This is a genomic window from Intrasporangium sp. (assembly GCF_035688975.1).
GTDB lineage: Bacteria > Actinomycetota > Actinomycetes > Actinomycetales > Dermatophilaceae > CALMNV01.
On sequence record NZ_DASSMH010000077.1, the window covers coordinates 1 to 56,780 of the forward strand.

Here is a 56,780-nt window from a genome sequence, read left to right on the forward strand (position 1 = left end):
TTCAACACCCCCACCCACCCCACCAAAGAGGCAGACAAGAGCAAACTTGAACCCACAAAGGGCCCGAAAACCTGACCGAAACAAAACAACTAGCAAAACCTAGTCATCCGAATCAACCAAAGGAAATCATCACCACGAGACAACCCCAACCCAGCCACAACGACCAGACCAGCGCCACCCCGCGACGAGGTAAAACTTGGCATCGATTATTTGACACGCTGTTGAGTTCTCAAGAATCGGACACCCACCATCACCCAACCCAACAAGGCCAGACTCCGGGGCAACCCTTCAACCTTACCCGCCGTCCCGATGCCGGTCAAACCCGTGTGCCGCTCCTCGAGCGACGGGAAAGACCCGGTCCGGCGGAGCCCACGCTCGCACGCCCGGCTCCGCCGGGTCGTCCTGTCGTGGGCCGTCAGCCGCGGGACCGGCCTACTTCGCTGCGGGCTCTCGCTCCGCCGCGGTGGCGTCCGTTCCTCCCTGCCGGGCTGACGTGAAAGAACATTAGACGGAAGTCACGCGCAACGCCAAATCGGGGGCGTGCGGAGGCGGCCGGCGGGATGGATCCCCCTGTCGCACAGGGAAACCCAGCCCGCCGAACCCCCAGGGTGACGCCTCACCTCAGCCGCGGCGTGCGGCGGCGAGGCTCTTGCGCCCTCGCCGCAGCAGCGCGACGTCTCCGTGCAGGAAGTGCTCGTCTGCCAGGACGAGATCGGGGTCGGTGACCCGGACGTTGTTGATCGAGGCCCCCCCGTCGGCGATGGCGCGGCGAGCGCCGTTGCGGCTGTCCACGAGGCCGACGGTCACGAGCGCGTCGACGATCGAGGTGCCCACCCGCACCTGCCCCCCAGGCAGCTCTCCTGTCGCGTCGCGCAGGGTCCGCTCGTCGAGGCTGGCGAGGTCCCCGCGGCCGAAGAGCGCCTCGGAGGCCGCCTGTGCCGCAGCCGTCGCCTCGCCCCCGTGGACCAGCATTGTCACCTCGGCGGCCAGCGTCTTCTGCGCGGTCCTCCGGAACGGCTCCTCCTCGACCTGCCGCTCCAGGGCGGCGATCTCGTCGGCGTCGAGGTCGGTGAAGACCTTGAGCAGCTTGACGACGGAGGCGTCCTCGACGTTGATCCAGTACTGGTAGAAGGCGTAGGGGCTCGTCAGCTCCGCACTCAGCCACACCGCGTTGCCCTCGGACTTGCCGAACTTGCGGCCGCCGGAGTCGGTGAGCAGGGGCGTCGTGAAGGCGTGGACCGACACCCCCTCGACCTTGTGCACGAGGTCGACCCCCGCGGTGAGGTTGCCCCACTGGTCCTGCCCCCCGGTCTGCAGGGTGCAGCCGTACTCGCGGTAGAGATGCAGGAAGTCGAGCGCCTGCAGGAGCTGGTAGCTGAACTCGGTGTACGAGATCCCCTCCTGGCTCTCGAGCCGGGCGGCCACCGCCTCCTTGCGCACCATCTGGTTGACCCGGAAGTGCTTGCCGACGTCGCGCAGGAAGTCGAGCGCGGAGATCGGCGCCGTCCAGTCGAGGTTGTTGACGAGGTGTGCGGCGTTCTCGCCCTCGAAGTCGAGGAAGGGACGCACCTGCTCCGCGATGCGCGCCACCCAGTCGGCCGTCGTCTCCTTGGTCTTGAGCACCCGCTCGGCCGTGGGCCGCGGGTCGCCGATGAGCCCCGTCGACCCGCCGACGAGGCACAGCACCCGGTGTCCCGCGCGCTGGAGGCGGCGCAGCACGACCAGCTGCACGAGGTTGCCGAAGTGCAGCGAGGGTGCCGTGGGGTCGAACCCGCAATACACCGTGATCGGCCCGTTCGCGAGTGCCTGTCGCAGCGCCGCCTCGTCGGTGGTCTGCGCCACCAGGCCGCGCCACTGCAGCTCGTCGACAATGTCCGTCACGGGTATCGGTGTCCTCTCGTCGCGCGCCGGCTCGCGTCCCGGCGCTTCGCGTCACAGCCTGCCGTACGGCTGGCCGCCGGCTCCACCGAGATCGCCGCCGTGCCCGTATGCCGGGCGGCCGGGAGGCCGGGCGACCAGGTGGCCCGGGTGGCCAGGCGCTCGGGCGACCAGGTGTCCGGGCCGTCAGCCGCCCGCCGCGCGCTCCCGGTGGGTGCGGGCCTTGGCCCGGTTGCCGCACACCCTCATCGAGCACCACGTGCGCGACTGTCGCGCGACGAGTCGTAGGACGCCCACCGGCAGTCGTCGGCCGGGCAGATCTTGACCCGGCCCAGGCGGTGCTCCAGGGCGAGCCGGGCTGCCGACGCCGCCAGGACCGCGCGCGGTCCGTCGCCTCCGAGGGCGACGCGGTCGCCGGCGACCCGCACCGTGACCGGCACCTCCGGGCCGGTGTCCGCGGCGCCCATGGTTGTGGGTTCACTGGTTACTAACGAAGGAGTGGGACCATGCACCCGTGGATCGCCCTCGAGCTCGCCCACGCGCGGGACCACGACCTCAACCGGCGGCTGGCTCGCCCGCGGGCGCCGCGACGTGACGACTGCGGGGAGCGGCACGGGCTGCGCACGCGCAGCGAGCTCCCGCCGCGGGCGGCCCGCACGCCCATCGGGTGCTCGGCGTGAGCCGGTAACCGAGGCTCGCGACCGTCGTCCTCGACGACCCGACGTCGGGCGGCTCAGCCGGAGCGTGGTGACGGCACGAGCGGGAGGACCAGGTCGTAAGTCGCTCGGTCGGCCGCCGCGAGAAGGGGACTGTCGGGGATGCCGCGCGCGTCGTAGGGCTCCCCGGTGAACGTCCCGAGGACGGCTCCCGCCTCCGACAGGAGCAGCGAACCGGGCGCGTGGTCCCAGGGTTTGCGTCCGCGGTAGAGGATGTAGTCGGCCGCGCCCTCGACGAGCTTGGGGTAGTCGACGCCGCAGCAGACCCACGTCAGCTCCAGCGTGGGCAACTCGCCCAGCCGCGTGCCGCGCCACGGGCGGTAGGACGTGACGCCCCGCGGGGCGCTCCCCGGCGGCACGGGTGCCCGGACGAGGCGCTCGCCGTTGCGGAAGGCGCCGGACCCGAGCTCGGCCACGTAGGCCGTCGCGTGCTGGGGCTGCCAGATCCAGCTCCGGACGACCTGCCTGCCGCGCCGCTCGGCGACCATGACGGCGTGGTCCGGTGAGCCGTGCACGAAGTTGCGGGTGCCGTCGATGGGGTCGACCGTGAACCCGTGCTCGGCGGCGGCATACCGGTCGAGGATGCCCCGGTCGGCCTCGAAGGCCTCCTCCCCCAGCACGACGGCGCCCGGGTTGGACTCGAGCAGCGCCTGGGTGATGAGGACCTCCGCCTCGCGGTCGGCCACGGTGACGAGGTCGCCGGGGTTCTTCTCGATGACCTGGCCCGTCGCGAGGGCGCGGAAGCGGGGGTTGATGACGGCCTCGGCGACCTCCTGCAGCAGCCGCAGCACGGCGTCGGTGTCCACCGGCCCAACCTAGCGGCACGCGTCAGCGTCGTCGGCGCACCACCCCGGGCCGGTAGGCCGAGACGGTCGGCTCTCCCTCGATCCAGAACCGCCACGGGTATGCCGTGCCGTCCCCGCCGGGGCCGCTCACCCCCACCCTCGGGCCGGACCGGACGACGGCGGGGTCGACGGCCGCCTCGGGCGTGGCCACGACGACGTCGGCCGGTGGACCGAGCGGGGGCCGACACACGTCGAGCCCGGTGTGGCGGCCGTCGAGGTCGAGGGTGCGCGTCATCCGGCCCGGCCCGCGGCACCAGTCGCGCTCGCGGACCCCCGGTCGGCGAGCGGCCGCGACGTCGTGGCCGACGACGACCTCGGCCCCCCGGAGGAGGACGGCCTCGGCCGCGCCGGCGTGGCCGGTGACGAGGTTGGCGCACCAGTGGTTGCCGTAGGTGAAGTAGACGTAGAGGAACCCGGCGGGACCGAACATGACGGCCGTGCGCCGGGTGGGCCCGCGGAAGGCGTGCGAGCCGGGGTCCCGCTCCCCGGCATACGCCTCGGTCTCGGTGATCCGGACGGTCACGCCCGCGGACGTGAGCCGGCAGCCGAGCAGCTCCCGGGCGACGACGGTGGCCGGCCGGGCGAAGAACTCACGGCCGAGGCGGTCGGGCTCGCTCATCCGCCCGCGCGGCCGGGGGCCGACCACTCGCGCGCCGCTGCGAGGCAGCCCTGCGCGGCGGCGAGCTGCTCCGACACGCGGGATGGCGCGGTGCCCCCCACGGCGTCGCGCGACGCCAGGGACCCGGCGACGGAGAGCACCGAACGCACCCCCGGCGTGAGGTGGCTGTCGATCCGTGCGAAGTCGTCGTCGGCGAGCTCCCACAGCTCCACGCCGCGGCGCTCGCACTCGCGCACGCAGGCGCCCGCCACCTCGTGGGCGGTGCGGAACGGGACTCCCTCGCGGACCAGCCACTCGGCGATGTCAGTCGCGAGCGCAAAGCCTTGTGGGGCAAGGGAGTCCATGCGCTCGGTGTGGAAGGACAGGGTCTCGACCATCCCTGCGAACGCCGGCAGCAGCAGCTCGAGGGTGTCGACGGCGTCGAAGGCCGGCTCCTTGTCCTCCTGCAGGTCGCGGTTGTAGGCGAGCGGCAGCGCCTTGAGGGTCGTCAGCAGGCCCGCAAGGTCGCCCACGAGGCGGCCCGCCTTGCCCCGCGCGAGCTCGGCCACGTCGGGGTTCTTCTTCTGCGGCATGATGCTCGACCCGGTCGAGTAGGCGTCGTGGAGGGTGACGAACGAGAACTCCTTGGTCGCCCAGAGGACGACCTCCTCGGCGAGCCGCGAGATGTCGACCGCGGTCATCGCACAGACGAAGGAGAACTCGGCGACGAAGTCGCGCGACGCCGTGCCGTCGATGGAGTTCTCCACGGCACGGTCGAACCCGAGCTCGTGGGCCACCGCCTCCGGGTCGAGGCCGAGCGAGGAGCCGGCGAGCGCCCCGGAGCCATACGGGGACGAGTTCGCCCTGCGGTCCCAGTCCCGCAGCCGGTCGACGTCGCGGAGCAGGGCCCACACGTGGGCGAGGAGGTGGTGCGAGAGCAGGACCGGCTGGGCGTGCTGCAGGTGCGTGCGTCCCGGCATCGCCACTCCGAGGTGACGGTCGGCTTGCCCCACCAGCGCGTCGACGACGTCGAGCACGAGATCGGCCACCACGCGGGCATGCTCGCGCAGGTATCTGCGAAAGAGCGTGGCCACCTGGTCGTTTCGCGAGCGCCCGGCGCGCAGGCGTCCCCCGACGTCGGTGCCGACGCGTTCGATGAGTCCCCGCTCGAGCGCCGTGTGGACGTCCTCGTCGTCCTCCGCCGGGCCGAACGCGCCCGACCGGACGTCGGTCTCCAGGGCGTCGAGTCCCTCGAGCATCCGGGCAAGGTGCTCGTCGCTGAGCAGGCCGGCGCGGTGCAGGACCCGGGCATGGGCCCGCGAGCCGGCGAGGTCGTGCGGCGCGAGGCGCCAGTCGAAGGACGTGCTCTTGGACAGCGCCGCGAGGGCCTGGTCGGGACCGCCCGCGAAGCGGCCGCCCCACAGGCTCACGCGCTCCTCGGTGGGCTTCGGGGCCTCGGTCGTCATGGCGTCATTCTCCTTGGGCGGGGTGTCCCCCGAGTCGTCCGCGGGTCAGTCCCGCGGGGCGGTGAGTCGGTGCAGCCGTGCGGCGAGGTCGGCGGCTCGCTGCGGGTCGCCGAGCACGAGCAGGATCGTGTCGTCCCCGGCGATGGTGCCGAGCACATCGGGGTCGCGGGTCTGGTCGATGGCCGAGGCCAGGTAGTTCGCGGCGCCGGGGGGCGTCTTGAGGACCACGAGGTGCTGCGCCGGGGTGGCCGAGACGAGCAGCTCCTCACAGGCGCGCCGCAGCCGCGACCCGGCCGGGGCGTCCGCGATCGAGCCGACCGGGCCGAGGCCCGGGCCCTCGCCGGGCACGGCATACACGAGGGAGCGCCCGCGCCGCACCTTGACCGCGCCGACCTCGAGCAGGTCGCGGGACAGGGTCGCCTGGGTGACCTCGGTCCCCTCCCCCGCGAGGAGGTCGGACAGCTCGCTCTGGCTGCGCACCTCGTTGGCCTCGAGGAGCTCGAGGATCCGCCGTTGGCGCTGTGTCCGGCTCATCCCCCGGCACTCCGCGCGGCGGCGAGGATCGCCGGCAGGTCGTCGAGGAAGCCCTGCAGCTCGCTCTCGCTGAGGATGAGCGGCGGCGCGAGCCGCAGCGCCGTGGGCGTCACGGCGTTGACGATGTAGCCGGCCTCGCGGGCGGCCGCCATCGCGGCCGGCGCCGGTATGCCGTCGAGCTCGATGGCGCGCAGGAGGCCCCGTCCGCGGGTGGCGGACACCCCGTCCATGTCCACGGAGTCCAGGAGCGACCCCACCCGGGTCGCGTTGTCGAGCAGCTGGTCCGTCTCGATGGTGTCGAGGACGGCGAGCCCGGCCGCGCAGGCGAGCGGGTTGCCTCCGAACGTCGTGCCGTGCTGACCGGCCGTGAGCAGCCCCGTGACGTCGGGCCCGAAGGTGACGAGGGCGCCGATGGGCACCCCGCCGCCGAGCCCCTTGGCGAGCGTCATCGCGTCGGGCACGATCCCCGAGGCGGTCGAGGCGAACCAGTCCCCGGTGCGCCCGATGCCCGTCTGGATCTCGTCGACCACGAGCAGGGCGCCGTGCGCGCTGGTCAGCTCGCGGGCGAGCCGCAGGTAGTCGGCCTCGAGCTCCCGGACGCCGGCCTCGCCCTGGATCGGCTCGAGGACGACGGCAGCCGTGTGCTCGTCGACCGCCGCGCGCAGGGCGGCGGCGTCGCCCGCCGGCACGAACACGACCCCGGGGATGAGCGGCTCGAAGGGCTCGCGGTAGGCCGCCTTGGACGTGAGCGCGAGCGCCCCGGTGGACCGTCCGTGGAAGGACCCCTCGAGAGCGACGATCCGGCTCCGGCCCGTCCGGCGGGTCAGCTTGATCGCCGCCTCGACGGCCTCGGTGCCCGAGTTGGCGAAGAAGACGCCCGAGCCCGCCGGTGCGGCGGCGATGCGGAGCAGCCGCTCGGCCAGCCGGATGGCGGGCTCGGAGGTGAAGAAGTTGGAGACGTGCAGGGCCGCCTCCGCCTGCTTCGCGACGGCCTGGACGAGGGCCGGGTGCGCGTGCCCGAGGGCGTTGACGGCGATGCCGGACAGCAGGTCGAGGTAGCGGTGGCCGTCGACGTCGGTGACCCAGCAGCCGTGCCCCGAGGCGAGGACGAGCTGGGGGGTGCCGAACACCGGCACCATCGACGCGGCATACCGCGCGAGCAGGTCCGCTCCGTTCGTCATGCCTTGCTCCTCTGCTCGTCGTGCTTGGGTTCGTCGGCGGCGGTGCCCGCCTCCGGCTCGGGCCCTGGCTCGGGAAGCACCATGGTGCCGATGCCCTCAGCCGTGAAGATCTCGAGGAGGATCGAGTGCGGCACGCGTCCGTCGACGACGTGGGTGCGGGGCACCCCGCCCTCGACCGCGCGGATGCAGGCCTCGAGCTTGGGCACCATGCCCTCGTCGACCCGGCGCAGCAGCTCGCGGGCGGCCCCGACCCCGATGGACGAGAGCAGCGAGCCGCGGTCGGGCCAGCTGGCGTAGATGCCCTCGACGTCGGTGAGCACCACGAGCTTCTCGGCCCGCAGCGCGACCGCGAGCGCGGCGGCTGCAGTGTCGGCGTTGACGTTGAGCACCTGTCCCTCGACGTCGAGGTCGGGTGCGACGGTCGACACGACGGGCACCCGGCCCGCGTCGAGGATGTCGAGGACGGCGGAGGGGTTGACGCTCTCGACGTCGCCGACCAGACCGAGGTCGACGAGCTCGCCGTCGATCTCGGTGCCCCGGCGGCGGGCGCCGAGCAGCCCCGCGTCCTCACCGGAGAGCCCGACTGCGATGGGGCCGTGCTGGTTGAGCAGGCCGACCAGCTCCCGGCCCACCTGCCCGGTCAGCACCATCCGGACGACGTCCATGACCTCGGGCGTCGTCACCCGCAGGCCGCCTCTGAACTCGCTCTCGAGCCCGAGCCGGCCGAGCATCGCCTTGATCTGCGGCCCGCCTCCATGCACGACGACGGGTCGCAGCCCGGCATACCGGAGGAAGGCGATGTCCTCGGCGAAGGCGCGCTTGAGCGCGTCGTCGACCATGGCGTTGCCGCCGTACTTGACGACGACGAGGGCGCCGTGGAGGCGCTCCAGCCAGGGCAGGGCCTCGACGAGGGTGGCGGCCTTGCCCGCGGCGACCCGGATGCCGGCCGCGTCGAGCAGCCCGCGCAGGGCCTGGCGCTCGCTCATGTGCTGTAGGCCGAGTTCTCGTGGACGTAGTCGTGCGTGAGGTCGTTGGTCCAGATGGTCGCCGCGGCCGCTCCGGCGTGCAGGTCCACGACGACGTGCACCTCGCGCGGCCGCAGGTCCACGAGGGACCGGTCGTCGCCGACGCCGCCTCTGCGGCATACCTGCACGCCGTTCATGGTCACGTCGAGCCGGGCCGGGTCGAAGGCGGCGCGGGTCGTGCCGACGGCGGCGAGCACCCGGCCCCAGTTGGGGTCGTTGCCGAAGATCGCGCACTTGAAGAGCGCGTTGCGGGCGATCGCCCGGGCGACCTCGAGGGCCTCCTCCTCGGTGGCGGCGGAGCGGACCTCGATGGCGATGTCGTGCGTGGCCCCCTCCGCGTCGGCGATGAGCTGACGCGCCAGGTCGGTGCACACGTCGGTCAGCGCCGCCGTGAGCGGCCCCCGCGGGACGGGCACGCCCGAGGCACCCGAGGCGAGGACCACGACTGTGTCGTTGGTCGACATGCACGCGTCGGAGTCGATGCGGTCGAACGAGACGGCGGTGGCCGCCCGCAGCGCGGCGCCGAGGTCGTCGGGCTCCACGACGGCGTCCGTCGTGAGGACGACGAGCATGGTGGCGAGGGCCGGGGCGAGCATGCCCGCCCCCTTGGCCATCCCGGCCAGCGACCAGCCCTCCCCGGCGTGCGCGGCCTCCTTGGAGACGGTGTCGGTGGTGCGGATCGCGGTGGCCGCGCTCGCATGCCCCTGCGCGCTGAGCTCGGTCACGGCCCGGCCGATGCCGGCGAGGACCTTGTCCATCGGCAGCAGCTCGCCGATGAGGCCGGTCGAGCACACCACGACGTCGCCCGCCGACACGTCCAGCAGCCGCGCGACCTGCTCGGCGGTGCGGTGCGTGTCGGCGAAGCCCTGAGCCCCCGTGCACGCGTTGGCCCCGCCCGAGTTGAGCACCACGGCGTCGACCCGACGATCGGAGACGACCTGCCGCGACCACGTCACCGGAGCCGCCTCGACACGGTTCGTCGTGAAGACGGCAGCCGCGTGGTGGTCGGGGCCGTCGTTGACGACCAGGGCGAGGTCGGGTGCGCCGCTCGGCTTGAGGCCGGCGGTCACTCCGGTGGCGCGGAACCCCCTGGGGAGGCTGACCTGGCTCATGGCGCGACTCCGGTGAGGGGCAGGCCGCACGTCTCGTCGAGGCCCAGGGCGAGGTTGGCGCACTGCACCGCGGCGCCGGCCGTGCCCTTGGTGAGGTTGTCGACCGCCGAGACGACGACGACGCGGCCGGCCCGCTCGTCGACCGCGACCTGCAGGTGCACGCAGTTGCTGCCCAGCACGTCGGCAGTGCGCGGCCACTGGCCCTCCGGGAGCACGTGGACGAAGGGCTCCGCGGCATACGCCGCCTCCCACGCCGACCGGACGTCCGCCGGCCGCGCGCCGCCGGCGAGCCGTGCGGTGCACGTGGCGAGGATGCCGCGCGGCATGGGGGCGAGCGTCGGCGTGAAGGACACGGTCACCGGCGTCCCGGCCGCGCGGGAGAGGTTCTGCTCGATCTCCGGGGTGTGGCGGTGGACGCCGCCGACCCCGTAGGGCGACATGGAGCCCATCACCTCGGCGCCGAGCAGGTGCGGCTTGAGGGACTTGCCGGCGCCCGACGTGCCGGACGCCGCGACGACGACGACGTCCTCCGGCGCGAGGACGCCCGCGGCCAGACCGGGGGCCAGGGCGAGGGAGATCCCGGTGGGGTAGCAGCCGGGGACGGCGATGTGCCGGGCGTCCGGGAGCCGGTCGCGTTGGCGTCCGCCCCCGGCGAGCGGCAGCTCGGGCAGGCCGTAGGGCCAGGAGCCGGCATACGGGCCGTCGTAGAAGGTGGTCCACGCCGACTCGGACTCGAGCCGGAAGTCGGCTCCGCAGTCGACGATGACGACGTCGCCGGGCAGCTGCTCCGCGAGCGCCGCCGAGTGGCCGTGCGGCAGCGCGAGGAAGACGACCTCGTGCCCGGCCAGGGTGTCGACGTTCGTCTCCCGCACGACGCGCGTGGCGAGCGGCGTCAGGTGGGGATGCGCGGCGCCGAGCGGCGTGCCGGCGCTGCTGGCGGCCGTGACCGCCCCGATCTCGAACGCGGGGTGGGCGAGCAGGAGCCGGAGGATCTCGCCCCCGGCATACCCGCTCGCCCCTGCGACTGCTGCCCTGATCACGATGCATGAATATACACGCTCATGCATAACCCTGCCTCCCTCCCAGATATCTGGGAGGCCAGGTGTCGCCATCACGACATCCCGCCTCCCAGATATCTGGGGTGCGATCGTGGGGGTCAGCGCTGGACGGCGCCCGTCGCCGCCGCGGCGGCGGCCACCGCCGCGTCGCGGAAGCCGTTGACCTCCTCGGTCGTAAGGGTCCGGTCCGGCGCGCGGAACGTGAGGCGGAAGGCCAGGGACCGGTGACCCGGCTCCACGTGCTCGCCCTCGTAGAGGTCGAAGAGCGCGACGGCCTCGAGGTCGGTCCCGGCACCCTCCCGCAGCGCCGCCTCGACGTCGGCGGCCGGCACGTCCCGGCGCACGAGGAGCGCGACGTCGGTGTGCGCGGGCGGGTAGGTCGAGAAGGAGCGGGCCTGCACCGGGCCGGCGCTCGCCGCAGTGAGCACGTCGAGGTCGATCTCGGCGGCGACCGTGCGGGGCGGCAGCTCCAGGGCCGCGAGCACCTTGGGGTGCAGCTCACCGGCGTGGCCGACGAGGGTGCCGTCGGGCAGCGCGACGCGGGCACACCGGCCCGGGTGCCACGGGGCGTGCACGTCCCCCGAGACGACGACCGGCACGGCAAGGGCCGCGCCCACGGTGCGCACCGCGGCGACCACGTCGGTCCAGTCCGCGGGCCGCCCGCCGCCCCACCAACCGGCCGGCTCGGCCAGGCCCGTGGCGACGACCGCGGCGTGGCGCGGCTGCGCGGGGACGGCGGCATACAGCTGCTCGAGCACCGCGTCGTCGGGCCGGGCCGCGATGCCGGGCACGGGTGCGGTGCGCAACGGGCCGCCCGGGCGGAAGACCAGCCCCAGCTCGAAGAGCGCGACGTCCTTGAAACCGCGGGAGACGTTGCGGCGCAGGGCGTCGACGAGGGTGCCGAGCACGCTCGTGCGCAGCAGGGGGCGCTCCTCGGAGAGCGGGTTCGCGAGGCGCACCGCGGCGCGCCGGTCGTCGTCGGCGGGAAGCTGCAGCTGGTCCGCGAGCTCCGCCGACACGAAGGGGTAGGTGAGCACCTCGGTGAAGCCTGCGCCGGCGAGCGCGTCGGCGACCGTGCGGCGCACCCGCTGCCCGTGGGTGAGGCCCTGGCCGTTGCTCGGCGTGGGCACGACGGAGGGGATGGAGTTGTAGCCGTCGATGCGGGCCACCTCCTCCGCGTAGTCCGGCCCGGGTGAGTCGTGGTCGAGGTCGGGCCGCCAGGACGGAGGGGTGACGAGCACGTGCTGCGGGTCGGCGGGGTCGTCCTCGACGGTGCAGCCGAGGTCGCGCAGGATCGTCACGACGCGCTCGCGGGGGTAGTCGAGCCCGACGATGCGGGTGGGCTCCGTGACGTCGAGTCGGTATGCCGCCCGCGGCGTCGTCCGGTCGACGTCCGTGACGGCCGGGTCGGCGGTGCCACCGCCGAACTCGACCAGCAGGTCGACGGCCAGCTGGGCGGCCGCCGGAGCCACCTGCGGGTCGACGCCGCGCTCGAAACGCTTGGAGGCCTCGGTGACGAGCCGGTGCCGCCGGGAGGAGCGAGCGATTGTCGTGGGGTCGAAGTGGGCGGACTCGATGAGGACGTCGGTCGTCGCGTCGTCCACCTCGGAGGACGCGCCGCCCATGACCCCGGCGATGGCGAGGAGGTGCTCGCCGCCGTCGGTGATGAGCAGGTCCTCCGGGCTGAGCTCGCGCTTGACGTCGTCGAGCGTGGCCAGGCGCTCCCCCGGGCGGGCCCGGCGCACGACGATGGAGCCGGAGAGCTTGTCGACGTCGAAGGCGTGCAGCGGCTGGCCCACGGCGAGCATGACGTAGTTGGTGACGTCCACGGCGAGCGAGATCGGGCGCATGCCCATCTGCGTGAGGCGGCGCTGCATCCACGGCGGGGACGGCCGCGTCGGGTCGATGCCCCGCACGATGCGGGCGACGTAGCGGTCGCAGCCAGGGCGCCCCTCGAGCGGCGCGTCGTCCTCGAGCCGCACGGCATACCCACCCTCGTTGGGGGGCGGCCAGCGGACGTCCGCCGGGTCGCGGAAGCCGCCGGGGGGGCTGCCCTGGGAGTGCCAGTACTCCCGAGCGAGACCACGGACCGAGAAGCAGTAGCCGCGGTCCGGAGTGACGTTGACCTCGACGGTCTCCTCGCCGAGCCCAAGGAGGGCGACGGCGTCGTCTCCCGGTCGGAGGCCGGCCGCCACCTCCTCACCCAGGAGCCGGGGCAGCACGATGATGCCGGCGTGGTCGTGGCCGAGGCCGATCTCGTCCTCGGCACAGATCATGCCGTTGGACATCCGGCCGTAGGTCCTGCGCGACGAGATCTCGAAGCCCCCGGCGAGGACCGCTCCGGGCAGCGCCACGACGACGAGGTCGCCCACGGCGAAGTTCGTTGCGCCGCAGACGATCTCCTGGGCACTGCCCTCGCTGACGCGCTGGCCGTGCTCCCCGACGTCGACGGTGCAGTAGCGGATCGGCTTGCCGTTCCTCTGGACCTGCTCCTCGAAGTCGAGGACCCGGCCGACGACGAGGGGCCCGGCGATGTCGCCGCCGTGCAGGTCCTCCTCCTCGAGTCCGACGCTGACGAGGCTCGCCGCCACGTCGGCGCCGGTCGCCCCCGGGGCGAGGTCGGCGTATTCCGCGAGCCAGGTGAGGGGCGCACGCATGTCAGATCTCCCTGCCGAACTGCTGCGAGAAGCGGACGTCGCCCTCGACCATGTCGTGCATACCCTGGACGCCGTGGCGAAGCATGAGCGCCCTCTCGATGCCGAGCCCGAAGGCGAACCCCGAGTAGACGTCGGGGTCGATGCCGCACGCGCGCAGCACCTTGCGGTTGACCATGCCGGAGCCGCCGAGCTCGATCCAGCCCGAGCCACCGCACGTCCGGCACGTGGCCCCGGGGGCGGAGTCGCCGGACCCGTGGCACGCGAAGCAGACGAAGTCGGTCTCCATGCTGGGCTCCGTGAAGGGGAAGTACGACGCGCGCACCCGCGTGCGGGTGCCCTCCCCGAACATCGCCCGCACGAAGGCGTCGAGGGCGCCGCGCAGGTGGGCCATGGTCAGGCCCTTGTCGACGGCGAGGCACTCGATCTGGTGGAAGACCGGCGTGTGCGTGGCGTCGAGGTCGTCGGTGCGAAAGACCTTGCCCGGTGCGACGACGTAGATGGGCGGCTCCTGCTCGAGCATGGTGCGGATCTGCACGGGCGAGGTCTGGGTGCGCAGCACCAGCCCGGAGTCCACCGGGTCGAGGAAGAACGTGTCCTGCATCTGGCGGGCCGGGTGGTCCGGGCCGAGGTTGAGCGCGTCGAAGTTGAGCCACTCGGACTCGAGCTCGGGGCCCTCGGCCACCTCCCAGCCCATGGCGACGAAGGTGTCGGCGAGCCGCTGGGCGACGAGCTCGATGGGGTGCCTGGCGCCGAGCGGCCGCCGCAGGGCCGGCACCGTGACGTCGACGCGCTCGTCGACGAGGATCCGCTCGTCGCGCTCGGCCTCGAGCTCGGCCTGGCGCGCGGCGAGGGCGGCGGTGACCCGACCGCGGGCCTGCCCGACGCGCTTGCCCGCGTCGGCCTTGGCGCTCGGCGGCAGCGCGCCGATCTCCCGGTTGGCGAGGGCGAGCGGGCTCCGCTCCCCCTGGGAGGCGATCCGGACCGCCTTCAGCTCATCGAGCGTGCTGGCCCCCTCGATGGCGGCCAGCGCCTCGGCCACCGCGGCGTCGATGCTCGCAGGGTCGAGCGCCGAGACCTCGACCGGGTCGTAGTTCGTGTTGGGTCCGGACATCGGGCTGCGTTCACTGCTCTCGGTCGGGGCTACGGGGGACCCGTCACGACGGCGTGTCGGCACTGCGGGCCGGACCGGCGGTGGGATCGCCCCTGCAGTCTAGGGGCGAGGCTCGCACAGCGGCCCGAGGGACCACTAGCCGGTGGCGAAGTGGCCAGGGATGCCCTCGGGAAGCCGGACGATGAAGCGCGCCCCGCCGCTGCCCGAGCTCGCGATGTCGATCCGCCCGCCGTGGGCCCGCACGAGCCCGTTGGCGACGTAGAGGCCGAGGCCGGTGCCGGCGTTGTCCGGGCCGTGCCAGAAGCGGCCGAAGATCTTCTCGCGGTCGTCCTCGGGTATGCCGTTCCCATGGTCGTCGACGAGGACGACGACCCCGCCCCGCTCCTCGGCGTCGCGGTCCACGGTCACGTCCACCGCGCCCTCCCCGTGCTGGACGGCATTCTCGATGAGGTTGAAGAAGACCTGGTCGAGCCGGTCGGCGTCCGCCCACAGCTCGGGCAGCCCGGCGGCCTCGGCGCCGGGGCCCCGGTGTAGCCGGATCGTGCCGGGATGGCGGCCGAGCTCGTTGCGCACGACGTGCCGGGCGAGCAGCTGCTCGAGGTCGACCGGGCCAAGGCGCAGGTTGAGCCGGTCGGAGTCGAGGCGGGAGATGTCGAGCAGCTCGGCGATGAGCCGGGTCAGCCGGGTCGCGTCGGCTTCGATCGTCTCGATCATGAGCCGCTTCTGGTCGTCGCTGAACCGGTGCCAGCGGCGCAGCAGGCTGCTCGTGAAGCCCATGACCGACGTCAGAGGAGCCCGCAGCTCGTGGGCGACGGTGGACAGCACCGTCGCCTGGTCGCGCTCGGCACGCAGTCGCGCCTCGGCGTCCCGGAGGCCGAGCATGAGGCGCTGCACGGGGCCCCCGCGCTCGGCACGCACGTACCGGGCGGTGACGAGCACCTCGCGGCCGTCGCGGGCGACGAGCAGCTTCTCCCGGTGCCCGGTGCGGGTCGCCAGCCCGTTCCACGGGTCGGTGCGGGCCCACCAGTCGCGGCCGTACTTGTCGGCGAGCGGCAAGGCGTCGGTCACGTGCCGGCCGACGAGGTCGGCCGCAGAGCACTCGAGGATGCGCAGGGCCTCGGCGTTGACGAACCCGATGCACCCGTTGGCGGAGACGACGACCAGCCCGTCAGGAAGCTGCTCCCAGAGCTCGCTGCCCGTTGGCTCCGTGCTGGGCTCCTCGGGGAGCGGGTCGCCGGGCTGCATGCTGTGCAGGATAGCGACGAAACCGGCACCGGCCGCGGGGCCGTTCACGTGGACCGGCGCGCCTCGGCCGACGCGTAGAGGCAGAGGGTGGCCGCCATGGCGAGGTTGAGGGACTCGGCCCGCCCGTAGATGGGCACCCGCACCACCTCGTCGCAGGCGTCGCGCACCTCAGGCAGCAGGCCCCATGCCTCGTTGCCCATGACCCACGCATGCGCCCGGCGCAGGTCGACCTCGGGCAGGAGCGTCGGTCCCGCCCCGTCGGCGGCGAGCAGCGCGACGCCCGCGTCGCGCAGCGCAGCAAGGATCGCCGCGACGGGGACGCCCACGACGACGGGCACGTGGAAGAGCGAGCCTGCGGTGGAGCGGACGACCTTGGGGCTGTGGACGTCGACGCTCGCGTCGCTGACCACGACGAGGTCGGCGCCCGCCGCGTCCGCCCCGCGGATCACGGTGCCCGCGTTGCCCGGGTCGCGCACGTGCGTGAGCACGCACACGAGCCCGGCCGGGGGCAGCGCGGCCACGGCCCGCTGGAGCGGGACGTCCACCGGACGGCATACGGCGGCGAGGCCCTGCGGCGACTCCGTGTCGCACATGGCGGCGAGCACCTCGGGCGTCACCTCCGAGACGGCCAGGCCGGCCGCCGCGGCCACCTCGACGATGGGGCGGTGCCGGGCGGCCGCCTCGGCGGTGACGAAGACGTCACGGACGAGCTCGGGGCGGCAGCGCACGGCCTCACGCACCGCCTGGGGCCCCTCGGCGAGGAACAGACCCGTGCGCGAACGCGCAGAGCGCCGGGACAGCGCCCGCACGGCCTTGACCCGATCGGATCGGGGGTTGGTCAGCACGGCTGCCCCGTGGCGAGCCAGTGGGGGTGGCGCGGTCCCGGCGCGGTGCGTCGGGTGCTCAGGCGGCGTCGCCGGCGGCCTTGACGGCCCCGGTCGCGGCCGGGACGTTGGCCCGGGAGACCTCGACGAGCGCGGCGAACGCCGGGGCGTCGTTGACGGCGAGGTCGGCGAGGATCTTGCGGTCGACCTCGACACCTGCCGCCTTGAGGCCCTGCATGAACCGGTTGTAGGTCATGCCGTTGGCGCGGGCGCCCGCGTTGATCCGCTGGATCCACAGGCGGCGGAAGTCGCCCTTCCTGGCGCGCCGGTCACGGTAGGCGTAGCCGAGCGAGTGGGTGACCTGCTCCTTGGCCTTGCGGTAGAGACGGGACCGCTGACCGCGGTAGCCGCTCGCGCGCTCGAGAACGACGCGACGCTTCTTCTGGGCGTTGACTGCGCGCTTCACGCGTGCCACGGGAACTCCTTTTCGACGAATCGCCGATGCCTGCGACCGGGCAGACCCGGTCGGCCGTGCACATCGGCCTCTGCTGGGGAAAACGTCGTGCCGGTCGGCACGAGGGTGCCGCGGCCCGGGACCGGGCGCGGCGGCCGGCTCACTTGCCGAGGAGCTTCTTGGCCTTCTTGGCGTCGGGCTTGGCAAGCTCGACGTCGCCCGCGATGGAGCGCATCTTCTTGCTCGACTTGTGCTCGAGCAGGTGGCGACCGCCGGCCTGCTCGCGCATGACCTTGCCGGTGCCGGTCAGGCGGAACCGCTTCTTCGCACCACTGTGCGTCTTCATCTTCGGCATGAGAGCCGATCTCCTTCGTGTCGTGCGGGGTTAGGTCTGCGTACGGGTGCGTACGTGGACTGGGGGCGGGGCTCACCCGCCTGGTCACTCGCCCGCGGCGGGGGCTGGCGCGGGCCGGGGCGCGGGCCGGGGTGCCGGTGTGGGTGTGGCCGTTGCGGTCGGTCCGGCTGGCGCGCTGGGTCCGGTCGTCTCGGTCGCGTCGGCGGTTTCGAGCTGCACCGGGGACACCGCGCCCTCGCCGGCCGCCCGCTCCTCACGTGCGCGCCGCTGCTCGGCCTTGGCCTCGGACTTCTTCCTCGTCGGGCCGATGACCATGATCATGTTCCGACCGTCCTGCTTCGGAGCCGACTCGACATACCCGAGCTCGGAGATGTCGGTCGCGAGACGCTCGAGGAGGCGGCGCCCCAGCTCCGGGCGCGACTGCTCACGTCCGCGGAACATGATCGTCACCTTGACCTTGTCCCCCGCCTTGAGGAACCGCTCGACGTGGCCCTTCTTGGTGCCGTAGTCGTGCGGGTCGATCTTCGGGCGGAGCTTGATCTCCTTGATGACCGTGTTGACCTGGTTCTTGCGTGCTTCCCGTGCCTTCATGGCGGCTTCGTACTTGAACTTGCCGAAGTCCATGAGCTTGGCGACCGGCGGCTTGGCCATCGGTGCCACCTCGACGAGGTCGAGGTTGGCCTCCTCGGCCAGACGTAGCGCGTCCTCGACGCGCACGATGCCGACCTGCTCCCCATTGGGGCCAACCAGACGCACTTCCGGGACCCGGATGCGCTCGTTGATGCGAGGCTCGCTGATGTGGTGCTCCTAAGTTCGAGGGCTGTGGCGGACCGACACGAGAAAGGGCTCCTCGCGCCGTGCACGAGGAGCCCAAGGTTTGCGTATGCCGTCCCGGTCGCCCGAGCGTCACACGGCGCGGGGCGCCGGCGCGTCCGAGGACGACGACAGCATTCCGCGCGGACCTGGAACCCGGCGGCCCCAGGGGTCGACGCGGGTGGAAGCGAGCTTCTCTTGCACGTCGCGCCCCGCCAGCAAGCGGCGGGACACGACCGGTCTTTGGTCCACAATAGCAGCCCCGGGCGGATGCCCTGACTCGGACCTCGACACGACTAAGCGGCGCGGACGGAGGGAAGTGACGTGACGGCAGCCATCGCGGCCATCGCCATCGTGGCCGGCGTCCTCGCCGTGGGCGGCGGGTTCTGGCTGCTGGTGGGTCGGGACAGCCCGCCCACACACCTCCGCTCGTACGCCACCTCTGCTGGCCTCATCGCCGCCGCGCTCGGGGGGTGGCTTCTGAGCCAGCGCTCCCGGTGACTTGCGCGTACCAGCGCTTACGCCGGGGCGGTCACCCGCTCGGCCGTGGCGCCGGAGCGGCGGCGGGCCTGGACGGCCATTCCGGCAAGCGCCACCGCCAGGCCGAGCAGCGCCACGGCGAGGAAGCCCGACTGCCAGCCGCCGCGGTCGATGGCGAAGCCGGCGATCGGCGCCCCCAGGGCGGACCCTGCCGTCATGGCCGAGCCGTGCCAGCCCATCATCTCGCCGCGGAAGCGCTCCGGCACGATCCGGCTGAGGTGCTCCAGGGTGGCCGTGATGGTCGGGGCGCAGAGCACGCCGCACACCGTGATCAGCACCGCGAAGCTCGGCAGGCCGGCCGCGAGCGCCACGGGCAGGGTTGTCGCGGCCAGGCCCGCGAGCAGCCAGAAGACCGAGATCGACCGGTGCCACGCGCCGTAGACCAGGCCGCCGACGAGGCTGCCCACGCCCCACAGGGCGAGGACCCAGCCGATCGCCTCGGCCCGCCCGAAGGTGCGCAGCGCCGCGACGACGGCCACGTCCGTGCCCGATAGCACGACCGTCGTCGCGGCGGCGGCGACGTAGACGGCCGCGACGGGCACGGTGATGAACCCCCGCACGGCACGGGTCGGTCCCGCACGCTCCCCCGCCTGCTCCACCGCCCGCTCCCCCGCCACGGGCTGAGGCCGGGCCGGCTCCCGACCGGGCTCCCCGGCATACGGAGCCGCCGGTCCGCCGCGCAGTGGCGGGTTGATGACCCACAGCGCGAACCCGGCCACGACCGAGGCCATCTCGCAGGTGAAGAGCGCCCAGCCGGTGTTCCACACCGTCGCCAGCCACACGCCGAGGGCCGGGCCCGCCATGAACGACAGCTCGGTCGCCGCCGCGTCGAGCGACAGGGCGGTGCGCCGCTGGTCCTCGGGCACGGAGCCCAGGATCACCTGGCGCATGATCGAGAAGGTCGGCACGACGAAGAGCCCGGCGAGCGCGGCCAGCGCCATGAGGGGGGCGTAGGGCACCCAGGGCGCGACGGACCAGCACAAGACCTGCACGATCAGCGAGGGCAGGACGGTGCGCCGCAGCCCGACCCGGTCGAGCAGCCGTCCGCGCCACGGACCGGAGACCGCGACCGCGACCGTGGCCGCAGCGGTCACGAGCCCCGCCTGGCCGTAGCTGCGCCCCAACGCGGTGACGACATGGAGGGTGAGCAGCACCCCACCGGCAAAGAGGGGCACGCGGATGAGGAACCCGAGCACCAGCGCGTGCCTCGTGTCACGGACGGCGAGGACGTGGCGGTAGGCACTTGGCTGCACCCGGCCAGCCTGACAGCCACCTCTGACACTGCGCACTCCGGTTTTCGCGCCGGCGCCCGTCGACTGTCCGCCGGGTCAGGACGGGAGCCCTTGTGGAAGCCTGCGGCTTCGGGGAAGGGTGGGGTCCGTGAGCAGACAGTCAGCACGCACCGACCTTCCCCCGGCGCCCAACCCCGCCCGCCCCGAGGACATCCGCAACGTCGTCCTCGTCGGACCGGGCGGGGCCGGCAAGACCGCTCTCTTCGAGCAGCTCGTCGCCGCGCGGGTGCCGGGCCACCGTGCCCGGGAGGGCGGCCACGAGCGGTCGACGGCGCTCACCGCCACCTCGATCGAGAGCGACGGGCTCACCATCAACCTCGTCGACACCCCCGGCTTCCCCGACTTCGTCGGTGAGCTGCGCGCCGGGCTGCGGGCCGCCGACGCCGCCGTCTTCGTCGTGTCGGGGGCCGACGAGGTGGACCGGCCGGTGTCCCTGCTGTGGCGAGAGTGCGCAGCCGTCGGTATGCCGCGTGCGGTCGTCGTCACGCACCTGGACCAGCCGCGGGCCGACTTCGGCGCCACCGCGGCCATGTGCCGGCGCACGTTCGGCGATGCCCGGGAGACGCACTGGCCCGTCATCGAGGGCGGAGCGGTGACCTCGGTGGTGCCGCTGCTGTCCGACACCCGCGAGGAGTATGCCGAGGCCCGCAACGCCCTGCTGGAGTCGGTCATCGAGGAGTCGGAGGACGCCACGCTGCTCGACCGCTACCTCGAGGGTGAGGAGCTCGACCCGGACGTGCTCCGCGAGGACCTGCGGACTGCCGTGGCGCGCGCCACGTTCTTCCCGATCCTGCCGGTCTCCCCGCAGACCGGCGCCGGCATCGAGGAGCTGCTGGGCCTCATCGCCGGCGCCTTCCCGGACCCCACCCGCGTGCCGCTCCCGGCGGTGACGACCCCGGCCGGCGCCCCGGTCAAGGACGTGGCGTGCGACCCGTCGGCGCCTCTCGTCGCCGAGGTCGTGCGCACCACGTCCGACCCCTACGTCGGCCGCCTCTCGCTCGTGCGCATCTTCTCCGGCACCCTGCGTGTCGACGAGCCCGTCCACGTCTCGGGGCATCTCGGCGACTTCGTCGGCCACGAGGTCCCCGGCCACCCCGCCCACGACGACGACGAGCGCGTCGGCCCGCTCGCCAGCCCCTTCGGCGACAGCCACCGCCCCAAGGGCACGGCCATCGCCGGCGACCTCGCCCTCGTCTCCAAGCTGTCCCGGGCGGAGACCTCCGACACCCTGTCGTCACCCGAGCGGCCGGCCGTGGTCGCCCCGTGGGTGCTGCCCGAGCCGCAGCTGCCGGTGGCGATCCGGGCCGCGACGAAGTCCGACGAGGACAAGCTCGGGGCCGCCCTGCAGCGGCTCGTCGCCGAGGACGTGACGATGCGTCTCGACCACTCGAGCGACACCGAGCAGGTCGTCGTGTGGGCGATGGGCCAGGCGCACGTCGACGACCTCATCGCCCAGCTGGCCGACCGCTACGGCGTGACGGTCAACGTCGAGCCCTTCCGCACCGCCCTGCGGGAGACCTTCGTGCAGCGCTGCTCGGTGCAGGGCCGGCACGTCAAGCAGAGCGGGGGCCACGGGCAGTATGCCGTGTGCCAGCTCGAGATCGAGCCGCTCCCCCGCGGGTCCGGGTTCGAGTTCGTCGACAAGGTCGTGGGGGGTGCCGTGCCGCGGCAGTTCATCCCGTCGGTCGAGAAGGGCGCGCGCAGCCAGCTCGAGAAGGGCGTCCTCACCGGCCACCCGGTCGTGGACGTCCGGATCACCCTCGTGGACGGCAAGGCCCACTCGGTGGACTCCTCCGACATGGCGTTCCAGACGGCCGCGGCGCTCGCCCTGCGCGAGGCGGCCAACGAGTCGACGGTCGCGCTCCTCGAGCCGATCGACAAGGTGGCCGTGACGACGGCCGACGAGTACCTCGGCTCCGTCATGGCCGACCTCCGCGGACGCCGCGGCCAGGTCGTCGGCACCGAGCCCGGGCCGGAGCCCGGCGAGACCGTCGTGCATGCCGAGGTGCCCCAGTCCGAGCTCGCGCGGTATCCCATCGACCTGCGCTCGGTCTCCCACGGCACGGGGTCCTTCACCCGCGAGCCACTGCGCCATGACCTCCTCCCGGCGGACAAGGCCAAGGAGCTGCTCCGCGCCTGACGACCGCCGGGCGTGTGGGGCGTCGTGTGCCGTCAGCGGCTCGGGCCCGGCGGTGGAGCTGGCCCCTGGTAGGTCGGCCAGCCGCCGAGCGGGGCGACCCGCGCCGTCGGCACGGCGGTGGCCGGACACGTCGTCAGGACCTGGGCAAGGGCGGCCCGTTCGGCGCTCGTGACAGAGAGGTGGTACTTGGCCTTGACCGCCACCTGACGTGCGACATAGGCGCACCGGTAGCCCCTGGCTGGTGGAAGCCAGGTGGCGGCGTCCCCGGCACCCTTCTGCGCGTTGACCTTGGCGCCCACCGCGACGAGGTTGAGCGGGTCGTTGGCGAAGGCGGTGCGCTGGCTGAGGGACCACCGAGAGGCACCCTTGACCCAGGCGTCGGCCAAGGGGACGACGTGGTCGATCTGCACCGGTGACGTGGGGACGCTCGCTCGCGTGAACGCGATGACCTCGCCGGTATACGGGTCGGTGAGCCGGCCGGTCATGACCACGCAGCCGTGCGTCCCAGCCCTGAGGGTCGCCTGCTGGAGGTCGCCGCGCAGGACGTCGTTGCGCTGGTCACAGCCGTTGCGGTCGGTGTCGCTCCATGCCTGCCCGAACCTGTCGCGCGAGTATCCCGTCATCGGGCCGCGACCCTTGACCGCGAGCCCGACCAGCACGGCGATGGCCGTGTCCGACCTCGCCTGCGTCATGGCCGCCGAGGAGACGGACCGGGTCGGCGTGGCGGCCGAGTGAGGTGGACGCGTCGTCGATGTGGCCGCCCCCACGGAGAGCACGAGCAGCAGGGCCAGACCGCACCATGCGAGAGCCCCAGCCAGGCTGCTCCTGCCGCGGGGGCGCTTCCCCGGCGTCACGACGACACCGCCATCACGACAGAGCCCATCCTTCAGTCCGTTCCTCGTGGGGTTGCAGCACGGCACAACTGGCCCGTCGAATACGAGGCTTGCCGGCGGCATACCGCAACATACCGGCGTGTTTCGGTCCGCATGTCCGCGTCCGGACACCAAGCGGGAGCCCGGCACCAACCGTCACGGCTATCGTCTGCCCGTGCAGGCAGGGACCGCAGGGCCGACCGGGCGCATGCTCGAGGTGCTCGAGGTGCTCGAGGGCAGGACCGCCCCACTCCTGCTCTCCCTGAGCGAGCTGGGTCGAGCCGGTTCAGGAGGGTTCGCGTCCCTGTGGGGCAAGTTCTACGAGATCAGGAGAGTCGACAACGACCCCGGCAAGCCGACTCACTGACAAGCGGGGACGTCCCCAGTGCCTTCGCGCCCCCGGGAGCTCCCTCCGCAGCCGCTGTGGGCGCCAGTCCTCACGCGGCCCGTCTCAACCTGAGAAGTCACCTTGCCGGCGCCCGGTCGCTGCTGGTTGCGTCGCGGCATGCGAGCTTCGACAAGCGGTATGCCGGTGACGACCCGGCTCGAGGAGGCGCGGTGCCGGCGCTGCGGGCAGCGCCGCGCCGTCCAGGTGGTGCCGGCCAGTCCCAGGCAGTGCCTGGACGGCATAACGCACACCCGCTTCGCGGTCGAGGCCGTCGACGTCGTGCTGCACGGCACGTGCGCCGCATGCTCCTCCGAGCGGCCCGCGAGCACGGCGACGTCCGGGCCCAGCGGCATCACGGCGGCTGCCGGCCCGGAAAACCCCACCCAAGAGGTGCAGCGCTGACGTTCATCGTCGTGGAGTTCACCGTGAAGCCGGAATACCGGGACACGTGGCTCGACGCAGTCCGCCCGTTCACGCAGGCCACCCGCGCCGAGCCGGTCTCAAAGCCCCCGGTAGAGAAACCGACGACGAAGCAGCGGAGACGAACCCGCTCATGCGTCAGGACGCGAGGGAGGCGGCCCGCACCGGTCGGTGCGGGCCGCCTCTGTCGCCACGGCCGCGGTTCTGGAAGGATTCCCGGCATCTGGCGCCGGGAGACCTACGTCGTCGCCTCCCGGCCGGCCTCGTGCGCCCGTGGTAGCAGCACCGCGAGCCGCTGCTGCTGGGCGCGGCCCATCAGCAGGCGCGGCAGGACCACCGGCGCAAGGACGGCGACGACCTTGAGGACGTCGACGAGGACGGTGTCCACGGGTCAGTAGATGTTGGAGGGCCGGACCATGCCCTCGGCGAGGTCGCCGAAGCCGGGCGCGAAGATGGCGCCGGGGTTGCCGACGACCTCCTCGACGATCGCGGTCTCCGTCGTGATGATCAGGGCCGCGATCGACGCCGCGCTCTCCAGGGCCGCGCGCGTCACCTTGAGTGGGTCCATGACGCCCGCCTTGACCATGTCGCCATAGGTGCCGGACAACGCGTCGAACCCCTGGCCGATGGGCAGCCCGGCAACCCGGGAGACCACCTCGTCGCCGTCGTAGCCGGCGTTGATGGCGATCCAGCGCAGCGGCTCGACGAGCGACTTGCGCACGACCTCCCGACCGACGGCCGCGTCACCGGTCAGCTCGACCCGCGACACCGCGTCCTGGGCCTGCACCAGCGCCGTGCCGCCGCCGGCGACGATGCCCGCCTCCAGCGCGGCCCGCGCGGCCGCGAGCGAGTCCTCGACCCGGAGCAGGCGCTCCTTGAGCTCGACACTCGTGGCGCCGCCGACGTTGATCACCGCCACGCGCCCGGAGAGCCGGGCCAGTCGCAGCTGCAGGCTGTCCTGGTCGCCCTCGATCTTGGCCCGCTGGAACTGCTTCTCCAGCTGCGCGATTCGCGCCTCGACGAGCTTGTGGTCGCCGTGGCCGCCGACGATCGTCGTCGCGTGCTCCGTGATGGTGATCCGGTCGCACGAGCCCAGGTGCTCGGGGCTGATCTCGCTGAGGTCGATCCCCGTGTCCGCGGCAACGACGTGCCCGCCGAGGGCCACGGCGAGGTCTTCGAGCTCGGCCAGCCGGCGGTGCCCGAAGCCGGGTGCCCTCACGACGACCGACCGCATGGTGTTGTGCATGTTGCCGCCCACGAGCAGCTGCAGGGCCGGGCCGTCGACGTCCTCGGCGAGGACCACGAGCGGTCGGTCCACCCGGCGGGCCGCCTCGACCGTCGGCATGATGTCCTGCACCTGGGTGATCTTCTTGTTGGTGAGCAGGATGACGGGGTTGTCGTAGACCGCCTCCATCCGCTCCCGGTCGGTCACCATGTAGGCGGAGATGTAGCCGTGGTCGAACTCGATGCCGTCGACGACGTCGACGGACATGCCGAGCTCGTCCGACTCCTCGGTTGACACGATGCCGTTCCGGCCGACCCGGGTGACCGCCTCGGCCACGGCGGACCCGATGGCCTCGTCGTCGTTGGCCGCCAGGGTGGCGATGCGCTCGAGGTCCGCCTGCCCGCTGACCTCGGTGACCTGGGCGCGCAGCGCGTCCACCACGGCCGGGATCGTCTGCTCGATGCCCCGCCTCACGCGCATGGGGTTCGCCCCGGCGTCGACGGCCCGCAGCCCCTCACGGACCATCGCCTGGGCCAGCACCGTCGCCGTCGTCGTGCCGTCGCCGACGACGCCGTTGGTCTTCATCGCCACCTCCTTGACTAGCTGGGCCCCCATGTTGGCGAACGGCTCTCGCAGCTGGATCTCCTTGGCGATGGTCACGCCGTCGTTCGTGATCGTGGGCGGTCCGGTGAGCTTCTCGAGCACGGCATTGCGGCCCTTGGGGCCGAGCGTCACCTTGACTGCGTCCGCCAGTGCGTTGACGCCGGACTCGAGCAGTCGTCGTGCTTCCTCGTTGAAGCGCAGTTCCTTGGCCATGGTGTGGTCAGTCCTTCGAGTTTGGTTCGTGCAGTGGATGATTGGTCGAGGCCGGGACCCGGGGGCGGTACTGGTCCCGGCGGGCGGCGCTCCAGCCGGTCGTCAGGGGACGAGAATCGCCCGGCCCCGGACCGCTCCGGCGTCGAGGTCGTCGATGGCCCGCTGGAACTGGTCAAGCGGGTACTTCGTCGTGTGGAGCCGGACCTTGCCCTGGGCGGCGAGCACCATCAGCTCCTGCAGGTCGGTGTAGGAGCCGACGAGGTTGCCGATGAAGTTGATCTCGGTCGAGATGATGTCGATCGTCGGGACGTCGATGTTCTCTCCGTAGCCGACGACGTAGTAGTTGCCGGCGCGACGCAGCATCGCGACGCCTTCGGCGGTGGCGCCGCCCTCGCCGACGAAGTCCACGACGGCCTCGGCACCCTTGCCGCCGGTGAGGTCGAGGACCTGCTGGACGTGGCTGCCGTCGGCGACGATCCCGTGGTCCGCGCCGATGTCGAGGGCGAGCTTGACCGCGTCCTCGTTGCGGTCCACGACGACGACGGTGGTGCCTGAGATCGCCTTCATGACCTGGATCCCGATGTGGCCGAGGCCACCGGCGCCGATCATCACGCAGACGTCCCCCGGCCGAGTGGCCCGGGCTGCCTTGGCCACCGCGTGGTATGCCGTGAGGCCGGCGTCCGCCAGCGCCGCGACGTCCGAGGGCTCGAGGTTGTCGTCGATCCTGACGACACTGCGGGCCGCCGTCCGAAGGAACTCGGCATACCCGCCGTTGGTGTCGATGCCCGGGAACTGGCTGTTCTCGCAGTGCACGTCGTCGCCGAACCGGCAGGCGCGGCACAGGCCACACGTCATGAGCGGGTGGAGGATGACCTTGTCACCCACCGCGACGTTGGTGACGGCGTCGCCGACGGCATGCACCCAGCCGGCGTTCTCGTGACCGATCGTGTAGGGCAGCGTGACGCCGGACTTCTCCTGCCACTGCCCCTCGAGGATGTGCAGGTCGGTGCGGCATACGCCGGCACCGCCGATCCTGACGATGACGTCGAGCGGGCCGGTCAGCTCCGGCTCGGGGACCTCTGTCAGCTGTAGGTTGGTGTGGTAGTCGACCACTTGCACTGCTCGCACGGGTGTCTCCTTGTTCGCGAAAGATGGGGGTCAGTCGGTGCTGCGGGGCCGCTGGTCGGACTCGGACCCGGGGTAGCGCGTGGTCAGCAGGCCACGGCAGAAGTGCGCGTTGCCGTCGATGGAGATGCGCACGGTCCGGGCGAAGCGCAGCCGCACCGGCACCTGCTCCTGCGGGATCGGCCGACCCTCGTCGTCGACGAAGGCCTTCTCGTGCGGGCCGACGCCCAGCCCGATGTCGGCGCGCCGCCGCAGCAGGGCGTGCTTCGAGCGCCCGGCGGGGATGTCCCCGAGGGTGAGCTCGTGGAGCCGGTCCACCGTGACGGCGCCGCTCCTCAGCAGCTCCGAGCAGGCGCGCTCCAGCGCTGCCGTGTGGGCCTTGCGCTGGAAGGTCCGGCGGAGGTGGTCCAGTCCCGACTCGGCCTCGTGCCCGAAGGTGCCCGTGTAGCCGGCCTGGGCGGCAAGCCCCTCGTTGATCTTGTCCGAGTCGTGGTGGTCGTCGAGGCAGACCACGACTCGGCCCACCCCCGGGAGCTGGAGCAGGGCGTCCTGCGCGTCGGCCGCCATGAGGTAGGCGAAGTTGGGCGCGCAGAACGAGGTGGGCAGCCGCAGGTGCACCTCGACGTCCCGCCCGTCGACGACCCGGGAGCGGACGAACCCGAGGTCCGTGATGGGCTCGTCCAGCTCGGGGTCGACCACGGTGTGCAGTGCCGCATCGACTGCCTCGACGGTGACGAGCACCGGTGCGACGAGCGTCATCTCAGTGCGCTCCCGCATCCTCGAGGGTGGGAGCCATCTCCTGACCCTGCTCGTCGTCCGTCGCGCTCGGCAGCCGCAGCTCGGCCGGGACGTCGAGGTCGTACATCTTCGCCGCGTTGAGGCCGAGGATCTTCTTCTTGACCTCGGTCGTGAGCGGGGCGTACTCCGTCATGTCCTCGGGAATCTGGAAGTCGACGAACTTCTCGACCAGCCACTTGGGCGTCCAGAGCGCATAGTCGCTCGAGAACTGGATCTTGTCCTCGCCGACCCAGTAGAGCAGCTCGCCGATGACCTGGGCGAAGTAGCGCGGGCGGGTGTGGATGAACGGCATGGCGACGGCAAGGCCGGCGTGGACGTTGGTCTCCTGCGTGGCGATCCAGCAGAAGTCCTCGAGCCGGGGAAGCCCGCAGTGCTCGACGACGAAGTTGAGGCCCTGGAAGTCGGTCGCCACCGCGTCGACGTCCGCGACGTCGAAGGCGTCACGGTCGAGCGGGATGATCGTCGGGCCCTTGTGGATGTGGATGTTCGTGATCCCGAGCTCCTGGCAGGCCTCGAGGTACTTGTAGGTCCAGGGGTCGGTCAGCTTGTAGCCCCGGGAGTCGCCGTGCCACTCGGCCGTGTAGAGCTTGACGCCCTTGAGGCCGAAGCGCTCCGCGTCGCGCCGCAGCTGGTCGAGGCCCGCCTGCTCGTTGCGCGGGTCCCAGTTGTGGTTGTACGTCAGCTTGTCCGGGTGGGCCGAGGCCAGCGCGAACGCCTCCTCGGTCTGGCCGAATCCGTTGTGGTAGAAGTCCCCGAGGTAGGCCGGCTGGAAGATGGCATGGTCGACGTACCCGTTGTCGAACAGGTCCCGCATGAGCCGCTCGCCGCCCTGGTAGAGGTACTCCTCGTAGCCCCACTTCTCCTCGGCGGGGCTGAGGTTGGCGTGGTAGTCGTAGAAGCAGTCGATGAACTGCCTGCCGTGGATGTTCTTCTGGTTCTCCGGTCGCCCGTCCCACAGCGCGATGTGCGCGTCCACGATGTAGTACTTGTCGCCGTTCTTCTCGTACATGAGACTTCCTCACTTCGTTGTGATGTTGGGATGATCCCGGTCCGGGGCCGGGGATCCGGCCCCGGACCGGGCTGGAACGATGTGGTGGTGGTCAGCTGCGTTGTCGCAGACTTCTCGATCGGCCCGTCAGCGCTCGCCGGCACCGGCGGACGCCAGCGTCGAGGGGTCGACGAGGTCGAAGCCGATGTACTCGGCCGCATCCTCGGGGCTGGCGAAGAGCATCGTCTTGTCGTCGAGGTGGACCATCCGGCCGTAGTGGGTGGAGCTGATCTCCTCGAACACCGAGCCGTCGAACTCCTCCCCGAGCGCGTCGCTGATCTCGGCGTAGTCGAACTCGAGCAGCCGCTCGCCGTCGACGCGGATCATCGAGGGGTACTCCGTCAGCTCGACGCCCTCCTTGGCGCCCATCACCTCCGCGACGACACGGCCGACGGGGGTGTTCATCAGGGTCACCCCGCACATGTTGGAGAACGAGGCCTCCGCACCGAACTGCATGCTCACTGGTCCAACTCCTTCGGAATCTCGAGCCCGGTCTCCTCGAGCAGGGAACGGAACTTCTGCTTGGCGTCGTCGAGCGACGTGGCGAACGTGACCGCCCTTTCGGCCGGCTGCGACCAGATCGGCTGGAGCGCCTGGGCGGCCGCGATGCAGCGGGGGACCCAGACGGACAGCCACTGAGCGAAGAGCTGCCTGTTGGCCTCGCCGTGCTGCTCGTCCCGTGCCAGCATCGTGAACAGGCTGCGGGTGTAGGCGAGGTCCCTGGCGTAGTCGTGCTCACCCGTGCCGACGATCGTCGGGGTGATGTAGTCGCCGTTGCGAGCCGCGATCTGCATCACGAGCTCGCTGCGGAACAGCGCGCCGACGAGCTGCTCGAAGACGACGTTCGCCGCGAACAGCAGCTCTGCCCAGTCGCCCACCGCCGTGAGCCGCTCGACGACCTCCCGGGTGGGCTGCCACTCGGGGGCGCCGTGCCACACCTGCCGGTGGGCCGAGCCGTCGAAGCCCACCTCGGCCTCGGACAGGTCGAGGTTGTAGAGCGCGAGGTCCTGGGCGAAGCGCATCTTGTGCGCCGCGTTGACGGCCACCGCGTTGTTGATCATGTTCGTCGGACCGGAGCGCTGGACAGCGGTGAAGACGTGCAGCGCCAGCCCGTTCTCGACATGCATCCACGCCCCGAGGTTGCGCTCGATGAACTTGAGCCACGCGGGGTTCCAGCCGGAGTAGGCCCTGGCCCGCTTGGCGTTCTCGAGGCAGAGCGAGACCTGACGCACGACCGCGGCGTTGTTGCGGTAGATCGTCTGCTCCCACTCCTCGTTCGGGTCGAGGAAGGCGTGCCAGTTCGACGACTTGGCAGCGGTCCACTCCTGGGGGTAGCCACCGGGCCCGTTGCCGAAGCCGTAGATCCATCCCTGCGTGAGGTGCCGCTCGGGGTCCGGCTGCACGTCGACGGTGACGTCCTCGTACATCGTGGCCCGCAGCTTGGCTGGCTTGTAGTAGTTGTAGCTCCGGCTCTTGGAGCTGGGGAACTCGAGGGCGCCTGCTTCCGAGTCCGTGAACTCGATCTTGGGGAAGCTGCGCTCTTTCTGGTTGGTGATGTCCGCCATGATTCAACTCCGTTGTTGTGTGGGACGGTTCGTGGCGCTCAGCCAGCGGTCGGGCTGGTGAACTTGTCGTAGAACACCTGGTCCTTGGGCACCCCCTGCCGGTCGAGCAGGTCGAGCGCGGCGTCGACCATCGGCGGCGGGCCGCACAGGTAGACCTCGCACTTGGTGATGTTGGCCTCCCGGCGCTCGACCACCTCGGTGACGTTGCCCGCGTGGGCCTCGAAGTCGTATGCCGCCGGGTCCTCCGGCAGCGACTCGGACAGGCATACGACGAACTCGAAACCGGTCAGCTTCTCGCCCAAAGCCTTGATCACGTCGACGTAGAACAGGTCCTCCGCCGTGCGGGCCCCGTAGTAGAACCGCACCGGCCGCGTGCTCTCCGTCTCGTGCAGGTGGCGAAGCAGCGAGAGGATCGGAGCCATGCCCGCCCCGCCACCGATGCAGACCACCGGCAGGACGTGGCCCTCCTTGAGGGTGAAGGAGCCATACGGGCCCGTCAGGTGCAGCTCGTCGTCGACCTGGAGGCCGTCCTCGAGCAGGGCCGAGAACCGGCCGCCCGGGTACTTCTTGATGAGGAACTCGACCTCTCCGGGCGTCGACTGGGTCGTCGCCATGGAGAACGAACGGTGTTCCGTCGTCCCGGGGATGCCGAGATCGGCATACTGCCCGGGCTTGAACTCGTAGGTCTCGGGCTCCACGGCCCGCAACCGCAGGGAGACGATGTCCCGCGTCATCGGCTCGATGGCCGTGATCCGGGTGCGTACGTTCTGGATGGCGACGCCGCCGAGCAGCTCGTCCTCGTCGAAGTTGAGCAGCTCGATGGTGCAGTCGCTGAAGGCGTGCGCCCGGCAGAGCAGGACGTAGCCCTCGTCCACCTCGGCGTCGTTGCAGGCGAAGGTGGAGTAGCGCTCCATCTGGATGTCGCCCTCGAGCACGAAGGACTTGCAGGCTGAGCACTGGCCCTCTCGGCACCCGTGCATCAGGTGGATGCCCTGCCGGAAGGCCGCGTCGAGGATCTTCTCGTCCTCGCCGACCTCCATCTCGATGCCGACCGGCTCGAAGCTGATGCGGTGGTTATCGGCCACGGTGGGCCCTCCTCATGCTCACGGTGTCGTTCCTGGGACTGGTGGCGCCGCTCATCCCGGCAGCGCCACCAGTCCGTTCGGGAGGTGGTTCCGTCGACGACGGACCACCGACGGGTCAGGCGACGGCCTTGGTCCCGTTGGCGCGGTACGCCGCGACGTGGGCCTCGCGCTCGGCGTCCGACATCTGGTTCAGCAGCACGTTGGGGCTCATGAAGGTGTTGCCCCGGACGTCGTCGAGGGTCCACATCTTCTTGGGGTCGTCGAGCTGCAGGTGGGGCTGGCCGATGAGCGTCTTGCCGTCGTCCCGGACATAGCCGAGGTCCTTGACGATGTCGGCCAGGTCCTTGTCGTGGTGCAGGGTCTCCCACTCGCGGAAGCCGGTGAGGCGACCCATGTTTGGAGTGGGCCGGCCGTCGTACTCCGGCCGGAAGGCGACCGCGTCGGTCCAGTGGCAGGTCTCCGAGCAGTACGTGCGCCACTGGTCGTCCACCTTCTCGACGACCATGTCCTCACGGATGAGGCACGGCACCATGCACGTCCAGCAGCGGTGGGGGTACTGGTAGCCCACCTCCTCGAAGGCGATCGGCTTGTTCTTGCCGGGGTACGCCAGGCGGTTGTAGTTCTCCCACCACTTGCCGTACTTCGAGTACCAGCCGGGGTACTTCTCCTCGAACCACTCGAAGTCCTTGTCGGTCATGGCGTCGATGCGCCAATAGTTGACCGGCCACCCGGTGGCGAAGAAGCGGGCCACCTCGTGCACGTAGCCCTTGTTGACGATCCGGTTCCACGACTCCTCGACGAGGTCGTGCGGGATGGTCAGCCCGTACTTCTCGAGAGGCAGCAGGTAGCTGCGGTAGTAGTCGTCGTAGATCCACCGACGCCACATCTCCGCGTAGCTCTCCCGGTCCTTGCGCCGGTCCTTCGTGCCGTACTCGATGAAGGTGCCGATGGCGGCGTCGACGACGCAGTGGTTGTTCCACCAGGCGTAGCGCAGGTCGCGCTCGAGGAGCGGGCGGTTGCGCTCGTCCGCGAGCGCCATGAGCAGGATCGAGTAGCCGTTGGAGATGTGCCGCGACTCGTCGGACTGCACGGAGTGGAAGACGGTCGGCAGCAGGTAGTCGCCGTTGGCGGCCGCCTCGTCGGGCATGGCCACGAAGAGGGTGTTGGTGAAGGCGGTCTCTGCCACCACGGTGAGGTAGACGTTGGCCGCCGTGATGGCGTCACCGGTGATGAAGCCCTCGCCGAACTGCCGGCCGATGGTGCCCGCGTAGTTGTTGGCGAACCCCTTCTCCGTGATGTCGAAACCTGCGGGGTCGATGTAGTGGTTCATGTAGAGCTTCTTGAGGTTCATCTGGATCGTCGAGTGGCGCACCTCGTCGATCATCTGGACCGCCAGGCCGTTGTGGATCTCCGGGTTGGGCACGGCGTCGATGGCCATGGGCATGGCCCGGGCGGCCGAGATCTCCGGGAACGGGATGATCGACAGGAACAGCTTCTGCCACTCGAGCCAGCGCTGCTGGACCTGGCGGAACATGTTGCCGCGGATGGCGCCGTCCATCGCCCCGTAGACGCGGTTGTCCTTCTCCTCCTCCATGGGGAAGTAGGACCGCATGATCTGCTTGAGCGGGTCCTTCTTCGGGGCCTTCTCGAACGTGTAGTCCGTGCCGAAGCGGGTTGCCGGCGTCGCGAAGGTGGGCTCCCACGACAACTCGGTGATCTTGGCATGTGCCTTCGTCAGACTCTGTCTGCTCAATGTTGCCTCCTCGGTCTCAGGTCGGCGTCCTTGCCGGCCTGCAACGGCGAGGTCGTTCGCCGCTTGACCCGAGAATCACAAGCCGCGGCGGCCCCGGATGTCTCAATGTGAGAGCGGGGCGGTCCTTGCGAAGGGACCGTCTCATCTTGAGACAGGGCCGGCGTGCGCGGGTGAGGGGACGCTTGCCACGCACCCATGCGCCCCGCACACTGAGCGTGCCAACGCAGCGCAACGAGGCACCGTGTCGGAAGGCGAGAGGAAAGAGCGTGTCGGAGCCCTCGTACCCACGTCAGCCCGAGGCCGCCGGCGACCGGCTGACTCAGCGCGAGGACCTCCTCGAGCTGGGGCTGCTCGAGCCGCCCGTGCGTCACCTCATCGGTGAGTCGTGGCTGCGCAGTCGGCGCGCCGGCGTCGACCCGACGGACGTGCAGGCACCCTACGCCGACGCCGACCCCACGGACCTCACCCCCCTCGTCCAGGCCGTCATGACCCGGATGAGCGCCGAGCTGTCTGGAGAACCGATCAGCATGATCTTCGCCGACGCCAGGGGCCGGGTCGTCCACCGGATGTGCGCGGACGCCTCGCTGAGCAGACGCCTCGAGCGGGTGAGCCTCGCGCCCGGCTTCACGTATGCCGAGGACACCGTGGGCACCAACGGCATCGGCACGGCCCTGCAGCTGGCCGCCCCGACACTCGTCGTCGGCGACGAGCACTTCTCCGAACCGCTTCGGTCCTTCGCGTGCGCGGGAGCGCCGGTGCACCACCCCGTGACCGGGGTGCTCCTCGGGGTGCTCGACCTCACGTGCGAGGCGGGCGTGTCCAACTCCCTCCTGCTCACCTACGCGAGGACGCTCGCGGCGCGGATCCAGGACGAGGTGCTGACCCACAGCTCGAGCCGCGAGATGTCGCTGGTGCGCGACTACCTCGCCGCCTGCCGCCACGCCACCGTCCCGATCCTCGCCCTGAGCGACGACCTCGTGATGATGAACCGCCTGGCCCAGCAACGGCTGGACGGGGCGGACCGGACGGCCCTCATCGCCCGCACGAGTGACGCGTTCGGCTCGCAGGAGCCGAGGACCTTCGTGGCCGACCTGCCCAGTGGCGCCTCGGCACGCTTGGACTACCGCCCGTCCCTCGTCGGCGAGGCCGTCATCGGAGGGGTGTTCAGGGTCCAGATCTCCCAGTCCTCTGCTTCCCCGGCCACGTCCAGCCGCCACCGGCCCGAGGCGGTGGCCCTTCCCGGTCTGGCCGGCAGGAGCCCGCAGTGGGTGCGCGCGGTGGGCCACCTGCGGGAGGCGCACCGGCTGGGGACCTGGACGATCGTGCAGGGTGAGCCCGGTGTGGGCAAGCACGCGCTCGTCCGGGCGGTCCACCTCGGCGCGACGCCCCGCCGCCACCTGCGCACGCTCGACGCCGCCGTCGCGGCCGAGGACCCGGACGACTGGTACGAGCAGCTTGAGGACGAGTTCCGCCTCGACGAGGGGACGCTGGTGCTGCGTCACCTCGACCGGCTCCCCGACCTGCTCGTCGAGCCGTTGGCCACCCTCCTCGTCGAGCAGGCAGCCCGCGAGCGCTCCTCGCGGCGCTGGGTGGTGGCCACCTACGACGTGGGGACGAGGCACGATCACACCCAGGCGTCCGTGATCCCCAGCTTCGACCGCACGATCGTCCTCGACCCGCTCCGCCACCGCCCCGAGGACGTCCGGGTGCTCATTCCCGCACTGCTGCGCGCCGTGGCACCGGCCAACCGTGACCTCGGCATCTCACCGGCCGCGCTGGGCCAGCTCGCGCGGCACCCGTGGCCCGGCAATGCCGCGCAGCTGCGTGACGTCCTGCGCCGCATCGTCGCGGTGAAGCGAAGCGGCACCATCGAGCTGGCGGACCTGCCTCCGGAATGCATGTCCGTCGGTCGGCGCAACCTCAGCCCACTCGAGGCGCTCGAGCGCGACGCGATCACGCGGGCGCTGCATGACTACCAGGGCAACAAGGCCTTGGCCGCGGAGCACCTCGGCATGTCGCGGGCGACGATCTACCGCAAGATCCGCGGCTACAACATCATCACGTCCAACTCGGGCTGACGACACCCGGCGGCGTCACGACGTGCCGCGCGGTGGGCGCCCGGAAGGCAGCTGGGCCCGGAAACAGCCCGGTCAGGACAGCAGCTGGGACACGGCGTGGATGAGCACGCCGATGAGGCCGCCGACGAGGGTGCCGTTGATCCGGATGAACTGCAGGTCGCGCCCCACCTGCAGCTCGACCCGCTCGGCGGTCTCCCGGCCGTCCCAGCGCTCGACCGTGTGGCTGATCACCCGAGTGAGCTCCGTGCCGTAGCGCTCGACGGCATACACCGCGGCGTCGCCGATCCGGCGGTCGATCCGGCCCCGCAGCTCGTGGTCGGCGGACAGCCGCTCCGCGAGCGCGCGCACCTCGGCCACGCCTCGCGCCCGGACCGGGCCCTCCGGGTCCTCGAGGGCGGCTACGGCGACCCCCCGGAAGGAGCGCCACAGCGACATGGCGGTCACCGCCACCTGGGGATGGGTGAGCAGCCGCTCCTTGAACCGCTCGGCCCGCTCCTGGGTCGCCGGGTCGTGCTGGAGACCGTCAGCCAGGTCGAGCAGCAGCCGGTCGAGGGCCACCCGGACGCTGTGCGCCTCGTCGCGCCGGATGTCGGCGAGCCACCGCAGCGCCTCGATGTGCACCCGCCGGGCCACGAGGTCGTTGACCGCCTGCGGGACCCAGGCAGGAGCCCGCTCGAGAATGAGCGCCTCGAAGAGGTCCTCGTTGTCGACGAGCCAGCGCCGGCCCTCGTCCAGCGCGAGGTCGACGAGCCCGACGTGCGCGCGGTCGCGCACCACCTGGTCGAGCAGGCCGCCGGCCAGCCCGCTGACCGGCTCCTGGACGAGCCGCGGCAGCACGGCCTGCTCGAGCACCGCCTGCACCTCGGCGTCGGGGATCCGGTGCAGCACGTGCACCGTCACCGCGGCCACCTCGTCGACCAGCCGTTTCGCGTGGCCGGGAGCGAGCGCCCACTCCGCCAGCCTTCGGGTCGGCTCGGCGTCGAGGACGCGGTCCCGGATGACCTCCTCGCGCAGGAAGTTCTCGCCCACGAACTCCTCGAGGCTGCGGCCGATCATCTCCTTCTTGCGGGGGATGAGCGCGGTGTGCGGGATGGGCAGGCCGAGGGGATGCCGAAAGATGGCGGTCACGGCGAACCAGTCGGCGCACGCCCCCACCATGGACGCCTCGGCACCGGCGTTGACGTAGCCGAGGAGCCCGCCGTCGTGGCCCCGCGTGACGACGTAGACCAGGGCGGCGAGGAGGAGCAGACCGGTCGCGAGGGAGCGCATCCGCCGCAGGTCGGCGCGGCGCCGGGCGTCGAGGGCCGGGTCGACGACGAGGCCCAGGGGACCGCTCACCGGGCCGCCTCGAGCGCGAAGGTCAGCGCGTCGACCCGCGCGCGGGTCTCCCCGTCGGTCGCGAGGCGCTCGCCGATCCGGGTCGCCACGCCGGCGACGGCGTCGCGGGGCAGGCCGGCGGTCAGCGTGAGGACGACCCGGAGCACCCCGGCGCCTGCCGGCGTGCCGGCCTCGAGCCGGTATGCCGTGACGTCGGCCTCGTCGCGCACGGCGGCCGCGACCGCCGCGTCCACGTGCCCGTCGAGGTGGGCCGGCAGCCAGGTGCGTTCCTGCGCGAGCGCCCACACCATGCTGGGGCGCAGCACGGTGGCCTCGGCCGAGGCGACGTCGACGAGGAGGGCCTGGCACTGCTCGGTGATGGCCGCCTGCGCGGCGGTGGCCGCCCGCACCGGCACGGGCCTCGCCGAGGGGTCCCACTCCGCGAGGCTGTCCGTGGACGAGAACATGGGCAGGGCCCGGGAGCCGTCGGGCGCGGTGAGGGTGACGGCCGCCATGTCGCTGCGGGTGTCCACGACGGACGTGCCCGACGTGTCGGTCTCGGTGGGGATCGCGACGACGGGGACGAGCCAGCGCGCCGCGGCCACCCGCCTGAGCAGCTCCGTCTCGGACTCCGGCGTCGCCGCCGCCGCCGTCGCGCGCAGCGCCGCCGCGAGCCGCGGGTCCGCCGCGCCCGTGTCCTGGCCGAAGCCCGAGGACGGGATGCGCTTGCCGGCCCACGCCTGGCCGGCCGAGTCGGCGGGTCGGCCCGAGGCGTCGACGTGCGCGCCGGGAGGAGCCATCAGGCGGGTCGCCCCGCCAGGTCGAGCGCCTCCGGCAGGGTGAACGCGCCCTGGTAGAGGGCCGACCCGATGATGGCGCCCTCGACGCCCGAGGGCACGAGGCCGCGCAGCACGCAGATGTCCTCCAGCGTCGAGACGCCCCCCGAGGCGACGACCGGGCGGTCCGTGCGGGAGCACACCTCGGTCAGCAGCGGCACGTTGGGCCCCTGGAGCATGCCGTCCTTGTTGACGTCGGTGACGACGTAGCGAGCGCACCCCTCGGCGTCGAGGCGCTTCAGCGTGTCCCACAGGTCCCCCCCGTCGCGGGTCCACCCGCGCGCGGCAAGCGTGGTGCCCCGCACGTCGAGCCCGATGGCGACGCGGTCGCCGTGGTCGGCGATGACGGACGCCGTCCACTCCGGGTCCTCCAGCGCCGCCGTGCCGATGTTGACCCGTCGGCAGCCGGTCGCGAGCGCCGCGGCCAGCGACTCGGCGTCGCGGATGCCGCCGGACAGCTCCACGCGGATGTCGAGGCGTCCGACGATCGAGTCGATGAGCTCGAGGTTGCTGCCGCGCCCGAAGGCGGCGTCGAGGTCGACGAGGTGGATCCACTCCGCGCCCTGCTCCTGCCACGTCTTCGCGGCCTCCCACGGGTCGCCGAAGCGGCCGCCGGTGCCGGCCACCCCTTGGACGAGCTGCACCGCCTGCCCGTCGGAGATGTCGACCGCTGGCAGCAGCTCGAGTCGGGGCTGTTCGGGCATGTCTGGTCAGTCTCCTTGCGTCAGCGGCTCGGTCGGATGCGGGGTCGGATGCGGGGGTCGGATGCGGCCGTCAGGACCGGGCTCAGGACAACGTGCGGACCCAGTTCTCCAGCAGGTGCAGCCCGGCGGCGCCGGACTTCTCGGGGTGGAACTGGGTGGCGCTGAGCGGCCCGTTCTCGACGGCCGCGACGAAGGGGCCGCCGTGCTCGGACCACGACACCGTCGGCGCGACGGCGGCGAACGCCCCGGTCGGGTGCAGCGTCCAGGTCTGCACGGCATACGAATGGACGAAGTAGAAGCGCTCCTGCTCCACGCCCGCGAAGAGCTTCGAGCCCTTCCCCGGCTCGACCGGAGACCAGCCCATGTGCGGCACGACCGCCGCCGGCAGCCGCTCGACGACGCCCGGCCACTCGCCGAGCCCCTCGGTGGGCGAGGCGGACGGCTCGGTCGAGCCGTCGAAGAGCACCTGCATGCCGACGCAGACGCCGAGCACGGGGCGACCGCCGGCGATCCGGCGCTCGATGATGCGCGGCCCCTGGGCGGCCTTGAGGCCCGCGAGGCACGCGTGGAAGTTGCCGACCCCCGGCACGAAGAGCCCGTCGGCCGCGAGCGCCGCCTCCGGGTCGGCGGTGAGCGTCACCGTCGCCCCGACCCGCTCCAGCGCGCGCACGGCCGAGCGGATGTTGCCGCTGCCGTAGTCGAAGACGACGACATCGGGGCCGACCCCGCCGCCCATGTCAGCGCCCCATCTCAGAGCGCGCCCTTGGCGCTCGGGATGCCGACGACCCGCGAGTCGCGCTCGATGGCGGCACGCAGGGCCCGCGCCACCGCCTTGAACTGCGCCTCGACGATGTGGTGCGGGTCGCGGCCGGCGAGGACGCGCACGTGCAGGCAGATCCCGGCGTTGAAGGCGAGCGCCTCGAAGACGTGCCGGGTCATGGACCCCGTGAAGTGACCGCCGATCAGGACGTACTCCTGGCCGGCCGGCTCCCCCTCGTGCACGACGTAGGGCCGGCCGGCGAGATCCACGACGGCCTGGCACAGCGCCTCGTCGAGCGGCACGAGGGCGTCGCCGAAGCGGGAGATGCCCGCCTTGTCGCCGAGCGCCTCGCGCAGCGCCTGCCCGAGGACGATGGCGGTGTCCTCGACGGTGTGGTGGACGTCGACCTCGATGTCGCCGGTCGCCTTGACCGTGAGGTCGACCAGGGAGTGCTTGGCCAGCGAGGCGAGCATGTGGTCGAAGAACGGCGCTCCGGTGGAGACGTCGGACTCACCCGTGCCGTCGAGGTCGAGCGTCAGCTCGATCGAGGACTCCTTGGTCGTGCGGCTGATCCGCGCCGTGCGGGGGGCGGTCGTGGGGGTCATGACTCCTGCTTTCCGGCGTGCGCCGTCGGTCGCTGGACGTGGGTCGGGGCCAGGGCCGCCATGACCTCGAGGAAGCGCGTCGTCTCCTCGGGCGTGCCTGCCGTGACCCGCAGGTGGTGCGGGATCCCGACGTCGCGGACGAGCACTCCGGCGTCGAGCAGCGCCTGCCACGTGGCCTGCTCGTCGGTGAGCCCGCCGAACAGGACGAAGTTGGAGTCGCTTTCGACCGGACGAGTGCCGAGCCCGGCGAGGGTCGCGACGATGCGGTCGCGCTCCTGCTTGATCGCCTCGACGGTGCCGAGCATGAGGTCGGCGTGCTCGAGCGCCACGCGGGCGATCGTCTGCGTCGGCGTCGACAGGTGGTAGGGCAGCCGCACGAGGCGCAGGGCGTCGACGAACTCGCTTGCGGCGACAAGGTATCCGAGGCGGCCGCCGGCAAACGCGAAGGCCTTGCTCATCGTTCGCGTCACGACCAGGCGCGGGTTGTCCGTGAGCAGCTCCAGGGCGGTGCGGGTGCCGGGCCGGGCGAACTCGGCATACGCCTCGTCGACGATGACGACCGCGTCGGGGGCCGCCTCGAGCACGGCCCCGATGACCTCGAAGGGCAGGGCCGTGCCGGTCGGGTTGTTGGGCGAGCAGAGGAACACGATCGACGGGTCGTGGCTGCGCGCCTGCTCGGCCGCCGACTCGGGCCTGACGACGAACGTCTCGCGGTCACGCGCCCCGTCGACCCAGGTCATGCCGAGCGTCTCGCTGATGATCGGGTGCATCGAGTAGCTCGGCGTGAACCCGAGCGCCGTGCGGCCCGGGCCGCCGAAGGCCTGCACGATGTGCGAGAGGACCTCGTTGGAGCCGTTGCCCGCCCACACCTGCTCGGGTGTCACGGCCACCCCGGACTGTTTCTCGACGTATGCCGTGAGCGCCTTGCGCAGGTCGGCGAAGTCGCGGTCGGGGTAGCGGTTGAGGTGCGGCAGGTCGGCCGCCAGCGCGGCGAGGACCGCCTGGACGACGACCTCCGGCACCGGGTAGGAGCACTCGTTGGTGTTGAGCCGGACCGGGACGTCGAGCTGCGGGGCGCCGTAGGCCGTGCGGCCCCGCAGGTCCTCGCGCAGCAGACGCTGGACCTCGCTCGCCGCGCCCGTCACGCGGGGACCTCGTCGCCGAACCGAGCGGTGATCGCCTCGCCGTGCGCGGGCAGGTCCTCGGCCTGAGCCAGGGTGACGACGTGCCGGGCCACCTCCCGCAGGGCGTCCTCGTCGTAGTCGACGACGTGGATCCCGCGCAGGAACGACTGGACCGACAGGCCGCTCGAGTGCACGGCGCAACCGGCGGTCGGCAGGACGTGGTTGGAGCCGGCGGCGTAGTCGCCCAGGCTGACCGGCGCGTGCGGCCCGACGAAGACGGCGCCGGCGTTGCGGACGCGGGCAGCGACCGCGGCGGCGTCCCGCGTCTGGACCTCGAGGTGCTCCGCGGCATACGCGTTGACGACGGTGAGGCCCGCGTCCACGTCGTCGACGAGGACGACCCGCGACTGCGTGCCGCGCAGCGCGGTCGCGACCCGCTCCGAGTGTTTCGTCGCGGGCACGCGGCGGGCCAGGGCGGCGTCGGCGGCGTCGGCGAGCTCCTCGCTGTCGGTGACGAGCACCGACGCGGCGAGCGGGTCGTGCTCGGCCTGGCTGATGAGGTCTGCGGCGACGAGCTCCGGGTCGGCCGTGGCGTCGGCGAGGATGGCGATCTCGGTGGGCCCCGCCTCGGCGTCGATGCCGATGAGGCCCTTGAGGAGGCGCTTGGCCGCGACGACCCAGATGTTGCCCGGGCCCGTCACGAGCGACGCGGGCTCGCACCCGACGCGCTCGCCGTCGAGCTCCTCCTCGAAGCCGTAGGCGAACATGGCGACGGCCTGGGCGCCGCCGACGGCATACACCTCGTCGACCCCGAGGAGCGCGCACGTGGCGAGGATGGTCGGGTTGGGGTAGCCGGCGAAGACGCCGGTGTTCTCCTTCTGCGGCGGCGAGGCGACGGCGAGGGAGCCGACCTGCGCGAGCTGCGCGGGAACGACGTTCATGATGACGCTGCTCGGGTAGACCGCCAGACCGCCCGGGACGTAGAGCCCGACGCGGTCGACCGGCACCCAGCGCTCCGTGACGGTGCCGCCGGCCACGACCTGGGTCGTGGTGTCGGTGCGGCGCTGGTCGGCGTGCACGAGCCGGGCCCGGCGGATCGCCTCCTCGAGCGCGGCCCGAAGGTCGGGCGAGAGGGCGTCGAGGGCGGCCTGCAGCACGCGCGCGGGCACCCGCAGGGACGCCGGCCGCACCCCGTCGAAGCGCTCTCCCAGCTCGCGTAGCGCCTCCGCACCCCGATGCTCGACGGCCGCACAGATGGGCCGCACCTGCTCGAGGGCGGTCGTCACGTCGAACTCGGCTCGGGGCAGGGCGCTGCGCAGGAAGCGCACGTCGAGCGTGCGCCCGCGCAGGTCGAGGCGGGACATCATGTCCCGATTCTAGGTGCCCACCTCGGAGGGGATCGCCACGGTCTCGGCCGCCGAGCGTGGCGCTGTGAGGTCGAGCAGCACGGCGGTCTCCCAGGCCCACTGCCGCCACAGGCGGTACCGCCCCGACTGGCCGCCGTGGCCGGCCGCCATCTCGGTGCGGAAGAGGACCGGGGCCGCGTCCGTCAGGTCGCGCGTGGCGTGGCGCAGCGCGGCGACCCACTTGGCCGGCTCGGTGGCGTAGACGCGGGTGTCGTGCAGGCTCGTCGTGACGAGCAGCGCGGGGTAGCGCACGGGCGCGACGTTCTCGTACGGGGTGTAGGACTTCATGAGCGCGTAGGCCGCCGGGTCCTGCAGGGGGTTGCCCCACTCCTCCCACTCGATGACGGTGAGGGGCATCGTCGGGTCGAGGATCGTCGTGAGCGCGTCGACGAAGGGCACGGCGGCCGAGACGAAGCGGAACCGGTCGGGCGCCTGGTTCATCACGGCGCCGACGAGCAGCCCGCCGGCCGACCCGCCCTCCGCGGCCAGGCGGTCCGGGTCGACGATGCGAGAGGCCCCCAGGTGGTCGGCGCAGGCGATGAAGTCCGCGAAGGAGTTCGGTTTCGCGGCAAGCTTGCCGGCGTCGTACCACGGCCGGCCCATCTCCGACCCCCCGCGGACGTGGGCGATGGCGTAGACCCAGCCGCGCTGGAGGAGGGAGAGGCGCAGCACCGAGAACCACGGGTCGCTCGAGATGCCGTAGGCCCCGTAGCCGTAGAGGAGGCCGGGCGCCGTCCCGTCGGCCGCGACGTCGCGGTGGTGGACGACCGACACGGGGATCCGGGTGCCGTCCGGTGCCGTGGCCCACTCGCGGCGCTGCACGTAGTCGGCCGGGTCGTGGCCGCCCAGCACCTCCTGCTGCTTGAGCACGGTGAGGGACCGGGTGGCGACGTCGTAGTCGGAGACCGTCCGGGGGGTGACGAGCGACTCGTGGACGACCTGGACCGTGGACGTGGCCGTCTCCGGGTTGGACCCGACGTGGACGGCGACGACGGGCTCGTCGAGGGCGACGTCGTGGCGCTCCCCCAACCCGGTGGGCGACGAGTCGTCCCGGGCGACCACCCGCAGCGCCGTCTGGCCCTCGCGGCGCAGGCTGAGGACGAGGAAGTCGGCGAAGCCGTCCACGCCGGTGAGGTACTCGTCGGAGGTGGTGACGTCGAGCGGGCGCCACTCGTCGGCGGACGTGCTCGTCAGCGGCGCCACGGCGAGCTCGAAGTTGGGCCGCCCCGCGTTGTGGCTGACGTAGAGCCGGTCACCGACCGGCTCGACGTCGTACTCCACGCCCTGCCGTCGCGGTGCGACGACGCGCGGCGTGCCGAGCGGGTCGGCGGCGTCGAGAATGCGGTACTCGCTCGTCGTCTTGGAGCCGATGGCGATGACGATGTGCCGGTCGTCACGCGAGGAGCCCACGCCGACGAAGAACCGCTCGTCGGCCTCCTCGTGGACGAGCACGTCCGCCTCCTGCGGGGTGCCGATCTCGTGGCGCCACACCTGGTGGGGCCGCCACGCCTCGTCGACCCGGGTGTAGAAGAGGTGGCCGGCGTCGAGCGACCACGCGAGCGACCCGCCCGTGCGGCGCACCGCCTCGTCGATGACCTCGCCGGTGGCGATCCGGCGTACGCGCACGTCGTAGCGCTCGTCGCCGGTCACGTCGACGGCATACGCGAGCAGGTCGCCGGCCGGCGACGTCTCGCTCGCGCCGACGGAGTAGAAGTCGTGGCCGGCCGCCTCGGCATTCGAGTCGAGGAGCACCTCCTCACCGGCGGGCGGCTCGTCGCCCTCCAGCGTCGGCCGCTGCGGGCAGTCGGCGACGAGCACGCGGGCGTCGACGGCATACTGCTCGCCCTCGACGGTCCGGGAGTAGTACCACCAGCGGTCGTGGCGCACGGGCACCGACAGGTCGGTCTCGCGGATCCGGGAGCGCAGCTCCTGGTAGAGCTCCTCGGTCAGCGCCGCCAGGTGCTCGGTGCGGCTTGTCGCGTGGGCGTTCTCGGCCTCGAGGTGCGCGAGGAACTCCGGCGTGTCCCGCTCGGCCATCCACGCGTAGGGGTCCTCGAAGCGGTCGCCGTGGTGCTCACGGACGACGGGTGAGCGCCGGGCGACGGGGGGCTGCTGCATGCGCGCAGTGTAGGTGCCGCGGCTGCGGCTCCTCACGGGCGCCTCGACGACACCGACCGCCAGCTGATCCGCCAGCTGACGATCGGCGGGATCAACTCGCACATCAACTGGCACGCGGCGCTGTCCTGACGACACCAGCTGCCAGTTGATCCGCCAGTTGATCTGCCGGCTGAGCCCCGGGCAGGTCGTCAGGGTGGCCAGGCGGCGAGGGTCCGGGGCCGGTCGTCAGGGTGGCCAGGCGGCGAGGCTCCGGCGACTGACGAACCGGCGCCGGGTGCCGTCGACCGGGTCGTCGAACTCGAGCACCGACGCCAGCAGCTGCAGCGGCTCGGTGAAGTCGTCGTCGGGCACGTCGCGCGCGTGCGGGTAGAGCGAGTCGCCCACGATGGGGATGCCGAGCGCGCTGAGCTGGCAACGCAGCTGGTGGGTGCGACCCGTGCGCGGCACGAGCCGGTAGAGCCCGCGGTCGCCGCGCCGCCCCAGCAGCTCGACGAGCGTCTCCGCGTTGGCCGCGGCGCCGGGCACCTCGCGCGCCTGCAGCTGGCCGTGCTCCTTGACCAGGTGGCTGCGCCGGACGAGCGGGAGCTCGAGGTCCTCGCGCACCGCGGCGACGGCGAGATACTCCTTGTGCGCCCGGCCCTCGGCGAAGACGCGCTGGTAGGCACCGCGCCACCGCTGCTCGGCCGTGAGCAGGAGCACCCCGGCGGTCGGCCGGTCGAGGCGGTGTGCGGGGCTGAGCCGCGGCCGTCCCGTGAGCACGCGCGCCCGCGCCAGGGCGCTCTGCACGACGTGCCGGCCCCGCGGCATCGTCGCGAGGAAGTGCGGCTTGTCCACGACGACGACCCGATCGTCCTCGTGCAGCACGTCGATGCCGAAGGGCACGGGCACCTCCCGAGGCAGGTCCCGGTGTGCCCACACGACCGAGCGCGGCACGAAGGGCGAGTCGGGGGCCACCGGCCGGCCCTCGGCGTCCACGAACTCACCGGCTGCGAGCTTGCGGTCGACCTCCTCGGTGCCGAGGCCCGGTGCGAGCCGCTCGACGAGGTGGTCCCGCAGGCTGACCCACGGCCCGTCCTGCGGCATCCGGAACCGCTGCGCGTCGACGCCGTGCCGCGGCGGCAGCGGGGAGGCGGGGATCGCCCCGCGCGCCACTCAGTCCTCCCGCCCGGCTGGCGCCTGCACCGGGCGCACGTGCACGTCGCGCCCGAGGAACCGGCCGTATGCCGCCGCCGCCCGCTCGACCTCGCGCCACCGTCGCGGCCCCAGACCCCGGAGGAGCTCGGCCTCGACGAGCGTCCGCCCGCCCGCCTCGCGCCGTCGCCACGTGCCGACGACCTCGCCGTCGAGGACCACCGTCGGGCGGAACTGCAGGTTGCGTCCGGGCACCACACGCTCGACGTCGGGGTCGCCGAGCACGACGTCCCTGCTGCGGTAGCCGAGGAGCAGCTCGTCCCACTGGGGCAGCAGGTGCACCCCCACGGAGCCCGAAGCCGGTGGGAGGTCTCCCCCGTGGGCGCCGTCTGCGGCATCCACGTGGCGCAGCCAGCTGCGTCCGCCCACCTCCTCCCGCACGAGCCGGCCGTCGAGCATGGCGAGCGCCTCACGAACGAAGCCCAGCGTGGCCCCGAGCCACGCGGAGACGTCGGTCTCGAGCACGGGTCCGTGACCGCGGACGTAGCGCTCGACGACGGTGACCATGGCCTCCTCCCGCGTGGGCGTGAGCGGCTTCGGCACCCAGGAGTCCACGAGCACGAAGGTCTGCTGCCGGCCCGCGACCGGCCCCTGGCACAGCTGCCCGGTCATGCAGTGGTGGGCCACGACGTGGTAGCCGCGCTGACCGGTGGGGTCGACGCCGTGCTCGCCGAGCAGCCGCATCACATCGGGCCGGCTCCTCGGCTCCCGCAGCTCCTCCTCGAAGACCCCCCGGGCGAGCTCAAGGTCGCGGTCGCTCAGCCCCAGCTGCCGACGCCGAGCGGCGGACGAGGCGATGGCCCGGCCCGCGAGCAGCCGAGCCATCCACCGCGCGTCCTCGGCGGCGACCCAGTGGATGGTGCCGCGCATGGGCCACGTGCGCACGATCTCGCGACGCCGGACCGCCTCCTCGACCTGGGCCAGCGTGAGGCCGGAGCGCACGCCGAGCGACCAGGCGCCGCTGCCGTAGTCCTGGGCCTGCAGCGCCCCGAGCCGCCGCACGACCGCCAGCGCCGCGGCTGGCGACCCGGCCGTCCCGAGAGCCGGCGAGAGCCCGAGGGCGGCCATCCGGGCGCGGCGCAGCCGCCTGCGGTCCCCGGGCCTCATGGCCGACCCGGCCCGGCGGCATACGGCCACCCGCCGCGGCGCTGTCCGGGCGGTCCCGGCGGGAGCGTCATGGGTCAGCCGAGGCAGGCGGGCCCGAGCAGCGCCTTGAGGTCGCCGAAGAGCGCGGAGGAGGCGTTGACGCGCAGGGAGTCGTCGAGCGACATGAGCACGGAACGGCCCGGCTGGGTGAGCTTCACGTGCACCTCGGTCGCGCCCGGGTGCTCGCCGAGCACGCGCTTGAGGCTCTCGGCCACCGCCGGCGTTGCCCGACCGAGCGGCAGGGTGAGCACCACCGGCCCCCGGGGCCCCTCCTTGAGGTCAGGGATCGTCAGCTCCTGAGCGAAGATCGAGATCGAGTCGTCGCGGGAGCTGACCCGGCCCTTGACCGCGCACACGGTGTCCTGGGCCAGCATCGTGGAGTAGGTGAGGTACGCGGACGGGAAGAAGAGGCACTCGACCGCGCCGTCGAGGTCCTCGACGAGGGCGATGGCCCACAGGTCGCCCTTCTTCGTGCGCTTGAGCTGCAGGCTCGTGATGAGTCCCGCCACCGTCACCGTGGTGCCGTCGGGCCGGCCCTCCTCGCCGAGGAGCGAGGCGATCGGGGTGTCGGCGTGCTGGGTCAGGATGTGCTCGATGCCGAAGAGCGGGTGGTCCGAGACGTAGAGCCCGAGCATCTCCCGCTCGAAGGACAGCAGGGTCGACTTGTCCCACTCGCTCGTCGGCACGGGGGGCAGACCGGCGAACGGGTCGATCCCGAGCGCGGGCCCGTCGTCGGGGTCGCCGAAGCCGAAGGACGCGAAGAGGCTGTCCTGGCCGATGGCTTGCTGCTTCTTGACGTCGACGAGCGCGTCGACGTAGCGGTCGTGCACCTCGACGAGCCCCCGACGGGTGTCGCCGAGCGAGTCGAAGGCGCCGCTCTTGATCAGCGACTCGATGGTCCGCTTGTTGCACACGAGCGAGTCGACCTTGTCGAGGAAGTCCTGGAACGACGTGAACGCGCCCTTGCCCTCGCGGGCCTCGATGATCCTCTCGACGACCGGCAGCCCGACGTTGCGGACCGCGGCCAGGCCGAAGCGGATGTCGGTGCCGACGGCGGCGAAGTTGGCGATCGACTCGTTGACGTCGGGCGGCAGGACCTTGATGCCCATCCGTCGGCACTCGCCGAGGTAGACCGCCGACTTGTCCTTGTCGTCGCGCACGCTCGTGAGCAGGGCGGCCATGTACTCGGCCGGGTAGTTGGCCTTGAGGTAGCCCGTCCAGTAGGAGACGAGGCCGTATGCCGCCGTGTGCGCCTTGTTGAACGCGTAGTCGGAGAACGGCACGAGGACGTCCCAGAGGGCCTTGACCGAGGCCTCGTTGAAGCCGGCCGCCTTCATCCCCTCGGAGAAGGGGACGTACTCGGCGTCGAGGACCTCCTTCTTCTTCTTGCCCATGGCCCGGCGCAGCAGGTCGGCGTTGCCGAGGGTGTAGCCGGCGAGCTGCTGGGCGATCTCCATGACCTGCTCCTGGTAGATCACCAGGCCGTAGGTCGTGCGCAGGATCGGCTCGAGCGCCGCGACCATCTCCGGCTGGAGCTGTCCCTTCAGCTTCGGGTCGAGCGGGATCAGCTCCTGCTTGCCGTTCTTGCGCAGGGCGAAGTTGGTGTGCGCGTTGACGCCCATCGGCCCGGGCCGGTAGAGCGCGAGGGCGGCGGAGATGTCCTCGAAGTTGTCCGGCTGCATCAGGCGCAGCAGCGAGCGCATGCCGCCGCCGTCGAGCTGGAAGACCCCGAGGGTGTCGCCGCGGCCGAGCAGCTCGTAGGTCGCCGGGTCCGTCATGTCCCGGGACAGGGCGTCGAGGTCGATCTCCTCGCCGCGGTTGAGCCGGACGTTGTCGATGGCGTCGTCGAGGATGGTGAGGTTGCGCAGCCCGAGGAAGTCCATCTTCACCAGGCCGAGCGCCTCGCAGCTCGGGTAGTCGAACTGGGTGATGATCTGGCCGTCCTGCAGGCGGCGCATGATGGGGATGACGTCCACCAGCGGCTCGCTGCTCATGATGACCCCGGCCGCGTGGACCCCCCACTGGCGTTTCAGGCCCTCGAGCCCGAGGGCCGTGGCGACGACCTCCTGCGCCTGTGGGTCCTCGTCGTGCACCGCGCGGAAGTCGGCCGCCTCGTGGTAGCGCTTGTGGCCGGGGTCGAAGATGCCCGCGAGCGGGATGTCCTTGCCCATGATCGCCGGGGGCATCGCCTTGGTCAGCTTCTCCCCCATCGCGAAGGGGTGACCGAGGACCCGGGCCGCGTCCTTGACGGCCTGCTTGGCCTTGATGGTGCCGTAGGTGACGATCTGGGCGACCCGCTCCTCGCCGTACTTCTCCGTGACGTAGCGGATGACCTCGCCGCGCCGGCGCTCGTCGAAGTCGACGTCGAAGTCGGGCATCGACATGCGCTCGGGGTTGAGGAACCGCTCGAAGATGAGGCCGTGCGGGATGGGGTCCAGGTCGGTGATGCCCAGGGCGTAGGCGCACATGGAGCCCGCCCCCGAGCCACGGCCCGGCCCCACGCGGATCCCGTTTCGCTTGGCCCAGTTGATGAAGTCCGCGACGACGAGGAAGTAGCCGGCATACCCCTTGGAGACGATGACGTCCTCTTCGTATGCCGCCTGGGTGCGGGCGTAGTCCGGCACGCCCTCGGGGAAGCGGCGCCGCAGGCCGGTCTCGACCTCCTTGATGAACCAGGACGTCTCGTCCTCGCCCTCGGGACACGGGAAGCGCGGCATGTAGCGCCCCTCGCCCTCGGTGAAGGAGACGTTGCACCGCTCGGCGATGAGCAGCGTGTTGTCGCACGCCTCGGGCAGCTCGCGCCACACGTGGCGCATCTCCTGGGCGCTCTTGAGGTAGAAGTCGTCGGCGTCGAACTTGAACCGGCCTGGGTCCATGAGGGTCGAGCCGGACTGGACGCAGAGCAGCGCGGCGTGGGCCTTGGCGTCCTCGGCCCTGGTGTAGTGCAGGTCGTTGGTGGCCACGAGCGGCAGCCCGAGGTCGCGGGCGAGGCGCAGCAGGTCCCGCTGCACGCGCCGCTCGATGTCGAGCCCGTGGTCCATGAGCTCGCAGTAGACGTTGTCGGCGCCGAAGAGGTCCCGCAGCTCACCGGCGACCTCACGGGCCTCGGCGTACTGCCCGAAGCGCAGCCGGGTCTGGATCTCGCTCGACGGGCAGCCCGTCGTGACGATGAGCCCCTTGCCGTAGGTGGCGAGCAGGTCGCGGTCGATGCGCGGCCACTTCGTGTAGACCTGGTCGAGCGAGGCGACCGAGCTCATGCGGAAGAGGTTGTGCATGCCCTCGTTGTCGCGGGCGAGCATCGTCATGTGGGTGTAGGCGCCGCCGCCCGAGACGTCGTCCCGTCCGCCGTCGCCCCAGCTGACCTTGGTGCGGTCGGTGCGGGAGGTGCCGGGGGTGAGGTAGGCCTCGACGCCGATGATCGGCTTGACACCCGTGCCCTGGGCCTTCTTCCAGAACTCGTAGGCGCCGAAGACGTAGCCGTGGTCGGTCGTCGCGAGGGCCGGCATCCCCATCCGTGCGGCCTCGGTGAACAGGTCACCGATCCGGGCCGCCCCGTCGAGCATGGAGTACTCCGTGTGCACGTGCAGGTGCACGAAGCTGGGGTCGCTGCTGGTCGGCGGGGGCGCGGCTGCGGTGGACATCGTGGACGAGTCTACGGCCGCCCGGGGACACTGACCGGCGTCGCCCGGGCCGCCACGCGGGTGGCCGATCTGAGCAGACGTCAGCGACATGTCCCGGCGGTGGCGGCATACCACGTCCGTCGGCACATGGTGGGGACGGGAGCACCACTCCCGGACCCCGGCTCACAACGTGGCGACGACGTCCAGCGCGTGCTGCAGGTCGGGCGGGTAGGGACTCTCGAAGTGCACGTACTCGCCGGTGCGCGGGTGCTCGAAGCCGAGGCCCACCGCGTGCAGCCACTGCCGGTCCAGCCCCAGCCGCGCTGCGAGCCGCGGGTCCGCGCCGTAGAGCGGGTCACCGACGCACGGGTGGTGCAGGGCGGCGAAGTGCACGCGGATCTGGTGCGTCCGGCCCGTCTCCAGGTGGATGTCGAGCAGGCTCGCGTGCCGGTAGGCCTCGATGACCTCGTAGTGGGTGACCGACGGCTTGCCGCTCTTCATCACCGCGAACTTGTAGTCGTGCGCCGGGTGCCGGCCGATGGGCGCATCGACGGTCCCGACCACCGGGTCCGGCAGCCCTTGGACGAGGGCGTGGTAGGTCTTGTCGACGCTGCGGCTGCGGAAGGCGTGCTTGAGGCGCGAGTAGGCCGACTCACTCTTCGCGACGACCATGAGCCCGGAGGTGCCGACGTCGAGGCGGCTGACGATGCCTTGGCGCTCGGCGGCTCCCGACGTCGCGATCCGGTAGCCGGCCGCCGCGAGGCCGCTGACGACGTCCGGTCCTTTCCAGCCGACGCTGGGGTGCGCTGCGACGCCGATGGGTTTGTCCACGACGACGATGTCCTCGTCGTCGTGCACGATAGTCATGCCGGGCACGGGCTCGGCGACGACCTGCGCGCGGGTCGACTCGGTGTCTGCGGGGGCTGCGGGCAGCTTGACCTCGAGCATCGACCCCGCACTCAGCCGCTGCGACTTGGCGACCGCGGAGCCGTCGACGACGACGTGGCCGTCGGCGGCGAGGTCGGCGGCCCGGGTCCGCGAGAGACCGAAGAGCCGGGCGATCGCGGCATCGACGCGTTCGCCGTCGAGCCCGTCGGGCACGAGGACGGTCCGCACGTCAGGCACCTCGCCCCTCCCCCGCGTCGCTGGGCGTCGCCCGGTGCTCGCGACGCCCGTCGACCCCGATCCCGATGAGTGCGAGCGCGACGATGAGCCCGGCGGCGCCGACGATCCAGATGTCGGCCACGTTGCCGATGAACACGCGGTAGTCGATGAAGTCGACGACCCGGCCCTGCCCGCGACCCGGGGGCCGGAGGAACCGGTCGGTGAGGTTGCCGAGGGCGCTGCCCAGCAGGAGCCCGAGCGCTACCGCCCACGCGCGGGAGCCCAGGGCCCGGCTGACGACGATGATGGCCACGAGCACGCCCAGCGCGATGACGGTCATGAGCCACGTGCTGCCTGCGCCGAGGGACAGGGCCGCGCCGGGGTTGCCGATGAGCCGGAAGCGGATGACGTCGCCGAGAAGGGGCCGGGGTATGCCGTCGGCGAGCACGGACGACGCGATGGCCTTGCTCCCCTGGTCGCTCGCGTAGGCGAGCACCGCGACGGCGGCGAGCAGGCCGAAGAGGCGACGGCGCCGCCTCGGGTCCGGCGCCCCGGCGTGGCCGGACGCCGCGGGGTCGCCGGCGGTGACGTGGGATGGGCGAGGCGGTGCGGGGCTGCCGCTCAGTGGCGTTCCTGGTTCTTCTTGCATGGCATGCACAGGGTCGCACGCGGATAGGCCTGCAGTCGAAGTTTGCCGATCGGCCGGCCGCAGTTCTCGCAGACGCCGTACGTGCCTGCCACCAGCTGCTCGAGAGCCCGCTCGACCTGGCGCAGCATGTCGCGCGCGTTGTTGGCGAGGGCGATCTCGTGCTCACGCTCGAAGGTCTTGGCCCCTGCGTCGGCCTGGTCGTCCCCCGCGCCGTCGCCGGGACCGCGGAGCAGGTCCTCCAGCTCGGCCTCCGCCTCGTCGATCTCGTGGACGTGGACCTCACGCTCGGCCAGCAGGTCCGCCTGCACCTGCTTCAGCTCCTCCGGCGTCCACGGGCTCTCGTCGTCCGCGACCGCGAGCTGCTCCGCGAGGCGGCGCACCTCCTCGGTGGTCTTGCGGGGCCGTGCGGTCCGCCCCGTCGTACCCGCCGCACCGGTACGCCCCGCCGTGGCAGACGCGGCCGTCTTGCGCGGTGCCCTGCCCGGCGCCGCCGCCGGTGGCTTTGCGGGTGCGGCTGATGTCTTCGTCTTCCCCGAGCCCGTCTTGGTCGCACCCGTCGTCTTCTTCGCCGGAGCCGTCACGGTCACCGCCTTCTTCCTTGCCGAGCCGGATGCGGTCGCCGTCTTTGCCGCCGCCTTGTCTGCCGCCGCCTTCTTGGCCGCCGCCGTCTTCTGCGGCGCCGCCCTGGTGGCCGTCGTCTTCTTCGCCGCGGTCCTCGCCGGGGACGCCGTCGCTGTCGTCGCCGGGGGTGTCGTGACCGAGCCGGTCACGACGCGGCCGGCTCGCCCGCCGCCGGCAGCGATGACCGCCGGCCTGCTCTTGGACCCCATCTCGGCCCCCCGTCTCCCACGTCGGCGTGGGCAAGTGCGGCCGAGAATAGGCCGGAAGGCCACGGTGCACAAACACTTCAGGCAACGATTTGGCCACGGGGTCGCGGCCGCCTCAGCCGTGCTGCGGGCCGTCCTGGTCGCGGGGCTCCTCCTGCGGCTGCGGGGCCACGTCCGACGTTGTCCCGTGCGGGCTCTGCCGGCCGCTCGCGTCGAGTTCGGCCAGCTGGCCCTCGAGGTAGGACTTCAGGGTGGCGCGGTAGTTGCGCTCGAAGGCGCGCAGCTCCTCGATCTTGCGGTCGAGCAGGCTCTTTTGCTGACCGAGGTCCTCGAGCACGGCCGCCTTGCGCTGCTCGGCCTCGGTGACCATGCCGGTCGCCCGCTCGCGGGCCTCGGTGAGGATCTCGTCGCGCTTCGCGGTGGCCTCGGACAGCATGGCGTCGCGTTCAGCGGCGGCCCGCGCCGCGAGCTGGTCCGCGGCGCTCGTCGACTCCTCGTGACGCTGCCTTCCGGCCTCGAGCAGCTCGTCGTGCCGGCGCTGGCCGGCCGATACCAGCTCGTCATGCCGGGCCTGGGCCTCGGCGATGAGCTCGTCACGCCGGGCCTCGCCGTTGCGGACGTGCTCGTCATGCAGCCGCTGGGCGAGCGCAATGACCGCCGCCGCGTCGCCCCCCCGGCCGGCGGCCCCACCATCCGCCACGGCAGCCGCGCTCGCCGCAGCCGAGCCCTCGTCGGTGCCGCGTTCGGGGGCTGCCGTCGCTGCCGCCTCCACGTCGGCCGCGCGCGCCTCGGCCTCCGCCGCCCGCGCCTCGGCCTCCGCCGCCCGCACCTCGGCCTCTCGCGCGGCTGCCTCCGCCTGCGCCAGCCGCGCCTCGGCCTCGGCCACCTGGGTGTTGAGCCCCTCGAGCCGCGCCTGCGCCGACGCCGCCACCGTGCCCGCCTCCTCGGCCGCCGCGGCGTCCGCGGTGTCGTCGACACCGGCACGCATCGCCGGCTGGTTCCGGCTGGCCCGGCAGTCGTTGAGCTGCTTGAGGTAGTCGTCACGCTGCCCGATGAGCGAGCGCATCTCGGCGACGACCTCGTCGAGGAAGTCGTCGACGTCCCGCTCCTCGTAGCCGCGACGGAACTGCGTGGTCTGGAAGTGCTTGTTCAGCACCTGCTCCGGCGTGAGCGCCATGGGTCACCTCGATGCAAGGAGTGGGGAGATGCAGGACGGAGAACCGGGACCGAGGAGGTGCGGGCCCGGCATACGGGCAAACCTATCGAAGAGCCGCCCCGGGCAGCAGGGGGCGCCAGGTCAGACGAGCAGCGCCGGGATCAGCCCGAGGAGGGGTGCTCCGAGCAGTCTCAGAAGAAGCTCGGCACGTTGAGGGCGAAGGACGTGAGCAGCATCAGGACGAGGAACGACAGGTCGAGCCGCATGCCCCCGATCCGCGGCGACGGCACGATCTTGCGCAGGGCCTTCAGCGGTGGGTCGGTCACGGTGAAGATCGCCTCGGCGAGCACTAGGACGGGGCCGCGCGGGTGCCACGACCGGGCCAGCACCTGGACCCAGTCGATGACGAACCGGCCGATGAGGGCGAGGAAGAAGGCGAAGACCACGACCCCGTAGACCGTCCAGAAGGCATCCATGGCTACAGTCTCGCCGATCCTCGGGCGCCCCCGAAATCGGGGATCAGCTCTGGTTGAAGAAGCCTCGGGCGGAGCTGGGGGGGCCCTGCGTCTCCTCCGCGGCGATCTCGACGTGGGCCGGCGAGAGGAGGAAGACCTTGGAGGTCACACGCTCGATGGTGCCGTGGAGCCCGAAGACGAGCCCGGCCGCGAAGTCGACGAGGCGCTTGGCGTCGGCGTCGTCCATGTCGCTGAGGTTCATGATGACCGGCACCTGGTCGCGGAACCACTCGCCGATGTTCTTCGCCTCGTTGTAGGTGCGGGGGTGGATCGTCGTGATCCGGTTGAGCCGGCCGACCTCGACGTCGCTCACGACGGCTGCGACCGGCCGCTTGGCCGACAGCGGCGTCACGGCAGCGGTGTGCTCGCCCTCGTCGAGGTGGGCGGCGTGCGACCCGTGGTCGTCGTAGTCGTAGTCGTCATAGCGATCGTGACGCGGGTCCTCCTCGGTCAGCCCGAGGTAGACCATCGTCTTGCGCAGCGCCCCAGCCATGCCAACTCCCAACCATTGCAAATGCGGTCGGACTCGACGTTACCGAAGGGTGGGTCGCGAGCCGAGGATTGCGGTGCCGACACGCAGGTGTGTCGCGCCGTGCCGGATCGCGGCCTCGAGGTCGCCGCTCATCCCCGCCGAGATCCAGCCGGCCTCGGGGTGGTGGTCGCGTATGCCGCCCGCGACCTCCTCGAGGCGGGCGAAGCTCGCGTCGGGATCCATTCCACGCGGCGCGACGGCCATGACCCCGCAGAGCCTGAGCAGGTCGCGGCTCGCCACGTCGGCGGCAAGGTCGTCGACGTGCTGCGGCAGCACGCCGCCGCGACCCGTCGTCCCGTCGAGGCTCACCTGGAGCAGCACCCCCAGCCGGCGCCCCGCCGCGTGCGCGCCGCGATCGAGCGCCTCGACGAGCCGGGCCCGGTCGACCGAGTGCACGACGTCGGCATACGCGGCAACGTGCCGGGCCTTGTTGGTCTGCAGCTGACCCACGAAGTGGAGGGTGACGTCGTCGCGCGCGCCGGCGGCGCCCAGCTGGTCGCGGACCTGGCGGAACTTCGGCCCGGCCTCTTGGTCCCTGTTCTCACCGAAGTCGCGCACCCCGAGCCCGTGCAGCTCGAGGACGTCGTCGGCCGGGAAGAACTTCGTCACGACCACGAGCGTGACCTCCGACACCGGACGCCCGGCGGCCTGGCAGGCGTCGGCGATGCGCGCCCGCACGCGGGCCAGGCCGTCGGCCAGCTCGTCCCGCCGGGCGGTCACCCGAGCCCCTGAGGTCGTCGGCGCAGGACGATGACGCCGGCGAACCGCCCGGTGGTCCCGTCGCGGCGGTAGGAGTACAGGTCGTCGTGCTCGCGCGTGCATCCCGGGATCCTTTGCACCGCAACGCCTTCGGCCGCGAGCTGTTCGATCGCGCCGGCGGCCACGTCGACAGCGGGCGTGCCGGACCACGAGCGAGCGGCGCTGGCGGGACTGACCGCCGCGGCCGCCTCGGCCAGCTCGGCAGGGACCTCGTAGCAGCGGGCGCACACGGATGGCCCGACGACAGCATGCACGTCGTGGGCGCCGAGGCCCCGCATACGGCGCACGGCCTCGGTCGCGATCCCCGCCATCATTCCCGGGCGGCCGGCGTGGACGGCGGCGACGACGCCGGCTCGCGCGTCGTGCAGCAGGAGGGGGACGCAGTCGGCCACGAGGACGCCGAGCGCGAGGCCGGGCACCGCCGTGACGGCCCCGTCGCCCTGGGGAGGCTCGGTCTCCCACGGGCCGCTGGCCTGCACGACGGTCCTGCCGTGCACCTGGTCGAGGAAGAGCAAGCGCCGCCGGGGCACCCCGAGCGCGGCGGCCAGCCGCCGCCGGTTGGCCTCGACGACGCCGGGGTCGTCACCGACGTGTCCGCCGAGGTTGAGGCCGGCATACGGCCCCCGCCCGCGCGCCGCGCCGCGGCTCGTGAAGGCCAGCTCCACGGCAGCCCCGCCCGGCCCGGCGGCGGGGACGGTGGCACGCCAGTAGAACACGGCCCCAAACCTACCGGGGGACGCCGAAGGCGCCGCCCGCCGGGGGCGACGCCTTCGGTGACGCGTGGGGTGATGCTGGCTTGCTGAGCGTCAGCGGGTCACTTGAGGAAGTCCGGCACGTCGAGGTCGTCGCCCTCCTCGAAGGTCACCTGCCGGGGCGGCTGTCCGTTGCCTGCCTGGACCGGCGCGACGTGCTGGGTCGGCAGCTGCTGGGCCGGCGCCGCCTGGTGCGCCGGGGCGGCCTGCGGCTGCGCAGCCGGCGCCTCGGCTGGAGCCGGCGCGGTCTGCGGCTGGGGGGCCGGCTGCTGCTGGACCGCGCGCGGCTGTGCCGTGGCCGCCGCCGGCTGCCGCTGGGCCGCGCCGCGCTCGTCGTCGCGCCGCGAGGGCCCGCCGCCGTCGAACCCCGCGGCGATGACCGTGACCCGCACCTCGTCGCCGAGGGCGTCGTCGATGACCGCGCCGAAGATGATGTTGGCCTCCGGGTGGGCAGCCTCCTGGACGAGGCGCGCCGCCTCGTTGATCTCGAAGAGGCCGAGGTCCGAGCCGCCCTGGACGGACAGCAGCACACCGTGGGCGCCGTCGATGGACGCCTCCAGAAGCGGCGAGCTGATCGCCAGCTCGGCGGCCTGGACCGCCCGGTCCTCGCCGCGCGCCGACCCGATGCCCATCAGGGCCGAG

Annotated in this window: 55 protein-coding genes (1 of these 55 running past the window's edge); 6 read left to right on the forward strand and 49 right to left on the reverse strand. The window is 72.2% G+C overall.

All coding sequences use genetic code 11. The features are described from left to right. Positions 1–621: 621 nt before the first annotated feature. The 3 genes from tyrS to VFJ94_RS08100 form a co-directional block, all read right to left on the reverse strand. A complete protein-coding gene (gene tyrS, locus VFJ94_RS08090; protein ID WP_325003690.1) occupies positions 622–1,881 on the reverse strand; it encodes a tyrosine--tRNA ligase in 1,260 nt (419 codons plus the stop codon). 183 nt (positions 1,882–2,064) lie between these two features. Beyond that, complete coding sequence (locus VFJ94_RS08095) at positions 2,065–2,127, reverse strand: hypothetical protein (protein ID WP_325003755.1); 63 nt, start codon at positions 2,125–2,127, stop codon at positions 2,065–2,067. Continuing rightward, on the reverse strand, positions 2,124–2,345 hold the full coding sequence (locus VFJ94_RS08100; protein ID WP_325003759.1) for a hypothetical protein: 222 nt from the start codon (positions 2,343–2,345) through the stop codon (positions 2,124–2,126). Before VFJ94_RS08100 ends, VFJ94_RS08095 begins: the two co-directional genes overlap by 4 nt. Before the next feature lie 39 nt (positions 2,346–2,384). Between VFJ94_RS08100 and VFJ94_RS08105 the strand changes: the two genes are divergently transcribed. Further along, on the forward strand, positions 2,385–2,558 hold the full coding sequence (locus tag VFJ94_RS08105; protein WP_325003691.1) for a hypothetical protein: 174 nt from the start codon (positions 2,385–2,387) through the stop codon (positions 2,556–2,558). 53 nt (positions 2,559–2,611) lie between these two features. Here VFJ94_RS08105 and VFJ94_RS08110 read toward each other — a convergent pair whose 3' ends face one another. The 15 genes from VFJ94_RS08110 to infC form a co-directional block, all read right to left on the reverse strand. Beyond that, positions 2,612–3,400, reverse strand: coding sequence for an inositol monophosphatase (locus VFJ94_RS08110; RefSeq protein WP_325003692.1), 789 nt, complete (start codon positions 3,398–3,400; stop codon positions 2,612–2,614). A 22-nt stretch (positions 3,401–3,422) separates the two neighbouring features. Then, positions 3,423–4,058: a DNA-3-methyladenine glycosylase gene (locus VFJ94_RS08115; RefSeq protein ID WP_325003693.1), complete on the reverse strand. Its 636-nt coding sequence runs from the start codon at positions 4,056–4,058 to the stop codon at positions 3,423–3,425. Further along, positions 4,055–5,503 (reverse strand): argininosuccinate lyase, encoded by a 1,449-nt coding sequence (gene argH / locus VFJ94_RS08120; protein WP_325003694.1) that lies wholly within the window; start codon positions 5,501–5,503, stop codon positions 4,055–4,057. The genes VFJ94_RS08115 and argH overlap by 4 nt, the downstream gene beginning before the upstream one ends. Positions 5,504–5,548: 45 nt before the next feature. Continuing rightward, complete coding sequence (gene argR / locus VFJ94_RS08125) at positions 5,549–6,037, reverse strand: arginine repressor (protein WP_325003695.1); 489 nt, start codon at positions 6,035–6,037, stop codon at positions 5,549–5,551. Next, positions 6,034–7,218 (reverse strand): acetylornithine transaminase, encoded by a 1,185-nt coding sequence (locus VFJ94_RS08130; protein ID WP_325003696.1) that lies wholly within the window; start codon positions 7,216–7,218, stop codon positions 6,034–6,036. Before VFJ94_RS08130 ends, argR begins: the two co-directional genes overlap by 4 nt. Next, entirely contained in the window at positions 7,215–8,204 is a 990-nt protein-coding gene (gene argB / locus VFJ94_RS08135) for an acetylglutamate kinase (protein ID WP_325003697.1), read from the reverse strand. Before argB ends, VFJ94_RS08130 begins: the two co-directional genes overlap by 4 nt. Next, a complete protein-coding gene (argJ, locus tag VFJ94_RS08140; protein WP_325003698.1) occupies positions 8,201–9,355 on the reverse strand; it encodes a bifunctional glutamate N-acetyltransferase/amino-acid acetyltransferase ArgJ in 1,155 nt (384 codons plus the stop codon). Before argJ ends, argB begins: the two co-directional genes overlap by 4 nt. Beyond that, complete coding sequence (gene argC, locus VFJ94_RS08145; protein WP_325003699.1) at positions 9,352–10,395, reverse strand: N-acetyl-gamma-glutamyl-phosphate reductase; 1,044 nt, start codon at positions 10,393–10,395, stop codon at positions 9,352–9,354. Before argC ends, argJ begins: the two co-directional genes overlap by 4 nt. Positions 10,396–10,511: 116 nt before the next feature. Continuing rightward, entirely contained in the window at positions 10,512–13,070 is a 2,559-nt protein-coding gene (gene pheT, locus VFJ94_RS08150) for a phenylalanine--tRNA ligase subunit beta (RefSeq protein ID WP_325003700.1), read from the reverse strand. 1 nt (position 13,071) lies between these two features. Next, entirely contained in the window at positions 13,072–14,181 is a 1,110-nt protein-coding gene (gene pheS / locus VFJ94_RS08155; protein WP_325003701.1) for a phenylalanine--tRNA ligase subunit alpha, read from the reverse strand. 135 nt (positions 14,182–14,316) lie between these two features. Then, positions 14,317–15,426, reverse strand: coding sequence for an ATP-binding protein (locus tag VFJ94_RS08160; protein ID WP_325003702.1), 1,110 nt, complete (start codon positions 15,424–15,426; stop codon positions 14,317–14,319). 44 nt (positions 15,427–15,470) lie between these two features. Beyond that, positions 15,471–16,271, reverse strand: coding sequence for an RNA methyltransferase (locus VFJ94_RS08165; RefSeq protein ID WP_325003703.1), 801 nt, complete (start codon positions 16,269–16,271; stop codon positions 15,471–15,473). A 58-nt stretch (positions 16,272–16,329) separates the two neighbouring features. Beyond that, complete coding sequence (gene rplT, locus VFJ94_RS08170) at positions 16,330–16,725, reverse strand: 50S ribosomal protein L20 (protein WP_325003704.1); 396 nt, start codon at positions 16,723–16,725, stop codon at positions 16,330–16,332. A 139-nt stretch (positions 16,726–16,864) separates the two neighbouring features. Beyond that, positions 16,865–17,059 (reverse strand): 50S ribosomal protein L35, encoded by a 195-nt coding sequence (gene rpmI, locus VFJ94_RS08175; protein WP_325003705.1) that lies wholly within the window; start codon positions 17,057–17,059, stop codon positions 16,865–16,867. Positions 17,060–17,143: 84 nt separating this feature from the next. Next, positions 17,144–17,857 (reverse strand): translation initiation factor IF-3, encoded by a 714-nt coding sequence (gene infC, locus VFJ94_RS08180; protein ID WP_325003756.1) that lies wholly within the window; start codon positions 17,855–17,857, stop codon positions 17,144–17,146. Positions 17,858–18,196: 339 nt separating this feature from the next. Here infC and VFJ94_RS08185 point away from each other — a divergent pair, with 339 nt between their 5' ends. Continuing rightward, on the forward strand, positions 18,197–18,373 hold the full coding sequence (locus tag VFJ94_RS08185) for a hypothetical protein (RefSeq protein WP_325003706.1): 177 nt from the start codon (positions 18,197–18,199) through the stop codon (positions 18,371–18,373). A 17-nt stretch (positions 18,374–18,390) separates the two neighbouring features. Here VFJ94_RS08185 and VFJ94_RS08190 read toward each other — a convergent pair whose 3' ends face one another. After that, a complete protein-coding gene (locus VFJ94_RS08190) occupies positions 18,391–19,665 on the reverse strand; it encodes an MFS transporter (RefSeq protein WP_325003707.1) in 1,275 nt (424 codons plus the stop codon). A gap of 127 nt (positions 19,666–19,792) precedes the next feature. Here VFJ94_RS08190 and VFJ94_RS08195 point away from each other — a divergent pair, with 127 nt between their 5' ends. Next, the gene (locus VFJ94_RS08195; RefSeq protein WP_325003708.1) at positions 19,793–21,844 is read left to right on the forward strand and encodes an elongation factor G-like protein EF-G2; all 2,052 of its coding nucleotides are present in this window, start codon (positions 19,793–19,795) and stop codon (positions 21,842–21,844) included. Between the two features lie 32 nt (positions 21,845–21,876). Here the strand turns inward: VFJ94_RS08195 and VFJ94_RS08200 are convergent, their stop codons facing one another. Next, the gene (locus VFJ94_RS08200) at positions 21,877–22,536 is read right to left on the reverse strand and encodes an HNH endonuclease family protein (RefSeq protein WP_325003709.1); all 660 of its coding nucleotides are present in this window, start codon (positions 22,534–22,536) and stop codon (positions 21,877–21,879) included. A 355-nt stretch (positions 22,537–22,891) separates the two neighbouring features. Here VFJ94_RS08200 and VFJ94_RS08205 point away from each other — a divergent pair, with 355 nt between their 5' ends. Both VFJ94_RS08205 and VFJ94_RS08210 read left to right on the forward strand, forming a co-directional pair. Further along, on the forward strand, positions 22,892–23,083 hold the full coding sequence (locus VFJ94_RS08205; protein ID WP_325003710.1) for a hypothetical protein: 192 nt from the start codon (positions 22,892–22,894) through the stop codon (positions 23,081–23,083). Positions 23,084–23,221: 138 nt separating this feature from the next. Continuing rightward, a complete protein-coding gene (locus tag VFJ94_RS08210) occupies positions 23,222–23,506 on the forward strand; it encodes a hypothetical protein (protein ID WP_325003711.1) in 285 nt (94 codons plus the stop codon). 256 nt (positions 23,507–23,762) lie between these two features. Here the strand turns inward: VFJ94_RS08210 and VFJ94_RS08220 are convergent, their stop codons facing one another. The 9 genes from VFJ94_RS08220 to VFJ94_RS08260 form a co-directional block, all read right to left on the reverse strand. Then, on the reverse strand, positions 23,763–23,912 hold the full coding sequence (locus VFJ94_RS08220; RefSeq protein WP_325003760.1) for a hypothetical protein: 150 nt from the start codon (positions 23,910–23,912) through the stop codon (positions 23,763–23,765). Positions 23,913–23,915: 3 nt separating this feature from the next. Beyond that, complete coding sequence (gene groL / locus VFJ94_RS08225; protein ID WP_325003712.1) at positions 23,916–25,565, reverse strand: chaperonin GroEL; 1,650 nt, start codon at positions 25,563–25,565, stop codon at positions 23,916–23,918. Between the two features lie 102 nt (positions 25,566–25,667). Further along, positions 25,668–26,693: an NAD(P)-dependent alcohol dehydrogenase gene (locus VFJ94_RS08230; RefSeq protein WP_325003713.1), complete on the reverse strand. Its 1,026-nt coding sequence runs from the start codon at positions 26,691–26,693 to the stop codon at positions 25,668–25,670. 30 nt (positions 26,694–26,723) lie between these two features. Beyond that, positions 26,724–27,467: an iron-sulfur cluster assembly protein gene (locus VFJ94_RS08235; RefSeq protein WP_325003714.1), complete on the reverse strand. Its 744-nt coding sequence runs from the start codon at positions 27,465–27,467 to the stop codon at positions 26,724–26,726. Next, positions 27,451–28,497: an amidohydrolase family protein gene (locus VFJ94_RS08240; RefSeq protein WP_325003715.1), complete on the reverse strand. Its 1,047-nt coding sequence runs from the start codon at positions 28,495–28,497 to the stop codon at positions 27,451–27,453. Before VFJ94_RS08240 ends, VFJ94_RS08235 begins: the two co-directional genes overlap by 17 nt. 126 nt (positions 28,498–28,623) lie before the next feature. Further along, positions 28,624–28,992, reverse strand: a complete 369-nt coding sequence (mimD, locus tag VFJ94_RS08245) for a propane 2-monooxygenase effector subunit MimD (protein ID WP_325003757.1) — start codon at positions 28,990–28,992, stop codon at positions 28,624–28,626. A gap of 2 nt (positions 28,993–28,994) precedes the next feature. Further along, a complete protein-coding gene (locus tag VFJ94_RS08250) occupies positions 28,995–30,101 on the reverse strand; it encodes an aromatic/alkene monooxygenase hydroxylase subunit beta (RefSeq protein WP_325003716.1) in 1,107 nt (368 codons plus the stop codon). A 38-nt stretch (positions 30,102–30,139) separates the two neighbouring features. Beyond that, on the reverse strand, positions 30,140–31,186 hold the full coding sequence (locus tag VFJ94_RS08255; protein WP_325003717.1) for an FAD-binding oxidoreductase: 1,047 nt from the start codon (positions 31,184–31,186) through the stop codon (positions 30,140–30,142). A 115-nt stretch (positions 31,187–31,301) separates the two neighbouring features. Continuing rightward, a complete protein-coding gene (locus tag VFJ94_RS08260) occupies positions 31,302–32,939 on the reverse strand; it encodes an aromatic/alkene/methane monooxygenase hydroxylase/oxygenase subunit alpha (protein ID WP_325003718.1) in 1,638 nt (545 codons plus the stop codon). A gap of 266 nt (positions 32,940–33,205) precedes the next feature. On the opposite strand from VFJ94_RS08260, the gene VFJ94_RS08265 reads away from it, so the two are divergent. Then, complete coding sequence (locus tag VFJ94_RS08265; RefSeq protein ID WP_325003719.1) at positions 33,206–35,017, forward strand: sigma-54-dependent Fis family transcriptional regulator; 1,812 nt, start codon at positions 33,206–33,208, stop codon at positions 35,015–35,017. A 72-nt stretch (positions 35,018–35,089) separates the two neighbouring features. Here VFJ94_RS08265 and VFJ94_RS08270 read toward each other — a convergent pair whose 3' ends face one another. From VFJ94_RS08270 to ftsZ, 20 genes are all read right to left on the reverse strand, one after another. Next, positions 35,090–36,355 (reverse strand): DUF445 domain-containing protein, encoded by a 1,266-nt coding sequence (locus VFJ94_RS08270; RefSeq protein ID WP_325003720.1) that lies wholly within the window; start codon positions 36,353–36,355, stop codon positions 35,090–35,092. Next, positions 36,352–37,134, reverse strand: a complete 783-nt coding sequence (locus tag VFJ94_RS08275) for an SseB family protein (RefSeq protein WP_325003721.1) — start codon at positions 37,132–37,134, stop codon at positions 36,352–36,354. The genes VFJ94_RS08270 and VFJ94_RS08275 overlap by 4 nt, the downstream gene beginning before the upstream one ends. Beyond that, positions 37,134–37,874, reverse strand: a complete 741-nt coding sequence (gene priA / locus VFJ94_RS08280) for a bifunctional 1-(5-phosphoribosyl)-5-((5-phosphoribosylamino)methylideneamino)imidazole-4-carboxamide isomerase/phosphoribosylanthranilate isomerase PriA (RefSeq protein WP_325003722.1) — start codon at positions 37,872–37,874, stop codon at positions 37,134–37,136. The genes VFJ94_RS08275 and priA overlap by 1 nt, the downstream gene beginning before the upstream one ends. A gap of 82 nt (positions 37,875–37,956) precedes the next feature. Then, the gene (gene hisH / locus VFJ94_RS08285) at positions 37,957–38,610 is read right to left on the reverse strand and encodes an imidazole glycerol phosphate synthase subunit HisH (RefSeq protein WP_325003723.1); all 654 of its coding nucleotides are present in this window, start codon (positions 38,608–38,610) and stop codon (positions 37,957–37,959) included. A gap of 14 nt (positions 38,611–38,624) precedes the next feature. Further along, positions 38,625–39,239, reverse strand: a complete 615-nt coding sequence (gene hisB / locus VFJ94_RS08290; protein WP_325003724.1) for an imidazoleglycerol-phosphate dehydratase HisB — start codon at positions 39,237–39,239, stop codon at positions 38,625–38,627. Further along, entirely contained in the window at positions 39,236–40,384 is a 1,149-nt protein-coding gene (locus tag VFJ94_RS08295) for a histidinol-phosphate transaminase (protein WP_325003725.1), read from the reverse strand. Before VFJ94_RS08295 ends, hisB begins: the two co-directional genes overlap by 4 nt. Next, positions 40,381–41,730: a histidinol dehydrogenase gene (gene hisD, locus VFJ94_RS08300; protein WP_325003726.1), complete on the reverse strand. Its 1,350-nt coding sequence runs from the start codon at positions 41,728–41,730 to the stop codon at positions 40,381–40,383. The genes VFJ94_RS08295 and hisD overlap by 4 nt, the downstream gene beginning before the upstream one ends. 9 nt (positions 41,731–41,739) lie before the next feature. Beyond that, positions 41,740–43,887 carry a S9 family peptidase gene (locus tag VFJ94_RS08305; RefSeq protein WP_325003727.1) on the reverse strand — a complete coding sequence of 716 codons (2,148 nt, stop codon included), beginning with the start codon at positions 43,885–43,887 and terminating at the stop codon, positions 41,740–41,742. A 225-nt stretch (positions 43,888–44,112) separates the two neighbouring features. Then, positions 44,113–45,039 carry a pseudouridine synthase gene (locus tag VFJ94_RS08310; RefSeq protein ID WP_325003728.1) on the reverse strand — a complete coding sequence of 309 codons (927 nt, stop codon included), beginning with the start codon at positions 45,037–45,039 and terminating at the stop codon, positions 44,113–44,115. Next, positions 45,040–46,185 (reverse strand): winged helix DNA-binding domain-containing protein, encoded by a 1,146-nt coding sequence (locus tag VFJ94_RS08315; RefSeq protein WP_325003729.1) that lies wholly within the window; start codon positions 46,183–46,185, stop codon positions 45,040–45,042. A 74-nt stretch (positions 46,186–46,259) separates the two neighbouring features. Continuing rightward, a complete protein-coding gene (dnaE, locus tag VFJ94_RS08320; RefSeq protein WP_325003730.1) occupies positions 46,260–49,865 on the reverse strand; it encodes a DNA polymerase III subunit alpha in 3,606 nt (1,201 codons plus the stop codon). 162 nt (positions 49,866–50,027) lie between these two features. Further along, positions 50,028–50,969: an RluA family pseudouridine synthase gene (locus VFJ94_RS08325; RefSeq protein WP_325003731.1), complete on the reverse strand. Its 942-nt coding sequence runs from the start codon at positions 50,967–50,969 to the stop codon at positions 50,028–50,030. After that, positions 50,962–51,597, reverse strand: a complete 636-nt coding sequence (locus VFJ94_RS08330; RefSeq protein WP_325003732.1) for a signal peptidase II — start codon at positions 51,595–51,597, stop codon at positions 50,962–50,964. Before VFJ94_RS08330 ends, VFJ94_RS08325 begins: the two co-directional genes overlap by 8 nt. Continuing rightward, a complete protein-coding gene (locus VFJ94_RS08335; RefSeq protein ID WP_325003733.1) occupies positions 51,570–52,427 on the reverse strand; it encodes a TraR/DksA family transcriptional regulator in 858 nt (285 codons plus the stop codon). Before VFJ94_RS08335 ends, VFJ94_RS08330 begins: the two co-directional genes overlap by 28 nt. Positions 52,428–52,539: 112 nt before the next feature. Further along, positions 52,540–53,601 carry a DivIVA domain-containing protein gene (locus VFJ94_RS08340; protein ID WP_325003734.1) on the reverse strand — a complete coding sequence of 354 codons (1,062 nt, stop codon included), beginning with the start codon at positions 53,599–53,601 and terminating at the stop codon, positions 52,540–52,542. A gap of 170 nt (positions 53,602–53,771) precedes the next feature. Then, a complete protein-coding gene (locus tag VFJ94_RS08345; protein WP_325003735.1) occupies positions 53,772–54,056 on the reverse strand; it encodes a YggT family protein in 285 nt (94 codons plus the stop codon). A 43-nt stretch (positions 54,057–54,099) separates the two neighbouring features. Then, a complete protein-coding gene (locus VFJ94_RS08350; protein ID WP_325003736.1) occupies positions 54,100–54,588 on the reverse strand; it encodes a cell division protein SepF in 489 nt (162 codons plus the stop codon). 39 nt (positions 54,589–54,627) lie between these two features. After that, positions 54,628–55,347 carry a YggS family pyridoxal phosphate-dependent enzyme gene (locus tag VFJ94_RS08355; RefSeq protein ID WP_325003737.1) on the reverse strand — a complete coding sequence of 240 codons (720 nt, stop codon included), beginning with the start codon at positions 55,345–55,347 and terminating at the stop codon, positions 54,628–54,630. Further along, positions 55,344–56,102 (reverse strand): peptidoglycan editing factor PgeF, encoded by a 759-nt coding sequence (gene pgeF, locus VFJ94_RS08360; RefSeq protein WP_325003738.1) that lies wholly within the window; start codon positions 56,100–56,102, stop codon positions 55,344–55,346. The genes VFJ94_RS08355 and pgeF overlap by 4 nt, the downstream gene beginning before the upstream one ends. A 98-nt stretch (positions 56,103–56,200) precedes the next feature. Next, positions 56,201–56,780, reverse strand: partial view of a cell division protein FtsZ gene (ftsZ, locus tag VFJ94_RS08365; RefSeq protein ID WP_325003739.1) — the final stretch only. 659 nt of this gene lie beyond the right edge of the window; only the last 580 of its 1,239 coding nucleotides appear in the window; the start codon falls outside the window, past its right edge; it ends in the stop codon at positions 56,201–56,203.

Excerpts from the sequence above, each read along its gene's own strand:
- VFJ94_RS08315 (WP_325003729.1), bottom strand. The coding sequence starts at position 46,185 with ATGAGGCCCGGGGACCGCAGGCGGCTGCGCCGCGCCCGGATGGCCGCC.
- rpmI (WP_325003705.1), bottom strand. The coding sequence starts at position 17,059 with ATGCCGAAGATGAAGACGCACAGTGGTGCGAAGAAGCGGTTCCGCCTG.
- VFJ94_RS08200 (WP_325003709.1), bottom strand. The coding sequence starts at position 22,536 with ATGACGCAGGCGAGGTCGGACACGGCCATCGCCGTGCTGGTCGGGCTC.
- hisB (WP_325003724.1), bottom strand. The coding sequence starts at position 39,239 with ATGACCCCCACGACCGCCCCCCGCACGGCGCGGATCAGCCGCACGACC.
- VFJ94_RS08105 (WP_325003691.1), top strand. The coding sequence starts at position 2,385 with ATGCACCCGTGGATCGCCCTCGAGCTCGCCCACGCGCGGGACCACGAC.
- dnaE (WP_325003730.1), bottom strand. The coding sequence starts at position 49,865 with ATGTCCACCGCAGCCGCGCCCCCGCCGACCAGCAGCGACCCCAGCTTC.
- VFJ94_RS08340 (WP_325003734.1), bottom strand. The coding sequence starts at position 53,601 with ATGGCGCTCACGCCGGAGCAGGTGCTGAACAAGCACTTCCAGACCACG.
- pheT (WP_325003700.1), bottom strand. The coding sequence starts at position 13,070 with ATGCGTGCGCCCCTCACCTGGCTCGCGGAATACGCCGACCTCGCCCCG.
- VFJ94_RS08335 (WP_325003733.1), bottom strand. The coding sequence starts at position 52,427 with ATGGGGTCCAAGAGCAGGCCGGCGGTCATCGCTGCCGGCGGCGGGCGA.
- VFJ94_RS08330 (WP_325003732.1), bottom strand. The coding sequence starts at position 51,597 with ATGCAAGAAGAACCAGGAACGCCACTGAGCGGCAGCCCCGCACCGCCT.
- hisD (WP_325003726.1), bottom strand. The coding sequence starts at position 41,730 with ATGATGTCCCGCCTCGACCTGCGCGGGCGCACGCTCGACGTGCGCTTC.
- VFJ94_RS08210 (WP_325003711.1), top strand. The coding sequence starts at position 23,222 with ATGCGAGCTTCGACAAGCGGTATGCCGGTGACGACCCGGCTCGAGGAG.
- VFJ94_RS08130 (WP_325003696.1), bottom strand. The coding sequence starts at position 7,218 with ATGACGAACGGAGCGGACCTGCTCGCGCGGTATGCCGCGTCGATGGTG.
- argB (WP_325003697.1), bottom strand. The coding sequence starts at position 8,204 with ATGAGCGAGCGCCAGGCCCTGCGCGGGCTGCTCGACGCGGCCGGCATC.
- VFJ94_RS08100 (WP_325003759.1), bottom strand. The coding sequence starts at position 2,345 with ATGGGCGCCGCGGACACCGGCCCGGAGGTGCCGGTCACGGTGCGGGTC.
- argR (WP_325003695.1), bottom strand. The coding sequence starts at position 6,037 with ATGAGCCGGACACAGCGCCAACGGCGGATCCTCGAGCTCCTCGAGGCC.
- mimD (WP_325003757.1), bottom strand. The coding sequence starts at position 28,992 with ATGCAGTTCGGTGCGGAGGCCTCGTTCTCCAACATGTGCGGGGTGACC.
- argH (WP_325003694.1), bottom strand. The coding sequence starts at position 5,503 with ATGACGACCGAGGCCCCGAAGCCCACCGAGGAGCGCGTGAGCCTGTGG.
- VFJ94_RS08345 (WP_325003735.1), bottom strand. The coding sequence starts at position 54,056 with ATGGATGCCTTCTGGACGGTCTACGGGGTCGTGGTCTTCGCCTTCTTC.
- VFJ94_RS08160 (WP_325003702.1), bottom strand. The coding sequence starts at position 15,426 with ATGCAGCCCGGCGACCCGCTCCCCGAGGAGCCCAGCACGGAGCCAACG.
- argJ (WP_325003698.1), bottom strand. The coding sequence starts at position 9,355 with ATGAGCCAGGTCAGCCTCCCCAGGGGGTTCCGCGCCACCGGAGTGACC.
- VFJ94_RS08235 (WP_325003714.1), bottom strand. The coding sequence starts at position 27,467 with ATGCGGGAGCGCACTGAGATGACGCTCGTCGCACCGGTGCTCGTCACC.
- VFJ94_RS08115 (WP_325003693.1), bottom strand. The coding sequence starts at position 4,058 with ATGAGCGAGCCCGACCGCCTCGGCCGTGAGTTCTTCGCCCGGCCGGCC.
- VFJ94_RS08240 (WP_325003715.1), bottom strand. The coding sequence starts at position 28,497 with ATGTACGAGAAGAACGGCGACAAGTACTACATCGTGGACGCGCACATC.
- VFJ94_RS08250 (WP_325003716.1), bottom strand. The coding sequence starts at position 30,101 with ATGGCGGACATCACCAACCAGAAAGAGCGCAGCTTCCCCAAGATCGAG.
- priA (WP_325003722.1), bottom strand. The coding sequence starts at position 37,874 with ATGCCCGAACAGCCCCGACTCGAGCTGCTGCCAGCGGTCGACATCTCC.
- VFJ94_RS08305 (WP_325003727.1), bottom strand. The coding sequence starts at position 43,887 with ATGCAGCAGCCCCCCGTCGCCCGGCGCTCACCCGTCGTCCGTGAGCAC.
- VFJ94_RS08350 (WP_325003736.1), bottom strand. The coding sequence starts at position 54,588 with ATGGCTGGGGCGCTGCGCAAGACGATGGTCTACCTCGGGCTGACCGAG.
- hisH (WP_325003723.1), bottom strand. The coding sequence starts at position 38,610 with ATGGGCGGCGGGGTCGGCCCCGATGTCGTCGTCTTCGACTACGGCAGC.
- groL (WP_325003712.1), bottom strand. The coding sequence starts at position 25,565 with ATGGCCAAGGAACTGCGCTTCAACGAGGAAGCACGACGACTGCTCGAG.
- pheS (WP_325003701.1), bottom strand. The coding sequence starts at position 14,181 with ATGTCCGGACCCAACACGAACTACGACCCGGTCGAGGTCTCGGCGCTC.
- VFJ94_RS08275 (WP_325003721.1), bottom strand. The coding sequence starts at position 37,134 with ATGGCTCCTCCCGGCGCGCACGTCGACGCCTCGGGCCGACCCGCCGAC.